At 65.4% G+C, this 57,671-nt stretch carries 31 protein-coding genes (2 of these 31 cut by a window edge); 11 read left to right on the top strand and 20 right to left on the bottom strand.

From position 1 onward, the window contains the following. The 11 genes from QY325_09530 to secDF all read right to left on the bottom strand — a co-directional run. Nucleotides 1–59 carry the start of a T9SS type A sorting domain-containing protein gene (locus tag QY325_09530; GenBank protein ID WKZ65003.1) on the bottom strand. Its footprint begins 958 nt before the window's first position, so only the first 59 of its 1,017 coding nucleotides appear in the window; its start codon is at nucleotides 57–59; its stop codon lies beyond the left edge, outside the window. Nucleotides 60–555: 496 nt separating this feature from the next. Beyond that, nucleotides 556–1,152 (bottom strand): hypothetical protein, encoded by a 597-nt coding sequence (locus tag QY325_09535; protein ID WKZ65004.1) that lies wholly within the window; start codon nucleotides 1,150–1,152, stop codon nucleotides 556–558. A gap of 46 nt (nucleotides 1,153–1,198) precedes the next feature. Then, nucleotides 1,199–2,209 (bottom strand): T9SS type A sorting domain-containing protein, encoded by a 1,011-nt coding sequence (locus QY325_09540; GenBank protein WKZ65005.1) that lies wholly within the window; start codon nucleotides 2,207–2,209, stop codon nucleotides 1,199–1,201. 943 nt (nucleotides 2,210–3,152) lie between these two features. After that, nucleotides 3,153–3,980, bottom strand: coding sequence for an orotidine-5'-phosphate decarboxylase (pyrF, locus tag QY325_09545; GenBank protein ID WKZ65006.1), 828 nt, complete (start codon nucleotides 3,978–3,980; stop codon nucleotides 3,153–3,155). A gap of 99 nt (nucleotides 3,981–4,079) precedes the next feature. Next, nucleotides 4,080–5,162 (bottom strand): peptide chain release factor 1, encoded by a 1,083-nt coding sequence (gene prfA / locus QY325_09550; GenBank protein WKZ65007.1) that lies wholly within the window; start codon nucleotides 5,160–5,162, stop codon nucleotides 4,080–4,082. A gap of 46 nt (nucleotides 5,163–5,208) precedes the next feature. Next, nucleotides 5,209–6,381, bottom strand: a complete 1,173-nt coding sequence (locus QY325_09555) for an AIR synthase-related protein (GenBank protein WKZ65008.1) — start codon at nucleotides 6,379–6,381, stop codon at nucleotides 5,209–5,211. A gap of 59 nt (nucleotides 6,382–6,440) precedes the next feature. After that, on the bottom strand, nucleotides 6,441–8,432 hold the full coding sequence (locus QY325_09560; GenBank protein ID WKZ65009.1) for an OmpA family protein: 1,992 nt from the start codon (nucleotides 8,430–8,432) through the stop codon (nucleotides 6,441–6,443). A gap of 155 nt (nucleotides 8,433–8,587) precedes the next feature. Beyond that, nucleotides 8,588–10,780: a glutamine synthetase III gene (locus tag QY325_09565; protein WKZ65010.1), complete on the bottom strand. Its 2,193-nt coding sequence runs from the start codon at nucleotides 10,778–10,780 to the stop codon at nucleotides 8,588–8,590. Between the two features lie 164 nt (nucleotides 10,781–10,944). Next, complete coding sequence (locus tag QY325_09570) at nucleotides 10,945–11,874, bottom strand: sodium:calcium antiporter (GenBank protein WKZ65011.1); 930 nt, start codon at nucleotides 11,872–11,874, stop codon at nucleotides 10,945–10,947. Beyond that, complete coding sequence (locus QY325_09575) at nucleotides 11,871–12,158, bottom strand: twin-arginine translocase TatA/TatE family subunit (GenBank protein ID WKZ65012.1); 288 nt, start codon at nucleotides 12,156–12,158, stop codon at nucleotides 11,871–11,873. Before QY325_09575 ends, QY325_09570 begins: the two co-directional genes overlap by 4 nt. A gap of 62 nt (nucleotides 12,159–12,220) precedes the next feature. After that, nucleotides 12,221–15,286, bottom strand: a complete 3,066-nt coding sequence (gene secDF / locus QY325_09580; protein ID WKZ65013.1) for a protein translocase subunit SecDF — start codon at nucleotides 15,284–15,286, stop codon at nucleotides 12,221–12,223. Nucleotides 15,287–15,478: 192 nt separating this feature from the next. Here secDF and QY325_09585 point away from each other — a divergent pair, with 192 nt between their 5' ends. Next, the gene (locus tag QY325_09585; protein ID WKZ65014.1) at nucleotides 15,479–17,752 is read left to right on the top strand and encodes an FG-GAP-like repeat-containing protein; all 2,274 of its coding nucleotides are present in this window, start codon (nucleotides 15,479–15,481) and stop codon (nucleotides 17,750–17,752) included. Between the two features lie 73 nt (nucleotides 17,753–17,825). Here QY325_09585 and mdh read toward each other — a convergent pair whose 3' ends face one another. Beyond that, nucleotides 17,826–18,767, bottom strand: a complete 942-nt coding sequence (mdh, locus tag QY325_09590; protein WKZ65015.1) for a malate dehydrogenase — start codon at nucleotides 18,765–18,767, stop codon at nucleotides 17,826–17,828. 198 nt (nucleotides 18,768–18,965) lie between these two features. Here mdh and QY325_09595 point away from each other — a divergent pair, with 198 nt between their 5' ends. The 5 genes from QY325_09595 to QY325_09615 all read left to right on the top strand — a co-directional run bounded on the left by QY325_09595 (nucleotide 18,966) and on the right by QY325_09615 (nucleotide 38,220). After that, nucleotides 18,966–19,607, top strand: coding sequence for a sigma-70 family RNA polymerase sigma factor (locus QY325_09595; GenBank protein ID WKZ65016.1), 642 nt, complete (start codon nucleotides 18,966–18,968; stop codon nucleotides 19,605–19,607). A gap of 13 nt (nucleotides 19,608–19,620) precedes the next feature. After that, on the top strand, nucleotides 19,621–20,880 hold the full coding sequence (locus QY325_09600; protein ID WKZ65017.1) for a PKD domain-containing protein: 1,260 nt from the start codon (nucleotides 19,621–19,623) through the stop codon (nucleotides 20,878–20,880). A gap of 143 nt (nucleotides 20,881–21,023) precedes the next feature. Further along, a complete protein-coding gene (locus QY325_09605) occupies nucleotides 21,024–24,689 on the top strand; it encodes a PKD domain-containing protein (protein ID WKZ65018.1) in 3,666 nt (1,221 codons plus the stop codon). Nucleotides 24,690–24,839: 150 nt separating this feature from the next. Then, entirely contained in the window at nucleotides 24,840–28,508 is a 3,669-nt protein-coding gene (locus QY325_09610) for a PKD domain-containing protein (protein WKZ65019.1), read from the top strand. Nucleotides 28,509–28,650: 142 nt separating this feature from the next. Continuing rightward, entirely contained in the window at nucleotides 28,651–38,220 is a 9,570-nt protein-coding gene (locus QY325_09615) for a gliding motility-associated C-terminal domain-containing protein (GenBank protein ID WKZ65020.1), read from the top strand. A 174-nt stretch (nucleotides 38,221–38,394) separates the two neighbouring features. Here the strand turns inward: QY325_09615 and gyrB are convergent, their stop codons facing one another. The 3 genes from gyrB to QY325_09630 all read right to left on the bottom strand — a co-directional run bounded on the left by gyrB (nucleotide 38,395) and on the right by QY325_09630 (nucleotide 45,334). Next, nucleotides 38,395–40,350: a DNA topoisomerase (ATP-hydrolyzing) subunit B gene (gene gyrB, locus QY325_09620; protein WKZ67973.1), complete on the bottom strand. Its 1,956-nt coding sequence runs from the start codon at nucleotides 40,348–40,350 to the stop codon at nucleotides 38,395–38,397. Nucleotides 40,351–40,546: 196 nt separating this feature from the next. Further along, nucleotides 40,547–42,238 carry a hypothetical protein gene (locus QY325_09625; GenBank protein ID WKZ65021.1) on the bottom strand — a complete coding sequence of 564 codons (1,692 nt, stop codon included), beginning with the start codon at nucleotides 42,236–42,238 and terminating at the stop codon, nucleotides 40,547–40,549. Between the two features lie 3 nt (nucleotides 42,239–42,241). Then, complete coding sequence (locus tag QY325_09630; protein ID WKZ65022.1) at nucleotides 42,242–45,334, bottom strand: tetratricopeptide repeat protein; 3,093 nt, start codon at nucleotides 45,332–45,334, stop codon at nucleotides 42,242–42,244. A 157-nt stretch (nucleotides 45,335–45,491) separates the two neighbouring features. Here QY325_09630 and QY325_09635 point away from each other — a divergent pair, with 157 nt between their 5' ends. After that, nucleotides 45,492–46,181: an ATP-binding cassette domain-containing protein gene (locus tag QY325_09635; protein WKZ65023.1), complete on the top strand. Its 690-nt coding sequence runs from the start codon at nucleotides 45,492–45,494 to the stop codon at nucleotides 46,179–46,181. On the opposite strand, the gene QY325_09640 is transcribed toward QY325_09635, so the two are convergent. The 5 genes from QY325_09640 to QY325_09660 form a co-directional block, all read right to left on the bottom strand. After that, the gene (locus tag QY325_09640) at nucleotides 46,182–47,285 is read right to left on the bottom strand and encodes a hypothetical protein (protein WKZ65024.1); all 1,104 of its coding nucleotides are present in this window, start codon (nucleotides 47,283–47,285) and stop codon (nucleotides 46,182–46,184) included. A gap of 25 nt (nucleotides 47,286–47,310) precedes the next feature. After that, the gene (locus QY325_09645) at nucleotides 47,311–48,414 is read right to left on the bottom strand and encodes a glycosyltransferase family 4 protein (GenBank protein ID WKZ65025.1); all 1,104 of its coding nucleotides are present in this window, start codon (nucleotides 48,412–48,414) and stop codon (nucleotides 47,311–47,313) included. A gap of 79 nt (nucleotides 48,415–48,493) precedes the next feature. Further along, the gene (locus QY325_09650; protein WKZ65026.1) at nucleotides 48,494–50,500 is read right to left on the bottom strand and encodes a tail fiber domain-containing protein; all 2,007 of its coding nucleotides are present in this window, start codon (nucleotides 50,498–50,500) and stop codon (nucleotides 48,494–48,496) included. A 191-nt stretch (nucleotides 50,501–50,691) separates the two neighbouring features. Then, nucleotides 50,692–51,714, bottom strand: coding sequence for a hypothetical protein (locus tag QY325_09655; GenBank protein WKZ65027.1), 1,023 nt, complete (start codon nucleotides 51,712–51,714; stop codon nucleotides 50,692–50,694). Between the two features lie 492 nt (nucleotides 51,715–52,206). Continuing rightward, entirely contained in the window at nucleotides 52,207–52,461 is a 255-nt protein-coding gene (locus tag QY325_09660) for a hypothetical protein (protein WKZ65028.1), read from the bottom strand. A gap of 99 nt (nucleotides 52,462–52,560) precedes the next feature. Between QY325_09660 and murB the strand changes: the two genes are divergently transcribed. The 4 genes from murB to QY325_09680 form a co-directional block, all read left to right on the top strand. Further along, nucleotides 52,561–53,580, top strand: a complete 1,020-nt coding sequence (gene murB, locus QY325_09665) for a UDP-N-acetylmuramate dehydrogenase (protein ID WKZ65029.1) — start codon at nucleotides 52,561–52,563, stop codon at nucleotides 53,578–53,580. Between the two features lie 84 nt (nucleotides 53,581–53,664). Continuing rightward, a complete protein-coding gene (locus QY325_09670) occupies nucleotides 53,665–54,726 on the top strand; it encodes a cytochrome c peroxidase (GenBank protein WKZ65030.1) in 1,062 nt (353 codons plus the stop codon). Between the two features lie 36 nt (nucleotides 54,727–54,762). After that, nucleotides 54,763–55,836 (top strand): cytochrome c peroxidase, encoded by a 1,074-nt coding sequence (locus QY325_09675; GenBank protein WKZ65031.1) that lies wholly within the window; start codon nucleotides 54,763–54,765, stop codon nucleotides 55,834–55,836. Between the two features lie 63 nt (nucleotides 55,837–55,899). Continuing rightward, nucleotides 55,900–57,671: the 5' portion of a DPP IV N-terminal domain-containing protein gene (locus QY325_09680; GenBank protein ID WKZ65032.1), read on the top strand. 412 nt of this gene lie beyond the right edge of the window; 1,772 of the gene's 2,184 nt are visible here — the first part of the coding sequence; its start codon is at nucleotides 55,900–55,902; its stop codon lies beyond the right edge, outside the window.

Consider the following 57,671-nt stretch of genomic DNA (forward strand, 5'->3'; position numbering starts at 1 on the left):
CCCAGCACCAAGCCGAGACTCGCACCGGGCCACGTGAGGTTCATCGCGCGTGTGGTCATCGTTCATTGTTCGTATCGGCCGGGAGCATCGCTCCGGCCCGCCTCCTTGAGATACGGGTTGTCCGCGGCCATGGCGCCTTCCGCGTGCCCGCCCATAAGACCACCTGGGCGGCGGGGGCGCTGCCCGAGTATGCCCGGTGCAGCGCCCTAGGTGGTGCAAGATACCCCGGCCCTCAGCAGAACGCTTCGGGCCGGGGCCGTCGCAAGCGGTGCTTGCGGCGGCGCCTGTGCGCATGGGCAACAGGGAGCCGTTCAAGCCGCCAGCAGACCATGGCGTTGGCAGTTGGGAACAAAAACGAGCTGGAGTGCAATGGCACACCGGCGTAGAATACCAACTGGCGAGTTGGAGAATTAGCCGGCCAAGCGGCCAAGCGGCCAAGCGGCCAGCGCCAAGCGCATATCGATGCGGCTCTGCTCGTTCACGAGTGTGAAACTACATTGTTCTTCTAAGATTGGTGCTGGCCGTGGATAATTCATGCACAACTCAACCTCCTGATCAAATGGCACTGCTCCCTGCTCTATTCATCCGATCCGTGCCCCAAGGTCTCCCGTCCGGATTGTCGCTCCAGTGGATCACGAAGTCCGTCTCATCCTCCCCGTAGTAGCGCTGGCCCACGTAACTCTGATCGCTGTTCCCGGTAAAGGTGACACCATTCCGTTGCCAGGGCCGGAAGCCGTGCTGTTGCGCGTAGACCACCGGGTCGTTCGCAATCACGGCATTATCAACCAAATGCAGCCGCGTGAATGGCGCGCGGCTGCCAGCATTGGTGAAGGCGTTGTCCGTTCCGCTGAGCACCAGGAAGCCATCTCGGTTGATGTTCGGGAACTGGAAACCGGGTGTTGGGCCGATGGGGCCGGTGACGTTGGGGTTGAGCCGCATGCGCTGAATGGCAGCCGTGTACCAATCGATCGGCTGGTTCAAATCATGCCGCACCATCAGCGGGAAATTGTTGATCGCGTTGGTGTTCCAACCCAGGAAATCGGTTGGGCCGACAGCCACATTACCAGGTGTAGTGGATTGCCCCACCACCTTGCCGGTCGTCAGCAACAGCGCACCCAGGACCAAGTGCTTCAAGAAATTCTTCGTTCTCATGTCCTTTCGTGTTATTGGTTCACTGAAAGGACCGGAACGATGCTCCCTACTCGGCCAATACGAACTTCACGACCTGCACACTTCGTACTCCTTGGACCTGCAACACATACGCACCGCGCACCCAAGATCCCACATCCAACACGAAGCGATCAAGCTGCACCCTGCCGCTCCACATCCGCTTCCCCAGCATGTCCAGCACCACCGCATCGCGCCCGGCAGCGTTGCCGATCATCAGCACAGCGCTGGCCGGGTTCGGGTACACGAAGGGTCCTACCTCGCCCATTTCCGTTATGCTCTGGCTTTGCTCACAACCGTCCGGATCGGGTGAAACGCACACTGCGTCCAGTAGGGTGAAGCTGAAGGCGTACCAACCCGGTCCCGGCGGGGCAAAGTGGAGGGTATCGGTTAGCGCGTTGCTGAAGAAGTTGCCTATCATCAGGTAGGTGTAGGCACTGTCCGCCACGAAGCTGCCGCTCACCGGGGTCCAACCCACCGTATCGCTCAAGATCTGCGGATACAAGATGTGCGCCTGGTTCAAGGCCGCAGGATAGGGGTCGCCCCAGCTCCAGCGCCTGTCGTAGGTGGTGAAAAGCATGCCCAGATTGCTGCTGGCCAGCCAATTCAGAGGGTCGTAACCGCCGAATGCCGCATTAGCCCGGAAGCTGCAGTAGTAAGCCTGACCAGGCACCAAAGTATCCGTCAAGGGTACCATAAGCCATTCACGCCATTCAACTCCGCTGTGGTCATCGAAGGTGATGATTCCAGCGCAGGAACTCCCTTCATAGGGATGCTGATAGGTCGCGATGTTCAGGGGCAGTCCGTTCACTGAGCCATATGGAAGGCAACTTTGTAAATGATCCGGGGTTAAGTAGGCACTGTACCAATGGTGCAGTTCACCTAGGCCAAGCCCGAAGGTGCAACTATCGGTCTCCTCGAACCCCGGGTTGGGCACCAGGTTCTGCGCTTCGCAGCGCGGGGCAGCAACGAACAACAGGCAGCGCACGCCAAGCACCAGTGCCAAGCGGCACCACCTGTTGTTCATCGCGTTGGAGGTCATCGTCGTTTCTCGTATCGGCCGGGAGCACCCTTCGCCCTTCGACATGCTCAGGGCTCAGGGTGGCATCGTCCCGGTCCTCTTCCGCTCCTTTCAAGTCCTTGTCCGTCGCGGGATGCGGCAAGGCTCCGCCAAGAGACCGTGTATGCACGGCCCGGTGCTGCCGGGGTGGCTCAGCGGTGGCACCTTATCTTCGCGCTGCTCTGTTTCGTTTGCCTTTTAGCGAGGGTTAGGTGGGACATGAGCGGGCTTCGAGGGCCTCAGCCCGCGGAGTTCGGCCCTCGGTGTTCGCGCACCGGGGGCTTTTTCGTGGCGGCCTTTGCAGGCCGTGTCATTGTAGAGAGAGAGAGAGAGAGAGAGAGAGAGCTGCGGGGTGACAGCCCGATTCCTGCCAGGCGGCAGCTGCCCGTACAGCAGCTTCGAGGCCCTCCGGACTCGGACCGCCTATGCGATCGATGCATGGATCCGATGGGCACCGAAGGAATCTCATGATGAACGAATATAGGTGATGGAATTGGATCATCCAAGGCGCTGTGATTAATTTCATACATAGACCACCTGCTGTTTTCAATTCGTATGCCGCCACTCAGAGGAGCTGCATGTCGCGGACGCAAGGCGCAGCCCGCGATGCACGGCGTGGGCCCGGTCATGGCTCTCACAGGACGCGCCAGCTCGCTTCTGCGTCAGATTCCGTGCATCCGCTGGAGTTGCCTATTGAGGCTCGGATGTGAAGCCCCCGCACCTCGGGCAACCCTGGCGAGTCGTGCGGAGGCACGCCCGTGTACGCGCTGGTGCAGATGAACCGCAAGCGGCCCTTGAAGTTCACCCCCGGGTTGTCGCTCCAATGAACAATAATCCCGGATGAACATCGCCAGCGCACCGATGCCCGAAACAGCGCTGATCGCTGTTGCCGGTGAAGGTGCTGCGGCTGCGAAGCGCTCCGCCCTCAGATCAGTCCCTTGGCCTGCATCCTCCGCGCCATGGCCTCCTGCATCGCCTTGGCCGCCTGGCGCGCCATGGGGATGGCCTGCTGGCCCTGCCCCGCATAGAGCACGCCGCGGCTGCTGTTGATGAGCAGGCCGCCCTCGCGCGTGAGGCCCGCGTCGAGCACGGCATCGAGGTCGCCGCCCTGCGCGCCCACACCGGGCACGAGGAGGAAGTGGTCGGGCGCCAGCTCGCGCGCACGCCGCAGCAACTCGGGGCGCGTGGCGCCGGTGACGAACATGAGCTCATCGCGGCCGCCCCATCGCGCGCATTTCGAGATGACCTCCTCGAAGAGCCGGTTGCCCTGCGCATCGGCCATGAACTGGAAATCGTCGGCGCCCGCATTGCTGGTGATGCCGAGCACGATGGCCCATTTGCCGGGGCGGTGCAGGAAGGGCTCGATGCTGTCGCGGCCCATGTAGGGCGAGAGCGTGATGGCATCCACGCCGAGCACATCGAAGAAGGCCTCGGCATACTTGCGGGCCGTGTTGCCGATGTCGCCACGCTTGGCATCGGCGATGATGAGGCAATCGCCCTTGCTGCGGATATAGGCGATGGTGGCCTCGAGGTCCAGCCAGCCTTCCTCGCCGAGCGCTTCGTAGAAGGCCAGGTTGAGCTTGTAGGCCACGGCGAGGTCATGCGTCACCTCCACGATGGCCTCGTTGAACGCGCGCACCGGGTGGCTCTCCTGGCCGAAGTGCTCGGGTATCAGGTGCTCCTCGGTATCGAGGCCCACGCAGAGCAGGCTCTTCTTGCGGCGGATGAGGGAAACGAGCGCTGAGCGGGTCATGCGGGCGCGAAGATCCGCACTGTTCACCACAGCGCCGCGCCGATCGCGGAGAATTCGTCGGCCACGTCGCAGGGGTTCCCCGCATGCCCGGGCGATGGCTCAGAGGCCGGCCTCGGCCTTCAGCTTCTCGGTGCGCTCCGCCAGCTGCAGCGCATCGATGAGGTCCTGCAGGTCGCCGTTCATCACCTCCGGGAGGTTGTGCGCGGTGAATTCGATGCGGTGGTCGGTGACGCGGCTCTGCGGATAGTTGTAGGTGCGGATCTTGGCGCTGCGGTCGCCGCTGCTCACCTGGCTCTTGCGCTGGGCGGCCACGGCGGCCTCCTGCTCCCGCACCTTGTCCTCATAGAGCTTGGTGCGCAGCATCTGCATGGCCTTCATCCGGTTGCCGAGCTGGCTGCGCTCCGTCTGGCACATCACCACGATGCCCGTGGGGATGTGCGTGAGCCGCACCTTGGTCTCCACCTTGTTCACGTTCTGCCCCCCGGCGCCGCCGCTGCGGGCGGTCTCCATCTTCACGTCGCTCTCCCTCAGCTCCACATCGGTGTCCTCCGCCTCTGGCAGCACGTTCACCGTGGCGGCGCTGGTATGGATGCGTCCCTGGGCCTCGGTGGCGGGCACCCGTTGCACGCGGTGCACGCCCGCCTCGAACTTGAGCACCCCGTAGGCGCCTTCGCCGATGACGTTGAAGATGACCTCCTTGTAGCCGCCGGCAGTGCCCTCGCTCACATCCGCCACCTCCACCTTCCAGCCCCGGCCTTCGCAGTAGCGGGTGTACATGCGGTAGAGGTCGCCCGCGAAGAGGCTCGCCTCATCGCCGCCCGTGCCCGCGCGCACCTCCACGGTGCAGTTGCGGCCATCGTTCGGGTCCTTGGGCACCAGCATCATCCGCACCTCCTCCTCCATGGCATCGATGGCGGCATGGCTCTCCTCCCGCTCGGCGCGCGCCATCTCCAGGAGGTCGGCATCCTTCTCCGTGCGCAGCATCTCCTCCGCGCCGGCCAGGTCGTCGTGCAGCTTCTTGAACCGGAAGAAGGCCTGCTCGATGGGCTCCAGGTCACGATAGGTCCGGTTGAGCTCGACGAATTTCTTCTGGTCGGCGATGACCGCGGGGTCGGCCAGCTGCTTGCCGATCTCGGTGCGTCGGTCGTGCAGGGCGGAGAGCTTGGCGAGGAGGTCGGACATGGGAGGGAGCCTCACGCGGAGGCGCGGGGAATGCGGGGGAAATGCCCTATTGGTAGGTGAAGGTGCCGTGCGGGCTGGTGAGGACCACTTCCTTGGCGGGGGCTGCTTCCACCCTGCCGATGACCTTGGCATCGATGCCGAAGGAGGAGGCGATGGCGATGATTTCCTGGGCGCGGGCCTCGGGCACGTAGAACTCCAGCCGGTGGCCCATGTTGAAGACCTTGTACATCTCCTTCCAGTCGGTACCGCTCATGCGCTGGATGGCGTTGAACAGCGGCGGGATGGGCATCAGGTCGTCCTTGATGATGCGCAGTCCTTCCACGAAGTGCAGCACCTTGGTCTGGGCGCCGCCGCTGCAATGCACCATGCCGTGGATGTCCGCCCGCATGGCTTCCAGCACCTGCCGCACCACCGGCGCATAGGTGCGGGTGGGAGAAAGCACCGCCCGGCCATGGTCCAGCGGGGTGCCGTCCAGCGGGTCGGTGAGCCGGGCCTGGCCGCAATACACCAACTCGGCCGGGGTGCCGGGATCGTAGGTCTCAGGGTACTTGGCGGCCACTTCCTTGGCGAAGACGTCGTGGCGGGCGCTGGTGAGTCCGTTGCTGCCCATGCCGGCATTGTAGGCGTCCTCGTAGGTGGCCTGCCCATAGCTGGCCAGCGCCACGATCACGTCGCCGGCCTGGATGCGGGCGTTGTCGATGACCGCATCGCGGCGCATGCGGCAGGTGACGGTGCTGTCCACGATCACGGTGCGCACCAGGTCGCCCACATCGGCGGTCTCGCCGCCGGTGCTGCGGATGCCGATGCCCAAGGCCCGCATGCGCCCCAGGAACAGCTCGGTGCCTTCGATCAGGGCGGCGACCACCTCCCCGGGGATGAGGCGCTTGTTGCGGCCGATGGTGCTGCTGAGGAGGATGCTGTCCGTGGCGCCCACGCAGAGCAGGTCGTCCAGGTTCATCACCACGGCATCCTGGGCGATGCCGTGCCACACGCTCAGGTCGCCGGTCTCGCGCCAATAGGCGTAGGCGAGGGCGCTCTTGGTGCCGGCACCATCGGCATGCATCACGATGCAATGGTCGGCGCTGCCGGTGAGGTCGTCGGCCACCACCTTGCAGAACGCCTTCGGGTACAGGCCCTTGTCAAGGCCAGCGATCGCACGGTGGACCTCCTCTTTCCCGGATGAGACGCCTCGCTGGGCGTAGCGGCTGTCGTTGGCCATGGGGTGAAATGAAGAGGAGCATCCCCTTGCGCGGGATGCTCCTCCATTCAGGGGTTGAGCTAATTCTTCGGTTCCTGCGGAGCCTGCGGCGCGCTGCCCGTTCCCGGTACGAAGTCGGTGCGCAGCACCTTGAAGTCGGTGCGGCGGTTCTTCTGGTGGGCCGCCTCCTGCTCCTCGCGGGTGGCCATCTTCTTGATGACGTCCATGGCGATGATCGGCTCATCCGGACCCATGCCCACCGGCACCATGCGGGCCGGATCGATGCCCTTCTCGATGAGGTAGTTCACGCAGCTCTGGGCGCGCAGCTGGGAGAGCTCCTTGTTGCCGCCCTTGTATTTGCGGGTGGGGCGTGCATCCGTGTGCGAGCGCAGCTCGATGACGATGTTCGGGTTGTCGATGAGGGTGTTGTACAGCGTCTCCAGGCTGTCCTTGGCCTCCGGGCGCAGGAAGAACTGGTCCACATCGTAGAGGATCTGCGGCAGCGCGATGGGACCCTTGATGGGCTCCAGGAAGTACTCCTTCACGAAGGTGGTGCTCTCGGCCAGGCCCACGGTGGTGATCTGGTCCTTCACCACCAGGTAGCCTTCCTTCTCGGCGAGGATGCTGTAGCTGGTGTTCTCCTTGATGTAGCGGTCCTTGCCGTTCTCCACGAAGGCGAAGCCCCCGTTCTCATCGGTGAGGGCGCTGAAGTTGCTGCCATTGGTGCCCACCACGCTCACCTTGGCGCCTTGGATGGGCTGCCCCGTGAGCTTGTCGTACACGTTGCCCTGGAGCGCGAAGACGAGGTCGGGCATGTAGAAGCGCCAGATGTCGTCCTGCCCCTTTCCGCCCGCGCGGTTGCTGGTGAAGAAGCCGCGGTCGTTCTCCCCGTCGAAGGCGATGCCGAAATCGTCGGAAGCGCTGTTGAGGGGCGACTTCAGGTTGTCCACGGCGGTCCACATGCCGCTGGCGTTGTTCTCGGCCATGAACATGTCAAGGCCGCCCATGCCGGGCCGGCCATTGGAGGCGAAGTACAGGTTGCCGTCGAAGCGGACGAAGGGGAAGAGCTCGTCCTTGGGGGTGTTCACCTCTTCGCCGAGGTTGGCGGGCGCGCCCACGGGCATGCCATCCTTGTTGAGGGCCACCTTGTAGAGGTCGCGGCCGCCCTTGTGGCCGGGGAAGGGCACATTGCTGGCGAACACCAGGTACTCGTCATCGGGGCCGAGCGCAGGGTGGCCGATGTTGAGCGAATCCTCCTTGCCGGCCTCGGGCTTCAGCTTCAGCATCACGGCCGCGCTGAAGTTGTTGCCCACCTTCTTGCTCATCCAGATGTCGCAGCCCTGGATCTTCTTCTTCTCGGCGGGGCAGCGCGTGAAGTACATGATGGTGCGCTTGCTGTTGAAGATCGGCGCGCCCTCGTTGCCCTCGGAGTTCACCTCCAGCGGCAGCTTCACGGGCTCGCTCCACTTGCCGAGGCGGTCGCGGGTGCTGGTGAAGAGGTCGGTGAAGGCATCGCCGGTGATGTCGTCGGCGGCGGCCCCGGTGCTGGCCGGGCGCGAGCTGGTGAAGACCACCGTCTCGTTCTTCTTGTCGGCGAAGGCCGGGGTGAAGTCCCATTGCGGCGTGTTCAGCAGCACCTCGGGGTCAACGGTGTAGCGGGTGGGGCTGTCCTTCCATTGCTGGGCCATCTGGCAGGCGGCGATGCCGGCATCGGCGCGGGGGTCGTTGCTCTTCTTCTCCTTGTACTTGTTGTAGCTGGCGATGGCCTCGGCGTACTTGCCCTGCTGCTTCTGCATCTCGCCGATCCAGAAGTACACCACGGGGTCGGTGTACTGGGCCTTGTTGGCCTTCTCGTACCACACCTGCGCCTGCTGCACATCCCCCAGCATCCGGTAGCTCTCGGCCACCATGAAGATGAGTTCCGCCTTGGTGGCGGCCTTCTTCTCCACGGTGTAGGCCTTCTTGTAGAGCTCGATCGCGTTGAAGTAGAACCCTTTCCGGTAGGCATCGTTCGCCTCATCGGCCAAGCGGCCTCCCTGCGCAACGGCCATGGTGCTCAGGAGGAGGCACATGGAGAGGCTCGCCAGGATCTTCCGTGTAATCATCGGGTAATGGAAAAGGTGAATCCGAATGGGGTCGCGGCGAAGATAAACAGTTCCACCAATGGCCAAGGGGCTTGAACGGACGGAGGGCGCCGGAGCCAACGCCCCCCGCGAACCGCTGACCCTCAGCGGGTGAAGAGCAGCTCGCGCATCTTGGGCAGGGGCCAGAGCTCATCGTCCACCAGCAGCTCCAGCTTGTCGGCCTGGTAGCGGATCCTGTCCAGGAAGGGCTTCACCTGGTCGCAATAGGCCAGCGCCTTCTCGCGGGCGTCCTCCAGGTTGTTGGCCTTCTTGCGGGCCTCGGTCATGTCATGCACGAGCTGGATGACGGCGCTGATGCGCTCGCTCATCTCCTCGATGAGGGCGACCTGGGTGACCGTGGCCTTCTTGGCCTTCTCGGCGCCCAGCACCTCGCGCAGCCCCTTCACGTTCTCGATCAGGCGGTTCTGGTAGGCGATGGCCACGGGAACGATGTGGTTGCGGGCCAGGTCGCCGGCCACACGGCTCTCGATCTGCACCTTCAGCGTGTAGCTGTGCAGCTCGATCTCGTGGCGCGCCTCGGTCTCCACCGGGCTGAGCACGCCCATGTCGGCGAAGAGCTTCATGGTCTCCTTGCGGCTCCAGACATCCAGGGCACGCGGGGTGTCCTTGATGTTGCTCAGGCCGCGCTTGGCGGCCTCGCGCACCCATTCCTCGCCGTAGCCATTGCCCTCGAAGCGGATGGCCTTGCTGCGCACGATGAGGTCGCGGATCACGCGCAGGATGGCCTCGTCCTTCTTGGCCCCCTTGGCGATCAGGGCGTCCACCTCCCGCTTGAACTCGCGCAGCTGGGCCGCCACGATGGTGTTCAGCACGGTCATGGCGCCTGCGCAATTGGCGCTGCTGCCTACCGCACGGAACTCGAACTTGTTGCCCGTGAAGGCGAAGGGGCTGGTGCGGTTGCGGTCGGTGTTGTCGAGCATCACCGGCGGGATGCGGCCGATGTCGAGCTTCAGCTCGGTCTTGCGGTCGGGCGACATGGCCCCCTTGATGTTCTTTTCCAGCCCGTCGAGCAGGGCGCTGAGGTGCTCGCCGATGAAGGCGCTGATGATGGCGGGGGGCGCCTCGTTCGCGCCCAGGCGGTGGTCGTTGCCCGCGCTGGCGATGCTGGCGCGCAGCACGTCGGCATGCCGGTGGATGGCCGCAATGGTGTTGACGAAGAAGGTGAGGAAGCGGATGTTCTCCTTCGGCGTCCTGGCGGGCTTCAGCAGGTTCACCCCGGTGTTGGTGGCCAGGCTCCAGTTGTTGTGCTTGCCGCTGCCGTTCACGCCGGCATAGGGCTTCTCGTGGAGGAGCACCCGGAAGTCGTGGCGCTGGGCCACCTTCTCCATGATGTCCATGAGCAGCACGTTGTGGTCCACGGCCAGGTTCATCTCCTCGAAGACCGGCGCGCACTCGAACTGATTGGGGGCCACCTCGTTGTGCCGCGTCTTCACCGGGATGCCGAGCATGAGGGCCTCGGTCTCGAACTCGCGCATGAAGGCCCGCACGCGGTCGGGGATGCTGCCGAAGTAGTGGTCCTCGAGCTGCTGGCCCTTGGCGGGGATATGACCGAAGAGGGCGCGCCCGGTCATCATGATGTCGGGGCGTGCGTAGTACAGCGCCTTGTCGATGAGGAAGTACTCCTGCTCCCAGCCCAGGGTGGCGATCACCTTGGTGACATCCTTGTCGAAGTACTGGGCCACTGCCGTGGCGGCCTCATCGATGGCGCGGATGGCGCGCAGCAGCGGCATCTTGTAGTCGAGCGCCTCGCCGGTATAGCTGATGAAGATCGTGGGGATGCAGAGCGTGCGGCCGATGACGAAGGCCGGGCTGCCGGGGTCCCAGGCGGTGTAGCCGCGCGCCTCGAAGGTGTTGCGGATGCCGCCGCTGGGGAAGCTGCTGGCATCGGGCTCCTGCTGCACGAGCATGCTGCCGTCGAAGCGTTCGATGCTGCGACCGCCCCCGATGGGCTCGAAGAAGGCGTCGTGCTTCTCGGCGCTCAGGCCGGTGAGGGGCTGGAACCAATGCGTGTAGTGCGTGGCGCCCTTGGTGGAGGCCCACTCCTTCATGCCGCTGGCCACCTGGTCGGCCAGCTTGCGGTCGATGCGCTCGCCGTGCTGGATGGCCTGGCGCACCGCATACCAAGCATCCTCGGTGAGGAACATGCGCATGGCATCCTCGCCGAAGACATGGGCGCCGAAGTACTCGCTGATCTTCTGCGAGGGCGGATCCACGAAGCGCGGCGCGCGGTTGAGCACATCCTCGAGGGCCTTGATGCGAATCTGGGGGGTGGGCATGAAAAAATGGGTGTTTCGGCGGCAAAGCTACCGCGCAGAAGGGGGGTGTCTCCAGAAAATTGATGCTTTTGTTACGAACACCCCCATCAATTCAGCTTCACGCGGCCGGAACTGCGCCGCAAGAGCAGGCCCAGCGGGGCAGCACCCGGGCACGCTGGGGCGGATCAGCCCCGGGCGATGACGAAGAAGATGTAGGCCAGATAGGCCGCTGCCAGGATGGCGCCCTGCCAGCGCCCCATGCGCGAGCCGAAGCGCATGAGCGGATAGAGCACCAGGGCCACGGCGAGCATCGCGACGATGTCCAGCGCAAAGGCCGCATGGTCGCTCTGGATGGGCTGCACCACAGCGGAGAGCCCGATGATGCCCAGCAGGTTGAAGATGTTGCTGCCGATGAGGTTCCCCAGCGAGATGTCCGGCTGCTTGCGGAAGGCCGCCACCATGGAGGTGACCAGCTCGGGCAGGGAGGTGCCGAAAGCGATGACGGTGACGCCGATGAGCTGCTCGCTGACGCCCGCCGAACGGGCCAGTCCCACGCCGCCGTCCACGAACCAATCGGCGCCCTGGGTGAGGGCGGCCACCCCGGCCAGGAGCAGCGCCGTGGCCTTCCACCAGGCCATCCTGGCCGGCTCAACGGCCCGCGACAGGGCGGAACGCCGCGATGACCAGACCATCCAGCCGACATAGACTGCCAGCAGGGCTACGAATAGCAAGCCCTCCCACCGCATGACCCAATCGTCCTGGAAGAGCCACCAGAAGAGCAGGGAGACCGCCATCATCACCGGCCAATGGATGCGCCGTGCATCGCGGTCCACCTCGATGGGGAAGATGAGGATGCTCAGGCCCAGGATGAAGCTGATGTTCGCGATGTTGGAACCGACCACATTGCCGATGGCGATGGCCGAGGAGCCTTTCATGGCTGCCAGCAGGCTCACCAGCAGCTCGGGCGCGGAGGTGCCCATGCTCACTACGGTGAGGCCGATGACCAAGGGGGAGATGCGGGCCCGCAGGGCCAGGTCCACCGCCCCCCGAACCATCACCTCGGCGCCGATGACCAGCACGATGAGCCCGCCAAGGGTGAGCAGGAGGTCCATCATGGCTTCTGCGCAGGTTCACCGCCCGGCTCCGGGCCGCGGCTTTCATCCCCCTCCACCATCCTCGTCACCTGCCGCTGATGCTCCAGCGCGCTGCGGCGCACCTCATCGGCGCCGCGGTGGATCTCGCGCTGCACCTCGTTGCTCGCATCGCGCACCTGGCGCATGAAGCGGCCCACGGTGCGGGCCATATCCGGGATGCCCTTGGCGCCGAAGAACATCAGCACGAAGAGCATGACCACCAGGAACTCACCGCCGCTGATGTCGAAGAGGAGTGCTGGGCGCATCGGGGGCCGAAAGTAGGAAGCCCTGCCGCTGGGGCAGGGCTTCCGTGCGGAATCCGGGATGACTAAGCCTCGCGGGCGGGGTCCTTGCCCTTGAGCAGGTCCGTGACGATGGAGCTCGCCACGAAGATGGACGAGTAGGTGCCCACCCCGATGCCCACCAGCAGCGCGAAGACGAAGCCCTTGATGGCCACCCCGCCGAAGATGAAGATGATCACCAGCACCAGGAGGGTCGTGAGCGAGGTGTTCATGGTGCGGCCCAAGGTGGAGTTGATGGCCTTGTTGATCACCACCGGATAGGCCTCGCGCTTGTGGTCGCGCAGGTATTCGCGGATGCGGTCATACACGATCACGGTGTCGTTGATCGAGTAGCCGATCACGGTGAGGATGGCCGCGATGAAGGCCTCATCGATCTCCAGGCTGAACGGCATGACCTTGTAGAGCAGCGAATAGATGCCCAGCACGATGAGCGCATCGTGCGCCAGGGAGAGCACGCCGCCCAAGCCGAACTGCCAGTTGCGGAAGCGCACGGCGATGTAGAGGAAGATGAGCGCCAGCGCAATGGTCAGCGAGGTGATGGCGCCGGTCTTGATGTCGTCGCTGATGGTCGGGTCCACCTTGCGGCTCTCGGTGATCTCGTAGCCCGTCCCCACCGCAGCGAGGCCCTCGCGCAGGCTGCTCTCCACGCGGCTGTCCGCTGCGGTATCGGGCTGATTGATGAGGAAGTTGGTGGTGATCTTCAGCTGCCGGTCGCTGCCGTAGGTCTTCACGTTCGGGGTGCTCTTCACGCCGTCCTCACCGATGAAGCGGTCATCGAGCGCGGCCCGCACCTTCTCCACGTCCACGTCGCCCTCGAACTTCACCACGTAGGTGCGCCCGCCGCTGAAGTCGACGCCCCAGTTGAAGCCATTGACCGCCATGGAGCCGATGCCGATGGCGATGAGGGTGCCGCTGATCGCGTAGAACACCTTCCGCTTGCCCATGAAGTCGTACTTGGCGTTCACGAAGATGTCCTTGCTCCAGCCCATCCACACGGTGAAGGGCTTTCCCTTCTCCAGGCGGTAGGTGATGATCATGCGCGAGAGCAGCAGCGCCGTGAACAGCGAGGTGAGGATGCCCAGCCCCAGCGTGACGGCGAAGCCCTGGATGGGGCCGCTGCCGAAGATGAGGAGGATGACCGCGATGATCAGGGTGGTGACGTTGCCGTCCACGATGGCCGAGAGGGCGCCCTTGTAGCCGAGGTCCACGGCGCTCTTGAGCATCTTGCCATGGCGCAGCTCCTCCCGGATGCGCTCGTAGATGAGCACGTTGGCGTCGACGGCCATGCCCATGGTGAGCACGATGCCCGCGATGCCGGGCAGGGTGAGCGCGGCCTGCAGCGAGGCCAGCGAGCCGATGAGCACGAAGAGGTTCACGACCAGCGCCAGGTCGGCGACCCAGCCCGCGCGGGCATAGTACAGGGCCATGTACACCATCACCAGCAGCAGGGCCACCAGGAAGGAGAACAGGCCCGTGCTCACGTTCTCCTGGCCCAGTGAGGGGCCTACCACCGTCTCATCGATGATGCGCGCCGGGGCGGGCAGGGCACCGGCCTTCAGGATGTTCGCGAGGTCCTCGGCCTCCTGGATCTGCTCGTTGAGGTTGCCCGAGCCCATGGAGATCTGCGACTGGCCGCCGGCGATCTCGCCGCGCACCTCGGGGGCGCTGTACACCTGGCCGTCCAGCACGATGGCGATGAACTTGCCCACGTTGTCGCCCGTCATCACCTTCCAGGTCTGGGCGCCCTCGGGGTTCATGCTCATGCGCACCTCCACCTCGCCCTTGAAGTCGAAGTCCTGCGAGGCGCTGGTGATGGCGCTGCCATCCAGCTTGGGCTTGCCGTCCATCGGAACCTTCAGCGCGTAGAGGTCCAGGATCTGGCCGCTCTCGCCATTGGTGAAGGTCACATCCATGGGCTTCGCGGCCCACGCCAGGCGCACGTCGCGCGGCAGGGCCGACTGCACCGGGGCCATGGCCAGCAGCTTGTTCACGGCCTCCACATCCTTCACGTTGGCCCGGCCCACCACAGGGCCGCGCATCCAGCCGCGCTGGCCGATGATCAGCTCAAGCTTCGAGGCCAGGGGCGCGCGCTTCTCCTGGTCAGCGCGGAGGGCGGCCGAGTCCACCGGGGCGGAACTGGTATCGGCCGCGAGCGTATCAGCACCGGTGGTATCCGCCGCCATCGCCGCCGTATCGGTCGCCAACGTGTCGGCGGCAGCGGCCAGGGTGTCGGCCGCCGCCGTATCGGACGCAGCCAGCTCCGGGTAGAGCAGCTTGCTCAGCGGCTCATTGACGCCGCTGAGCAGGGGGCCGATCTCCGTGTTGTCGTGCGTCTCCCAGAACTCCAGGTTGGCGGTGCTCTGGAGCACCTTGCGCACACGCTCCTTGTCCTTCACGCCGGGCAGCTCGATGCTGATGCGGCCGCTGAAGGCCTGCTTCTGGATGCCGGGCTGCGACACGCCGAACTTGTCGATACGGGTCCGCAGGATGCGCTCGGTGTTCGAGAGGGCGGCATCGGCCTCCCGGCGGAGCGCATCGAGGTAGTCATCGTCGCTGCCCTCGCGATCGAACATGCCCTGGCGGTCGGGCGAATAGAATATGGCCGAGAGCGGCGGGCGGTTCTCGATCTTGGCGTACTCCTGACCGAAGAGGGTCACGAAGTCCAGGTTGTCGGTGAGCTGGCGCTTGCGGGCGTTGGCCAAGGCGGTGGTGAAGGCCGGGTCGCTGCTGTTCTCGCTCAGGTTCTCGATCAGCTCGGGGATGCTCACCTCGAGGGTCACGGCCATCCCGCCCTTCAGGTCAAGGCCCAGGTTGATCTCCTTCTCCTTGCACTCGCGGTAGGTGTAGCCCAGCACCGGATAGACCCGCTCCTCGGCGTGGGCGCGCAGGTAGGCATTCTCGAAGTCGAGCACCAGGCTCCCGCGGTCCTGGCTTGCGCCGTCGGGCGTGGCCAGCACGGAATCGGCCTGGAGCTCAGCGGCGGCGCGGGCCTTGCCTTCCAAGCGGGAGGTGAAATAGGAGAAGGAGAGCTGATACGCGCACGCGAGCGCCAACAGGACGGTGAAGATCCAGAGCGCGCCTCTATTCTGCATGACCGAAGGGGGTTTCTAAAAGAGGCGGCAAATATAGAAGTGTTGCCCTTCGGCCCATTGAAGGGCCTTTTCGCCTCTCCCTCAGGGGCAAAGGGCGCCCAACGCAAGCCTATGAAAAGATCGGGCTCGGCCACGATGCACCACGGCAACGACACCGATCTTTGAAGCGTCATCCCTCCGAACACCGATTGCATGCGCCTCGCCTTCCTCGCCCTCTCCTTGCCAGCGGCACTCGCCCTTCCTGCGCAATGGGACCTGCACTTCGACCCGAACATCCCCGTCACGCGGCAAGGCGCCGCGCTCGACCTGGCGTGGGCCGGCGGCCTCAACAACCCGCAGATCGGCGAGATCGACCTGAACGGCGACGGCCTGAAGGACCTCTTCCTCTTCGATCACTCCTACACCTCGGGGGCCAAGCCAGTGATCCTGCTCCGCACGGCCGGTGCGGGGACTGCCGCCTACCGGGTGACCCGTGACTACGACCAGGTGCCGCCCCTGAACCTGCTGCACGACTGGGCCCTGATCCGGGACTTCAACTGCGACGGCAAGGAGGACATCTTCTCCTACACCCAGGCCGGCTTCGGCGTGTGGAAGAACGTGAGCCAAGGCAGCCAGCCGGCCTTCGAGCAGGTATCGAACCTGGTGTATTCCAATTACGTCTCCCCCAGCGGCGCGGGCACCAACGCCAACCTCTTCATTTCGCAGGTTGACCTGCCCGGCATCGCCGATGTGGACAACGATGGCGATCTGGACATCCTCACCTTCAGCCTGCTCGGCTCCTATCTGGAGCTGCACAAGAACCTGAGCATGGAGCTCTACGGCACCTGCGACAGCCTGAAGTACGAGCTGCGCAACAAGTGCTGGGGCTTCTTCGCCGAGAACTTCAGCACCAACTCCGTCACGCTCAACATCCCCTGCCAGTTCAATGTGCCCAATCCTGAGCTCCCCACCGAGGGCGAGGCGGACCCTGAGGAAGAGGAAGGCGACAGCCGCGCCCACGCAGGCAGCACGGTGACGCCCATCGACCTCAATGGCGATGACGTGATGGACCTGCTGCTGGGCGACATCTCCTACAACAACCTCGTGGGGCTGTACAACGGCGGTTCCACCAGCTACGCCTTCATGACGCAGGAGGACACGCTCTTCCCGAGCTATGACGAAAGCGTGAACCTGGTGCTCTTCCCGGCGGCCTTCCATCTGGATGTGGACGGCGACGGCAAGCGCGACCTCATCGTGACACCGAACGCCACGTCCCTGGCCCACGATCACCGCAGCGTGTGGTACTACCGCAACGTCGGCACCGATGCCGCGCCCCTCTTCGACTTCCAGCAAGAAGACCTCTTCCAGGACCGCATGCTGGAATTCGGCCAGGGCGCCATGCCCATCGCCTTCGATGAGAACGGCGACGGGCTGATGGACCTGCTGGTGGCCAACCACGGATACTATGCCCCGGGCGGCAACTACGTGGGCAAGGTGGCGCTGCTGCGCAACGTGGGCACCCTAACCGCACCGGCCTTCAGCATGGTCACGGACGACTACCTCAACCTGAGCGCAAGCGGCATCGGGCTCAGCATGTACCCCGCCCTGGGCGATGTGGACGGCGACGGCGACCTGGACCTCTACATCGGCGACCTGCAGGGGCGCATGCACTTCTATCGGAACACGGCCACCGGCCCCGTGGCCCAGTTCTCGTTGGTGCAGGCCAATATCACCGATGCCGGCGGCGCCGTGATCGATGTGGGGCAATTCGCCACACCCCTGCTGCACGACCTTGATGGTGATGGACTGCTGGACCTCATCGTGGGCGAGCGCAACGGCAACCTGAACCACTACCGGAACACGGGCTCGCAGGGCGCGCCGCAGTGGACGCTGGTCTCCGAGGCGCTCGGCGGCGTGAGCACCGTGGAATGGTGGAACGTGACCGGCCATTCCGTTCCGGTGATCTACGCCAATGCCCAAGGTGAGCGCGAGATGCTGCTGGGCTCGGAATCGGGCGTCCTGTACCGCTATGGCGGCATCGAGGGCAACATCGATGGCACCTGGACGGAGCTGGATACCGCCTTCCTGCAGCTGGATGATGGCGCTCGAACCGGTATCTGCCTGCACGATTTCACCGGTGACGGCGAGTTGGACCTGGTGGTGGGCAACTTCCGGGGCGGTCTCTCCTTCTGGCGGAGCGACCTCAGCAGCGGAGCCGGGGAATCCATGGCCCGGCTGATGCCGATTGGCATCCGGCCCAATCCCGCCCGCGACCGGGTGGAAGTGAGCGCCGGCCTCATTCCGCCGAGCGGCTGCTCGTGGGTGGTGCGGAATGCGCTCGGACAGGTGGTCCTCCGCACCGCGGCCCAGGCCGATCGCTCCACTTTGGACATCAGCGGCCTCCAGGACGGAGTCTACCTCATCCGGATGGAAGGGGCGCTCACCACCCGTGCCGAGCGCCTGGTGGTGAGCCGGGACCGGCGCTGAGCCGGGAAAAGGCCGGAAATGCGAGAAGGCGCCCCCAGGGGCGCCTTCTCTTCGAATGCAGTGCGGATGCGACTCAGGCGGTCACGCTGTTCATCTTGTCGAGAACATCCATCACCTCCTTCACGGCCTTGGCGCTGGCATTCACCAGCTCCATCTCCTCGGCCGTGAGCTTCAGCTCGATGATGCGCTCCACGCCGTTGCGGCCCAGGATCACCGGGGCGCCCATGTAGATGTCCTTCAGGCCGTACTCGCCCTGGAGCCACACGCAGCAGGGGAACACGCGCTTCTGGTCGCGCACGATGGCCTCGACCATCTGCGCTGCCGCAGTGCCCGGCGCATACCATGCGCTGGTACCCAGCAGGTTCACGATCTCTCCGCCGCCCTTCTTGGTGCGCTCCACGATGGCATCGAGCTTGTCCTTGGCAATCAGCTCCGTGACGGGGATGCCGCCCACGGTGGTATACCGTGGCAGGGGCACCATGGTGTCGCCGTGGCCGCCCATCAGCACGGCCTGGATGTCCTTCGGGCTCACCATGAGCTCGGTGGCCAGGAAGGCGCGGTAACGGGCCGTATCGAGGATGCCGGCCATGCCGAACACCTTGCTGCTGGGGAGCTTGCTGGTGATGTAGGCGCAGTAGGTCATCACGTCCAGCGGGTTGCTCACCACGATGATGATGGCCTCGGGCGAGTGCTTCACCACGTTCTCGGTCACGCTCTTCACAATGGCGGCGTTCGTGGCGATGAGGTCATCGCGGCTCATGCCCGGCTTGCGGGGCAGGCCCGAGGTGATGACCACCACATCGCTGCCGGCGGTCTTGGCGTAATCGTTGGTGGAACCCACCAAGCGGGAGTCGAACAGGTTGATCGGGGAGGTCTGCCAGATATCCAGCGCCTTGCCCTCGGCGAACCCTTCCTTGATATCGAGCAGCACCACTTCGTTGGCCAGCTCCCAACGGGCGACGGCGTCGGCGCAGGTGGCGCCTACATTTCCGGCCCCTACAACAGTGACTTTCATCCTGATCAAGCGGGGATTAAGAGGTTTCGTAGGACCGGGCGTTCCCGGCCGGCGCGAAGGTAGGTCGCCCTGCGGCGCCTGGGGCGTGACAGTTATCAGCGGCTGTTGACAGTCTTGAAAGGCACGGAGGCATCCTTTGGCTGGGCCCTGCGTCTACCCTCCCGTATGGCTATCTTGTCGGCACCAAGCAAGAGCTCCATGGCCGCTCCCGTGGCATCCGACCGTCCCGCCCCCCGCCTCACGCTCTCGTGGGTCAACCTCGAGGGGCAGCAGGCGGTTTTCGAGGAGCTGGTGGACGGCTGTCTGGCCAACGACCGGCGCGCCCAGCAGCGGGTGCATGAGCTTTTCTACGGCAAGATGATGGCGGTGTGCATGCGCTACACCAAGAACACCGACCAGGCCAAGGATATCCTCCAGGACGGCTTCATCAAGGTCTTCCGGAGCATGGAATCCTACAACCGCGCGGGCTCGTTCGAAGGGTGGATCCGACGCATCATCGTGAACACCGCCATCGATCATTTCCGGCGCAGCAAGAACGCCTACCTGCTCCTGGGCGAGGAGCGGAGCATCGAGGACTTCGGCGACGAGGATGCCGAAGACACCCTGGCCGAAGAGGAGGGCGATGATCTGCCGGACCTGAAGCCCGCCGATGTGATCAATGCGATGCAGAAGCTCACTCCTGCCTACCGGACGGTGTTCAACCTGTACGTGTTCGAGGAAATGACCCACAAGGAGATCGCCGACTCACTCGGGATCAACGTAGGCACCAGCAAGAGCAACCTGGCCAAGGCCAAGGCCAACCTGAAGAAACTGCTTCGCAAGGAGCACAAGATCAATTAACCGTAGACGCACGATGAAGACCTCCGACGCCTTCGAGCGCGCAGTGAAGGACTCCTTGGAGTCCTACGAGGTGCCGTACAACTCGGCCGATTGGGCGATGGTGGAGCGCGAGCTTGACAAGCAGATGGTGACCAAAGGGCGGTGGTCGTCCGGTCTTCTCGTGCTGTTGCTCGGCGGAACGCTCGCACTTGCCTCCACGGTGCACCTCATGCTCTCCACCTCCGGCACCACCGATTCCGGAATGGCTGCCCTGCCGGCCGAGCCGAAGCCCCAACCTCCACCGGCCACCCTTGCTGACCAGCCGCCCCCTGAACAGGATGCCATGGAGCCCATGACCCATCCCTCCGGCCAGCCGGTGACGGTGCGCGATGAGGCACCTGCCACAACCGTTCCTGCCGCGCAGCCGGCCAAGGCCCCTGCTACCAGCGCGGGCGTCTCACCTGAACCTGCGGTGATTCCCGCCGCTGCGGTTGCCGCACCGGCCTCCGCTGATGTCGCCATCCGCCCCAGCGTCACGGAAGGCTGCCCGGGCACCTCGGTCATGTTCGAAGTGAGCAACGAACCGAACGCCGGCACACGGATGCTGTGGAACTTCGGGGACGGCAGCTTCTCCACCGAAGCCGCACCGAAGCATGCCTACTCGAAGGCCGGGCGCTACGAGGTGACCCTCTCCATGTCCTCCGCCTCCGGGGGCACCATCTTCAACAAGCCGGTCTCCGATGTGATCGTCATCCATGAGCGTCCGGAGGCGGCGTTCAGCCCGATGCTCCAGGAATACGAGGACCGCGTGCCGTCGGTGCACTTCGAGAACAAGAGCCTGAAGGGGCTGTCCTACCGCTGGGACTTTGGCGACGGCAGCACCTCCACGCTGCAGGTGCCGACGCACGTCTACAAGAAGGCCGGTGACTACACCGTGACCTTGGAAGTGACCAATGCCGTGGGCTGCACCGATCGCACCGAGCGTACCGTCAACATCAAGTCGGACTATAACCTCAAGGCTGCGGCCTCCTTCTCCCCCAACGGCGATGGCGTGGAGGACAACTTCATCCCTGACGCGCTGCGCACGCTCGGCCGCAAGTTCAGGATGACGGTGCACGACCCCACCACGGGAGCGCTCGTGTACGAGACCACCGACGCGCGCAGGCCATGGAACGGCCGGGTGAACGGCGTGGGCCAGCCTTGCCCCACCGGTGACTACGTGTGGATGGTGGAAATGAGGGACGGTGAAGCCTTGGGCGGCACCTATAACGGCAGCATAAGCTTGCTACGATAGTGTTGAGAAGACGAAACCCATGGACCCGGCCCGGCAAGGCCGGGTCCGTAATTTTGGACCGAGGCAACCCGGAGGCCCTGTCCTGCATCATGGAGTGTAAGGGAACAGGCCTTCTGGCGCATACAATTCAAGCACGCCCAACCATGCACATTCGTCCGTTATCCCGGGCCGGCCTTACGATCATCCTTGCACTGCTCCTGGCTGGCGGGGTTTCCGCGCAGCAATTCAGCATCACCGCGGGCAGCATCACCACCTGCGCAGGCGTGCTGGAGGACAGCGGCGGCCCAGCCGCGGAGTACGGCAACAATGAGAACTTCACGGTGGTCATCTGCCCGGACAACCCAGGGGATGGCATCTCGCTGACCTGGGCCGTTTTCGGCTTGAGCACCGCCGGTGCCCAGAACACCTGGGACCGCATCCGCATCTGGGATGGCGACAACACGGGTGCCACCTTCCTTGGGGAATATACCGGCGGCGGCCTGCTCGGCCTCATCACCTCCGCCACCAGCTTCAATCCCACCGGTTGCCTGACGGTGCAGTTCATCTCCAACGGCACGGGAACAGGCGACTTCGCGGCATCCATCACCTGCTTCACACCCTGTGAACGGCCGGTGGCCGTCGCCTCCATGACCGGTGGCAGCCCCGCCTTGGTCTGCGTGGGTGAGCAGATCGACTTCGACGGATCCTCCTCATACGCGGCAACCGGCTTCAACATCATCAACTACGAATGGGTCTTCGACGATGGCTCCACCGCCAACGGGCCCACGGCAAGCCATTCCTTCACCGAGCCCGGCGAGTACGTGGTGCAGCTGAACCTGCTGGACGACAACGACTGCGTGAACTCCAATGTGGTGGACCTGCAGGTGCTGGTGAGCACAACCCCCAGCTTCATCGGCACCATGGAAAGCGTGGAAAGCTGCCTTGGCGCCACGGTGAACCTGAGCGCCGTGGTGAGCCCGGTGACCTGGACCGGGATTCCCGAAGCCAACTTCGGCGATGGCGTGTACCTGCCCGATGACGTGGGCACCCCCTTCACCAGCGAGATCAATTTCACGCAGTTCGAACCGGGGCAGATGCTCACGAACGCCAACGACCTGCAGACCATCTGCGTCAGCATGGAGCACAGCTTCATGGGAGACCTGGTGCTGTCGGTGACCTGCCCCAACGGGCAGGTGATCATCCTGCACCAGCAGGGCGGCGGCGGCACCTACATCGGCGCAGCCAACGACGGAGATGGGAACCTGAACCCGGTGGCCGGCACCTGCTGGGATTATTGCTGGTCGGCGAATGCACCGAACGGCACCTTCGCCCAATGCGCCGCCTTCGGGGCCACGCCGAATGTGATGCAGGGCGGCACGCCGCAGAATAACGCTCTGATCCCGGATACCTATACCGCCGTACAGCCCTGGACCAACCTGCAAGGGTGCCCGCTGAATGGAACCTGGACCTTTACCTCACTGGACCTTTGGGGCGCGGACAACGGATTCCTGTGCAGCTGGGAGCTGAACTTCAACCCGGCCATCATCCCCGACGTCACGCAATTCACCCCGGACCTGGGCACCTCCACTTTGGATTCGGCCTATTGGACCGGTCCGTTCCTGGTCACGGACCCGAACGATCCGCTGATCGCCACCGCCACCCCGAGTCAGGCGGGTACGTTCGACTACTCCTTCCACGTGACCGACAACTTCGGCTGCACCTACGACACCACCATCACGGTGACTGTTGCGCCGCAGATGGAGATCGATGCCGGCCCCGTCATCATTCTTTGCACGGACGCTGAACCGATGGCCGGCCAGGTGGTTGCGAATGGACCACCGGCCAATTGCGTGTGGACGCTGATCCTGGAGGAGACCTTCGGCGATAGCTGGAATGGCGGGGCCAACCTGGCCGTGACCATCGATGGGGTGACCACCAACTACACGGTGCCCGCCGGCCAGACCCAGCTCATCTTCCCCTTGAACGTGAGCACAGGCTCCAGCATGCAGCTGCTCTATACGCAAGGCACCATCTGGAACAACGAGAATTCCTTCCAGCTCCTTAACGACCTCGGCGCAACGGTCTATGATTCCCCGCAGGGTCCGCCTACCGGCGTGGCCTGGGCCGGGGTGGTGAGCTGCGGCGGCGGCACCTCCCCCATCGTTTGGGAGTGGACGCCGACCGACGGGCTGGATGACCCGAGCGACCCAACGACCAACGTCTACACCACCTCGCCTACCTGGTACTACTTGTCGGCCTATCCCCTCGGATCCCCGGAATGCGCGGTCATGGACAGCGTGCTGGTGAGCCCCGACCCCTCCATCGATGCCGGGCAGGATGCCGCGATCACCATCTGCGCCAGCGACCCCAACTTCCTGATGACCGACTCGCTGGGCGGCACCCCCGATGCCGGCGGTGTGTGGACCACGAGCGGCGGCGCCGTAGTGCCGAACCAGTTCATCTCGGTGAACGGGGTGACCGATGTGTACACCTACACGGTGACGAGCCCTGCCGGGTGCGTGGCCACGGCGCAATTGGACATCACGGTCATTCCCGCCGATGACCCCACGTGCTGCGGATTCATCACCATGGGCCCTTCCGCCTACTCGTGCAACCTCACCATCGGCCTTTCGGTGGACCCCGGCAACACGGGCACGGGGCAGTGGAGCGGCCCCGCGGGCGCCGTATTCGCCGACCCCAGCGCCACGGAGACCACGGTGACCCTGCCGGCGGGCATGGGCGGCACGCATTGGTTCTACTGGATCGAGGATGATGGCGCCTTCTGCTACTTGGTAGACAGCGTGCAGATGACGCTTACGGACTCCATCGTCATCGCCTTCAACGCCACGGACGCGGTGTGCTATACCTACTGCGATGGCACCGCGCAAGCCTCCGTGACCGGCGGCAATACCGCCACTGACTTCCTCTTCGACTGGAGCACCGGGCTGAACGGTGTGGGCGAGCGCGACGTGAACAACCTGTGCGCCGGCACCTATACGGTGACCGTCACCGACGACAACGGCTGCACGGGCAGCAATTCCGTGGTCATCAATGAGCCCGGGCTGCTGGAGATCGACTCCATCGCGTTCCAGCCGGTGACTTGCTCGGGTGATTGCGATGGCCAGGTGGAGGTTTACGACCCGGAGGCCCTGCTCTACAGCTACGACAATGGAGCCACTTGGGTGCCCGATGCCATCCTCACCGGTGCATGCGAGCAGCTCTATCCGATCCGCATCCAGAATGCAGCCGGATGCTTCGGCACCGGCAGCACCATCGTGACGGGCCCTCCGCCGGTGGTGTCCGACTTCGTTTGGAATCCCATCCCCGCCACGGTATCCGACCCGCGCATCTGGTTCGGCAATACGAGCACGGGGGCGGAGACCTACTTCTGGGACATTGCCGGACTCGCCACCAGCACCGAAGAAGCCCCCTTCTTCCAATTCACCAACAAGGAGCCGGGGCAGTACGAGGTCTGCCTTACGGCCTACAACTACAACCAATGCGCCGATACGATGTGCCACACCGTGGTCATCGACGACATCCTCTTCGTTTACGTGCCCAACACCTTCACGCCGGATGGCGATGACCTGAACGAGACCTGGGGCATGAGCACGAACATCCCGGCCATCACCTCCTTCGAGCTGCGCGTGTTCGACCGTTGGGGGCAGGTGGTGTACCAAACGGACAGTCCGTACCAATTCTGGAACGGTGCCAGGAACAACTCCGGCGACATCCTGAAGACGGACGTCTACGCCTACCGCATCACCTACGAGATCAAGGACACCGAGACCCGCAAGGAACTGATGGGCCATGTGACCCTGATCAAGTGATACCCTGATTGTCAAGCGGAAGGGCGGCCCAAGGGCCGCCCTTCCCCATTGCACGGACCAATGCACAGCACTCCAAGGCACCGCATGGCAAATTCCCTACGTCATTGGACCGTATCCGCGATCTTGCAGCCCCTCCCACATCTCCCCGGGATGCCCTCTCCCTCCACCGTTCGCCGCCCCATCCGCTACCTCTGGATCCTTGCGCTGATGCTCAGCCTCAGCGGGTCGGCGCAGATCTTCACCATCACGGACGGGAGCATCACCACCTGCACCGGAGCCATCCTGGACAGCGGTGGTCAGGGTGCGGGCGGCTATGGCAACAACGAGAGCTATACAGCCACCATCTGCCCCGATGCACCCGGCCAGGGCATCCACCTGAACTGGGTGACCTTCAACCTGAGCGAGGCCGGCACCGACCCTATCGACAACCTCGCCATCTATGATGGGCCCTCGGCTGCGGATCCGCTCCTGGGTGTCTTCACAGGCACGTCCATCCAAGGAACGGTGGTTTCCGCTTCACCCACCAATCCCACCGGCTGCCTCACGCTCGTCTTCACTTCCAACGGCAATGGCACGGGCGTATTCGCGGCCGCCATCAGTTGCGTAACGCCTTGCTTCCCCCCCACCGCGGTGGCCGATGTCGGACAGCCCCTGCCGGCCTTGGTGTGCCCGGACGAGGTGATCACCTACGATGGTTCCGCCTCCACCGCGGCCGCAGGCTTCACCATCGTCGACTATGCCTGGGACCTGGGAGATGGCACCACCGCCTCGGGGCCGATTGTGACCCACTCCTTCTCCAACCCGGGCGCCTACATCGCCCAATTGACGGTGACGGACGACAACGGCTGCGTGAATACCCAGACCGTGGATCTTGCGGTGTACGTCGGCACCACGCCCCTCTTCGCCGGGACCACGGAAAGCCTGACGGTGTGCCAAGGCGCCACGGTCGACCTGGCCGGCGCAGTGCAGCCGGTGACCTGGAGCGCGATGCCCGAGGTGGATTTCGGCGATGGTGTCTATCTGCCGGACAATGTGGGCCAGACCTTCACCAGCCAGATCGAGTATGGGCTCTTCCCACCTGGCGCGACGCTCACGAATGTGAATGACCTGTGGTCGCTGTGCATTGACATCGAGCACAGCTTCATGGGTGATTTTGTGATGACGATCACCTGCCCCAATGGGCAGAGCACCATTCTTCACCAGCAAGGCGGAGGAGGCACGAATCTGGGAATCGCCAACCAGGCCGACGGGGGGAACCCGCAGCCCGGCACATGCTGGAATTACTGCTTCGCACCGAACGCACCGAATGGCACCTGGGCGCAGTCGTCAACGGCAGGCCTGACGACGCCTACGGCAACCGGCCCCTCATTGACTCCCGGCACGTACTCCTCCGTGCAGCCATTGAATAACCTCGTGGGTTGTCCGCTCAACGGCACATGGACCTTCTCCTTCACGGATCTGTGGGGCGCTGACAATGGCTTCCTGTGCTCATGGTACATCGATTTCAACCCCAGCCTCTACCCCGACCTGGTGGATTTCACGCCCACCATCGGCTTCTTCCCCGACTCGATGGCCTGGAGCGGAGCGGGTGTGACCACCGACCCGAACGACCCCACCTACGCGAGCTTCACGCTCACCGACCCCGGCGTGTACCCATACACGTTCACGGTAACCGACAATTTCGGGTGCACCTACGACACGACCATCACCGTAACGGTGACGAACGCCCCTGAGGTGGAGGCCACGGCCGTGCTCGCTTCCACCTGCAGCGAGCCCACCGCCTTGGAGGCGGAGATCGTCGCCTATGCGCCGCCGCCGCCGGATTGCACCTACTCACTCGTTCTCCACGATTCATTCGGCGACGGTTGGAACGGCGGCGCCAACGTACAGGTGGTGATCAATGGCGTCTCCACCAGCTACTCGATGCCGCCCGGCGGAAACGACTTCACGGTATCGCTGTCCATTCCGTTCGGAGCCACCCTCTCGCTCATCTTCACCGCAGGCACCATCTGGAACAACGAGAACTCGCTGGAGCTGATCAGCAACTCGGGAGCGATCCTGTACGATTCGCCGAACGGGCCGCCCAGCGGCACGCTCTGGACCGGCACGGGCGATTGCGGGCCGAATGCAGGGCCCGTGGTGTGGCAGTGGACGCCTGCTGCCAGCGTGGACGACCCCAATGCACAGAACACCGTATCGCAGATCACGCAGACCACCACCTTCGTGGTGCGGGTGTACCCCTTCGGACAGCCTTGGTGCTTCGGTACCGATACGATCGAGGTGGACCCTCCCTCCTTCCTGGAGAACGACAGCGTAGTGACGCATGTGCGCTGCAATGGCGGACCGGGCGCCATCGAGATCATCTCCACCGGCCTGGGAGGGCCTTGGAACTATGACTGGGTGGATGCCAACGGCACCAGCGTGCAGCAGACCGTGGCCTCGCTGGGTGACACGTTGGAAGCGGCGGCCGGCACCTATACCGTATTCGTCAGCGAAGGCCCGCAGGGCAACGGCTGTGCCGACACCCTTACGGCCACCATCACCGAGCCGCCGCTGCTCGAATGGGTGACCGTGCCGCAGGATACGACCATCTGCCTCGCCGGCTCGGCCACCCTGGCCGCAACGGCCCAAGGCGGCACGGACCCCGTGCTCCTGGTCTGGAGCCAAGGGCTCGCCGGCAACGGGCCGCATCAGGTGAGCCCGCCGTCGGGCCCATCGACCTTTGTGGTCCAGGCGGTGGATGCCAATGGCTGCGCCACCAACGAGGAGTATGTCACGGTCCTGGTGCGGGAGCCGCTGACCTTCACCCCCCTCGAGCCGGATACCGAGTGCTATGGCATCCCGGTGCCCTACGCGGTGCTCGATGCGGCTGGCGGCGACGGCGCCTATGCCTACGACTGGGGCACCGGTGCCCAGCCGCTGAACGCCACGGAATACCTGCTCACCTGGTCGGACAGCATCTGCGTGACCCTCACCGACGGCTGCGAAACACCACCCGTGACGGACTGCGCATGGCTCGAGATCCTGCACACACCGCCCATCGAGCTGACAGCCGACACCGTCTTCGGCTGCGCCCCCTTCAGCGTGGGCCTCACGCTCCGCGATACCACCGAGGGCGCATGGATCCAATGGAGCTATGGTGATGGAGCGGTGGAGATGGACAGCGCCAGCGTGATCCACACCTATGCGAATGCCGGCAATTACACGGTGAACACCGTGATCACATGGCCGAACGGCTGCATCACGGACACGACCATCACCGACATGGTGCGCGTGCTCACCGTACCGATCGCCAACATGTACTGGACGCCGCGTCCCGCAACGGTCAACGAGCCCGTGGTGCGCTTCGTGGACACCAGCGTGCCCAATGTGGTGAGCTGGCTGTGGGACTTCGGGGAGCTGGGCACCAGCGAGGAGCAGGACCCCGTAATCGAATTCCCCAGCGATGCAGGCGGAACCTACCCCGTGATGCTGGTGGTGGCCAATGAGCTGGGGTGCACGGATACGCTCCGTTCGTTCGTCGACGTCGAGGACGAGTTCATGGTGTGGGTGCCCAATGCATTCACCCCGGATGGCAATGCGCACAACCAGACCTTCTCCGTCAGCGGCAACGACCTCTCCACCGAGGAATACCACCTCATCATCTTCGACCGGTGGGGACACGAGGTGTTCAACAGCACCGACCTGTTCGAAGCATGGGATGGCACCAGCAAAGGCACCGTGCTTCCCCAAGGCACCTACACCTACCGCCTGAAGATCCGCGCCCGCAGTTCACGCGAGAAGCGGATCCTGTACGGGCACGTGAGCCTGCTGCGCTGAACGCAAGCACTCGTAGGCAAAGCAGCCGTTTCCATAACCCCGGCGGGGGTGTTCATCCAATAGTCGCAGGGATGCGTTCGGCGTATTCGGCAAACGGATACTTTCCCAACGCTGGAGCCGCCCTACCCCAGCCCCCCCTTGGATGAAGACACGCTACCCGGCCGTATCCGCATCCTTCGCATTCCCGATCCTCCTCCGCGCCGCATGTCTGGCCGCGCTGCTCCTTGTCGGGCAGCGGACGCTTGGGCAGGCCTACCCCATGTTCAATGGCGGTGCCACGGCCTGCACCGGAGCGTTCCTTGACAGCGGCGGGCAGGGCGCTGGCGGCTACTCGAATAACGAGAGCCTCACTTACACCTTGTGCCCTGACGCACCCGGAGGCGCCATCTCGCTGAACTTCCTCACCTTCAACCTGAGCACTGCGGGCGCTGCGCCGATCGATTTCATGGCGATCTACGACGGGAACAGCACCGCTGCCCCGCAGCTGGGCACATGGACCGGCAATGGCCTCCAAGGGCAGGTGGTCTCCGCCTCGGCCGGGAATTCCACCGGCTGCCTCACCATTGTCTTCCAGTCGAATGGCACGGGCACCGGGGTCTTCGCGGCCTCCATCACCTGCTACCAGCCCTGCGCACGTCCCACCGCTGCAGCCACGCACGGCGCAGCCAATCCGCAGCTGATCTGCCCAGGCGAGAGCGTGACCTTCAACAGCGCCGCGTCATCCGCGGCACCCGGATTCTCCATCGCCAGCCGGCGTTGGGATTTCGGGGACGGCACCGTGCTCAACAACGCGCCCGCCTCGGTGGCACACACCTATGCGCAGCCTGGCGCCTACACGGCCCAGCTCTATCTGCTCGACAACAACGGATGCGCCAGCACCAACCTCGTCGACCTGGTGACCATGGTGGGCACGGCGCCCACCTTCGGGGGAACGAACGGCACCCTGACGGGCTGCGTGGGCGAGACGCTCTGCTTGAATGGCGCGGTGCAGGGCACCACCTGGACGGAATCGCCGGCCCCCAACCTGGGAAGCGGCGTGTTCCTTCCCGACAATGTGGGCGAGTGCTTCGAGAGCACCATCACCTTCAATCAGTTCCCCCCGGGCTCCACGCTCACGAACGTCAACGGGCTCCTCTCCATCTGCGTGGACATGGAGCATTCCTTCCTCGGTGACCTGATCATCAACATCATCAGCCCCACGGGCCAGACCGTGACCCTGCACCAACAGGGCGGCGGCGGCACCTTCCTAGGCATCCCGGTCGACAATGACCTGCAGCCCAACGCGCAAGGGACCTGCTGGAACTACTGCTGGATCCCGACTGCGACGAATGGCACCATGGCCGACAACGGACAGGCCACGCTGCCGAGCGGCAACTACGAAAGCCTGAACAGCCTGGCCGGGCTGGTGGGCTCGCAGCTCAATGGCACCTGGACCTTCCAGGTGTGCGACATGTGGGCCTCGGACAACGGCTTCGTGTGCAATTGGGGCATCGACTTCAATCCTGCGCTCTTCGACGACCTGATCGCATTCACCCCGGTCTATGGAACTCAATGCGACAGCAGCTATTGGACCGGACCCAACATCACGAGCCAGGGCGCCGACTGCAATCAGGCGTGCGTGACGCCCGTCGCTCCCGGCAGCTACGACTACGTCTATCATGTGACTGACAACTTCGGCTGCACCTACGACACCACCCTCACGGTGACGATTACGCCGGCCCCGCAGGTGAATGCCGGACCGGACGCGAGCACCTGCAACACGCCCGTGCAACTTGGAGCGAGCGTGGTCGGCGGCGGATTCCCCACGAATTGCTCCTACACGCTCACGCTGTATGACAGCTTTGGCGATGGCTGGACCGGCCTCTTCGGCATTGGGTCGAACGGATCGAGCGTGACCGTAACGGTGAACGGCACCCCGTACAGCTACTGGCTGAATGGCGGCTCGCAGGCCAGTGTGGGAATCCCCGTGTCCAGCGGTGCAACCATCGTGGTGAGCTATACGGCCGGTTCGCTCTACAATGGCGAGCAGTCGTTCACGCTCTTCAATGGCACGGGCGGCGTGGTGTACGCTTCGCCGCAAGGGCCCGGCAGCGGTCAGCTCTGGAGCGGTGCGGCCAATTGCCCTGGCGGCAATTTCGTGTACAGCTGGTCTCCCGCAACAGGCCTGAGCGATCCGAACATCGCGAATCCGATTGCCACCGTGGGGGGCACCACGCAATACTGCGTCACGGTCCATCAGGTGGGCCACCCCCTCTGCACCAGTACGGATTGTGTGACCATCACGGTGGACAACCTTGTGGATCCAGGCACCAATGCCAGCGTGGCTGCGTGCAGCAACGGTGCGGCCACCAACCTCTTCGCGCAGCTTGGCGGAACGCCGACCGCAGGAGGCACATGGACGGCCCCTGGCGGCGGTGCGCACAGCGGCACTTTCCAGCCGGGAGCGGACGCTCCCGGCATCTACACCTATACGGTGGGCGGTGCCGGCGCCTGCGGGGCTCCCCAGAGCAGCACAGTGAACGTAACCGTGTATCCGTTGCCGAATGCCGGCACGAGCACCAGCCTCGCCGTGTGCAGCACCGATGCCGCTCAATCGATGTTCGCCTTGCTGGGTTCCGGCGCGGAGGCCGGCGGCACCTGGAGCGGTCCCTCGCCGGTGCCGGGAGGCAGCTACAACCCTGCAACGATGGATCCGGGTGTGTACACCTACACGGTGAATGGTACAGCGCCATGCCCGAACGCCACCGCAACAGTGACGGTGACGGAAAGCGCGCCACCCGACGCCGGTAGCGATGCAACCATCACGCTGTGCAGCACGAGCGCTCCTTTGGTGATGGTGACCCAGCTTGGGGGCAGTCCGGACGGATCAGGTACCTGGACGGATCCCGGTGGCGCGAGCACCAGCGGCGGTTTTGATCCAGCTGCAGACCTGCCAGGCATCTACACCTATACGGTAGCCGGGACGGCACCCTGCCCAAATGATTTGGCCACGTTAACCATCAACATCAACGCCCCGCCTGATCCGGGGACCGATGGCTCAATCGCCCTCTGCGCCACCGATGCGCCCGCTTCGCTCTTCGCGCAGCTCGGAGGTGCTCCCGATGCCGGCGGCACCTGGAGCGGGCCGAGCGCAGTGATCGGTGGCATGATCGACCCGGCCACGATGAGCGCGGGTGTCTACACCTACACGGTGGACGGCACGGCGCCCTGCCCCAGCGAGCAGGCCTCGGTGACCGTCACGATCAGCACGCCGCCCAACGCCGGCACCGATGGCAGCATCACCCTCTGCGCCACCGATGCGCCCGCCTCGCTCTTCGCGCAGCTCGGCGGCACGCCCGATGCCGGCGGAACCTGGAGCGGGCCCAGTGCGGTGGTCGGCGGTATGATCGACCCGGCAACGATGAGCGCGGGCACCTACACCTACACGGTGAACGGCACGGCGCCCTGCCCCAGCGAGCAGGCCTCGGTGACCGTCTCGATCAGCACGCCGCCCAACGCCGGCACCGATGGCAGCATCACCCTCTGCGCCACTGATGCGCCCGCCTCGCTCTTCGCGCAGCTCGGCGGCACGCCCGATGCAGGCGGAACCTGGAGCGGGCCCAGTGCAGTGGTCGGCGGCATGATCGACCCGGCCAACATGAGCGCGGGCACCTACACCTACACGGTGAACGGCACGGTGCCCTGCCCCAGCGAGCAGGCCTCGGTGACCGTCTCGATCAGCACGCCGCCCAACGCCGGCACCGATGGCAGCATCACCCTCTGCGCCACCGATGCGCCCGCCTCGCTCTTCGCGCAGCTCGGCGGCACGCCCGATGCCGGCGGAACCTGGAGCGGGCCCAGTGCGGTGGTCGGCGGCATGATCGACCCGGCCACGATGAGCGCGGGTGCCTACACCTACACGGTGAACGGCACGGCGCCCTGCCCCAGCGAGCAGGCCTCGGTGACCGTCTCGATCAGCACGCCGCCCAACGCCGGCACCGATGGCAGCATCACCCTCTGCGCCACCGATGCGCCCGCCTCGCTCTTCGCGCAGCTCGGCGGCACGCCCGATGCCGGCGGAACCTGGAGCGGGCCCAGTGCAGTGGTCGGCGGCATGATCGACCCGGCCAACATGAGCGCGGGCACCTACACCTACACGGTGAACGGCACGGCGCCCTGCCCCAGCGAGCAGGCCTCGGTGACCGTCTCGATCAGCACGCCGCCCAACGCCGGCACCGATGGCAGCATCACCCTCTGCGCCACCGATGCGCCCGCCTCGCTCTTCGCGCAGCTCGGCGGCACGCCCGATGCCGGCGGAACCTGGAGCGGGCCCAGTGCGATCACCGGCGATATGATCGACCCGGCAACGATGAGCGCGGGCACCTACACCTACACGGTGAACGGCACGGCGCCCTGCCCCAGCGAGCAGGCCTCGGTGACCGTCTCGATCAGCACGCCGCCCAACGCCGGCACCGATGGCAGCATCACCCTCTGCGCCACCGATGCGCCCGCCTCGCTCTTCGCGCAGCTCGGCGGCACGCCCGATGCCGGCGGAACCTGGAGCGGGCCCAGTGCGGTGGTCGGCGGCATGATCGACCCGGCAACGATGAGCGCGGGCACCTACACCTACACGGTGAACGGCACGGCGCCCTGCCCCAGCGAGCAGGCTTCGGTGACCGTCTCGATCAGCACGCCGCCCAACGCCGGCACCGATGGTGCCATCACGGTTTGCGAGACCGATGGAGACTTCGGGCTATTCGCGTTGCTCGGCGGCTCGCCAGAGCCCGGCGGGACATGGACCTTTGGAGGCGCAGCGCACAGCAGCACATTCACGCCGGGTACCGATGCGGCTGGAGCCTATGCGTACATGGTTGCTGGCACAGCGCCCTGCCCTGCTGCTATCGCGGCCATTACGGTCACAGTGAATGCGATGCCTGACGCGGGCATCAGTGGCGGACTCACGCTATGCTCTTCCAGCCCGTCAACCCCGCTCATGAGCGGCCTGAATGGCACACCCGATTCCGGTGGCTTTTGGACCGCTCCCGGGGGTGGCCCCGCTACCGGCACGTTCACGCCAGGCGCTAGCTCGACCGGGGACTACACCTATACGGTGAATGGCATCGCTCCATGCCCAACCGTGTCGGCCACGGTGACCGTGAGCGTTGTGACCAATCCCGATGCGGGAACACCGGGCAATGCCACACTGTGCACCAGCGATGCACCGATCCTCCTCTTCAGCCAACTCGGCGGAGCACCCGACGCCGGCGGTAGTTGGAGCGGGCCCTCTCCTGTGGTCGGCGGGCAGTACGATCCGGCAACGATGAGCCCCGGCGTGTACACCTACACCATCGCGGTGCCGCCACCCTGCGTGAACGCCAGCAGCACGGTCACCATCACCGAGATCGCGCCGCCCAACGCGGGCACCGATGGCGCACTCACCCTCTGCATCAGCAGCCCGGCGGCATCGCTCTTCGCCGCGCTCGGCGGCGGTGCGCAGCCCGGCGGCAGCTGGAGCGGGCCTTCAACGGTGGCCGGTGGGCTCTTCGACCCGGCGACGATGGCCGCCGGTGTGTATACCTACACGGTGAACGGCACCACGCCCTGCCCCAGCGACCAGTCGCAGGTGACGGTGACCGTGGTGAGCGCGCCGGATGCCGGAACGCCCGGCAACGCCACGCTCTGCGCAACCGATGGCGCAATCGACCTTTTCACCGAACTCGGCGGAACACCTGATGCGGGCGGCAACTGGAACGGGCCCTCTCCTGTGGTCGGCGGGCAGTACGATCCGGCAACGATGAGCCCCGGCGTGTACACCTACACCATCGCGGTGCCGCCACCCTGCGTGAACGCCAGCAGCACGGTCACCATCACCGAGATCGCGCCGCCCAACGCGGGCACCGATGGCGCACTCACCCTCTGCATCAGCAGCCCGGCGGCATCGCTCTTCGCCGCGCTCGGCGGCGGTGCGCAGCCCGGCGGCAGCTGGAGCGGGCCTTCAACGGTGGCCGGTGGGCTCTTCGACCCTGCGACGATGGCCGCCGGTGTGTATACCTACACAGTGAACGGCACCACGCCCTGCCCCAGCGACCAGTCGCAGGTGACGGTGACCGTGGTGAGCGCGCCGGATGCCGGAACGCCCGGCAACGCCACGCTCTGCGCAACCGATGGCGCAATCGACCTTTTCGCCGAACTCGGCGGAACACCTGATGCGGGCGGCAACTGGAACGGGCCCTCTCCTGTGGTCGGCGGGCAGTACGATCCGGCAACGATGAGCCCCGGCGTGTACACCTACACCATCGCGGTGCCGCCACCCTGCGTGAACGCCAGCAGCACGGTCACCATCACCGAGATCGCGCCGCCCAACGCGGGCACCGATGGCGCACTCACCCTCTGCATCAGCAGCCCGGCGGCATCGCTGTTCGCGCAGCTCGGCGGCGGTGCGCAGCCCGGCGGCAGCTGGAGCGGGCCTTCAACGGTGGCCGGTGGGCTCTTCGACCCTGCGACGATGGCCGCCGGTGTGTATACCTACACAGTGAACGGCACCACGCCCTGCCCCAGCGACCAGTCGCAGGTGACGGTGACCGTGGTGAGCGCGCCGGATGCCGGAACGCCCGGCAACGCCACGCTCTGCGCAACCGATGGCGCAATCGACCTTTTCGCCGAACTCGGCGGAACACCTGATGCGGGCGGCAACTGGAACGGGCCCTCTCCTGTGGTCGGCGGGCAGTACGATCCGGCAACGATGAGCCCCGGCGTGTACACCTACACCATCGCGGTGCCGCCACCCTGCGTGAACGCCAGCAGCACGGTCACCATCACCGAGATCGCGCCGCCCAACGCGGGCACCGATGGCGCACTCACCCTCTGCATCAGCAGCCCGGCGGCATCGCTGTTCGCGCAGCTCGGCGGCGGTGCGCAGCCCGGCGGCAGCTGGAGCGGGCCTTCAACGGTGGCCGGTGGGCTCTTCGACCCAGCGATGATGGCCGCCGGTGTGTATACCTACACAGTGAACGGCACCACGCCCTGCCCCAGCGACCAGTCGCAGGTGACGGTGACTGTGGTGAGTGAGCCGGACCCCGGCGGCCCCGGCTACCTGACCATCTGCGCCACGGATGCACCGGATGACCTCTTCAGCTACCTCGAAGGCTCGCCGGACCAAGGCGGCATTTGGACTGCGCCGAACGGAACGAGCACCAGCAGCATCTTCGACCCTATCACGATGCCGGGTGGCGTTTACACCTATACCATCGTGGTGCCGCCACCTTGTGCCAGCGCGAGCAGCACGGTGACCGTGGATGTGATCGCTGCACCTGATGCCGGACTGGATGGTGCCGCGACACTCTGCCTCACCGGAGCGGCACAGGACCTCTTCACCCTGCTGGGCGGAACACCGCAAGCAGGAGGAGCGTGGAGCACGAGCGCCGGCGCCCCCTTCAGCGGAACCTTCAACCCCGCCGCCGATGCGCCGGGCGCTTTCACTTACACTGTAGCAGGAACGGCACCCTGCCCGGCCGACGTGGCGAGCGTGACCATTGCCGTGACGCAACTGCCCAACGCTGGAAACGATGCCATCCTGAACCTGTGCATCGTGGGAGACCCCGTTGACCTGTTCAGCGCACTTGGCGGTGCCGACCCGGGCGGTGCTTGGAACGGACCCGGGGGCGCTTCATCGGGCATGTTCTCGCCGGGTACCGGCACGCCGGGCAACTACACCTATACCGTCGCCGGCTCACCGCCCTGCCCGGAAGCCTCGGCGACCGTTACGGTGAACGTTCTCGCCAATGCGGATGCCGGAGGCGATGGCTCAGTCACACTCTGCGGCAGCGATGGCCCGGTTCCGCTCTTCGGCCTGCTGCAGGGAAGCCCGGATGAAGGAGGGTCGTGGTTCGCCCCGGATGGAGCGCCGTCGAGCGGCAGCTTCGACCCGGGCACGAGCCCTGAAGGCATCTATTCCTACATCCTCTACGTGCCTGCGCCCTGCACGAATGACACCGCGCACGTGGTGATGGACGTGGTGGAACCAGTGAGTGCGGGTACGGCTGGGAGCGCAACCCTGTGCTCGAACGCTCCACCGCTCGCACTCTTCACCGCCCTGGGAGGCTCACCGGATCCCGGTGGCTCATGGTCCGGCCCCATGGGCGTTACCGAGGGCAGCTTCGACCCGCAGAGCGATGCACCCGGCAGCTATACCTACACCGTGCTCGCCACAGCGCCCTGTCCCAACGCCAGCGCTGATGTGCTCGTCGACGTGAACCCGCTGCCCGATGCTGGCACTAACGGCTCCATCACACTGTGCCCGGAGTCCTCACCCATCGTGCTCTTCTCGCTACTCGGCGGTACGCCCATGCCCGGTGGCGCATGGACCGCTCCTGATGGCCAGCCCAGCAACGGCATATTCGACCCTGCCACCAGTCCGCAAGGCGCCTACACCTATACCGTCACCGGCCTTGCGCCGTGCCCGAACGCGGTGGCCAGCTCCACCGCAACGGTGTTCCTGATCGCCCCGCCGAATGCCGGGCCTGACGCCGTCACCTGCACGCTCGAGTTCAACCTGAGTGCCACCGGCAACTGGGCCAGCGGCTCTTGGAGCGGCCCCGCAGGCATCACCTTCTCCGAACCCACTTCACCGACGAGCAGCGTGACCGCCGGCGCGGGTGGCACATATACGTTCACCTGGAACGTGCTCTCGAATGATGGCTGCGCTACGCAGGACCAGGTGTCCATCACCTTCACCGATGCCATCCTGCCGGCAGTTGCGGCAACGGATGCCATCTGCAACGGCGCGTGCAACGGCACGGCCAGCGTGGCGGCAACAGGAGGGAACGGCACTTACAGCTACGCCTGGTCGAACGGCATCGCTGGGAATGCACCAATGGCAGCGGGCATCTGTGCGGGCTCGTACAACGTCACCGTGCTTGACGTGAACAACTGCTCAGCCTCGGCACCCTTCACCATCGGCGAGCCGGTAGCGCTCGTGATCGATGCCATAGCCGCCACGGACGAGACCTGCCCGGGCACCTGCGATGGCAGCATCACCATCACCGATCCTGAAGGGGCGCTCTACAGCATCAATGGTGGCGCGTACCAAGGCGAAGGGCTGTTCACAGGGCTCTGCCCCGGCGCCTTCACCATCACCATGCTCGATGCCAATGGCTGCTCCGCAAGCGGCATCGCCAGCATCCTTTCCCCGGCGCCGGTGGTGGCCGGCTTCACGTACTCCCCAGAGACGCTCGTAGTGACCAGCGCCACCGCTCAGTTCACCAATGCTTCGAGCCAGAATGCGGTGGCCTTCCATTGGGACTTCAGCGGGCTGGGCACCAGCGCATCCGTCTCGCCCGCGTTCACCTTCCCCGGCGGGCTGGGCGACAGCTACATGATCTGCCTCACGGCCTACGATGCCAATGGCTGCTCCGATACCCATTGCGAACCGGTGGAGGTGCTTGATGCCTTAACGGTGCATGTGCCCAATGCCTTCACGCCGAACGGCGACGGGTTCAACGATGACTTCATGCCGGTCTTCAACCTGCCGCTGCTCGTGCGCGACTATGAGTTCATGATCTTCGACCGCTGGGGCGAGCGCATCCACACCACGGATGCCGTGCATGAACCCTGGAACGGCGCCTACAAAGGTGAACTGGTCGAAACCGAGGTGTACGTGTGGAAGCTGAAGTGCTTCAACCGCCTCACCAACGAGCTCATCGAGCGAACCGGTCACGTGACGGTGCTGAAGTAAGCCACCCGTCCGCCAGGGGATCCGTTGCACCACGCACACTGCAGCGGCCGCAGGCATCCCGCTCGTCCGGTGCGCGGGCCCAGCCCAGGTGAGGCGCACGCGGCGCAGGGGCAGCCTCCATGAACGCGAACGCCCCGGTGGTCCCGGGGCGTTCGGTGCGGCCTTGGGGGCCCCTCAGACGTCAAGCTTCGCGTACACCGCGTTCTTCTCGATGAACTCGCGGCGCGGGGGCACCTCGTCGCCCATGAGCATGCTGAAGATGCGGTCGGCCTCGGCACCGTTCTCGATGGTCACCTGCCGCAGGGTGCGGCGGCTGGGATCCATGGTGGTCTCCCAGAGCTGCTCGGCATTCATCTCGCCCAGGCCTTTGTAGCGCTGCACATTCACCGTGGCCTCCTTGCTGCCGGCCTTCATGCGCTCGATCACCGCATCGCGCTCCGCCTCGTTCCAGCAATAGACCTGCTCTTTGCCCTTCTTTACCAGGTAGAGGGGGGGCGTGGCGATGTAGAGGTAGCCGCTTTCGATCAACGGCTGCATGTGCCGGAAGAAGAAGGTCATGATCAGGGTCTGGATGTGGCTGCCATCAACATCGGCGTCGCACATGATCACGATCTTGTGGTAGCGCAGCTTGTCCATGTTCAGCGCCTTGCTGTCCTCATCGGTACCGATGCTGACTCCAAGCGCGGTGTAGATGTTCCGGATCTCCTCGTTGTCGAGGATCTTGTGCTGCATGGCCTTCTCCACGTTGAGGATCTTGCCCCGCAGCGGCAGGATGGCCTGGAACTCGCGGTTGCGGCCCTGCTTGGCTGTGCCGCCGGCCGAGTCGCCCTCCACCAGGAAGAGCTCGCTCTGGCTGGCATCCTTGCTCTGGCAGTCAGCGAGCTTACCGGGCAGGCCGCCGCCGGTGAAGGCGCCCTTGCGCTGCACCATCTCCCGGGCCTTGCGCGCCGCGTGGCGGGCGGTGGCCGCCAGGATCACCTTCTCCACGATCTGCTTGGCATCGCGGGGGTGCTCCTCCAGGTAATTCTCGAGCATCTCGCTCACGGCGATGTCCACCGCGCCCATCACCTCGTTGTTGCCCAGCTTCGTCTTGGTCTGCCCTTCGAACTGGGGCTCGGCCACCTTCACGCTGATCACAGCGGTGAGGCCCTCGCGGAAGTCGTCACCGCTGATCTCGAATTTCAGCTTGGCCGTGGCACCGCTGCTGTCCGCGTACTTCTTCAGGGTGCGGGTGAGGCCGCGGCGGAAGCCAGCCAGGTGCGTGCCGCCCTCGTGCGTATTGATGTTGTTGACGTAGGAGTGCAGGTTCTCGTTGAACGAGTCGTTGTAGACCATGGCGATCTCCACCGGGATGCCCTGCTTCTCCCCCTCCATGTAGATCACGTCCTCGATCAGCGGGACGCGCGTGCCGTCGAGGAACTTCACGAACTCCACCAGGCCCTTCTCGCTGTAGTAGGTCTCGCTCACGAAGCTGCCGTCCTCGTTGGTGCGGCGCTCGTCGGTAAGGGTGAGGCGGATGCCCTTGTTGAGGAACGCCAGCTCGCGCAAGCGGGCGGCCAGCGTGTCGAAGTTGTACTCGCTCACCTGGAAGATGCTCAGGTCGGGCTGGAAGGTGACGATGGTGCCCCGGTAGTCGGTGGGGCCAATCTCGCGCACCGGGAACTGGGGCTTGCCCTCGCTGTACTCCTGCTCGTACTTCGTCCCGTCGCGGTGCACCTCGGCGCGCAGGTAGGTGCTCAGCGCATTCACGCAGCTCACGCCCACACCGTGCAGGCCTCCGGAGACCTTGTAGCTGTCCTTGTCGAACTTGCCGCCGGCATGCAGCACGGTCATCACCACCTCCAGGGCGCTGCGGCCCTCCTTGGCGTGCATGTCCACCGGGATGCCCCGGCCGTTGTCCTTCACCCGGATGCCGTTGGTGGGGGTGATGCTCACCTCCACCGTGTCGCAATGGCCGGCGAGCGCCTCATCGATCGAGTTGTCCACCACCTCGTACACCAGGTGGTGCAGGCCCTTCACGCCGATGTCGCCGATGTACATGGCCGGGCGCTTCCGCACGGCCTCAAGCCCCTCCAGTACCTGTATGCTGTCGGCTGAATAGCTCGCCGCCGCCTTCTTCTTCTCGCTCATTTCCAGTGTGGTCTCAGACATGGTTCGAATGGTCAGGATGCCCCTTTTCCAAAGGCTCCCAAAGGTACCCTTTCGCCTGCGCCTGACGGGGGTGTTTTCCCAACAGGGACGCGGGCTTTGTTGATAATTAACAGCCCGCCAGGGCTTGCTTTTCCGGGTCGATCGCTATGCGTCAATGACCGGTGCGACGGCGGCCTCAGAAGGCATAGGTCGCCCCCACCATCAGCAGCCCCCGCTGGACGGGGTGGCGGTACCAGCGCTCGTACTTGCTGGCGGTGAGGTTGCTGGCATCGAGGAAGAGGCTGAGGCGCTTGGTGTAGCGGTACTCGGCCCCGATGTACAGGTCCAGGAAGCCATCGAGCTCGGTGCGGGTGCTGGTGAGGAGCACGCCAGGGTCCGTGCCCGGCTCGGCTGCGCGGAAGGCGGGGCGGCGCCCAAGGAAGAGCGCCTCGCCCTTGAGGATGAGCTTGTCGCGCAGGCTGTAGCGCGCCGCGAAGGCGAGGCGGTAGGGCGGCAGGTTCCAAGGCTCTTCCTGCACCCTCACCGTGTAGGTGTACACGTCGATCCGGGCGCTGAGCCGCAGGTCGCTGATGCGGCTGTAGGTGAGTTCGCCGCTCAGGTCCAGGATCTCCACCTCGTCGTAGACCACCGCCATACGGTCTCCGTAGGGCGGGTTGGGCACATTGATGAAGAGCACGTAGTTGTCGTGGCCGCTGAAGCTGGCGCGCACATCGAAGCCCAGGTTGTTCATGAAGCTGCCGCGCAGGCCGCCGTAGGCGTCGAAGAGCTTGCTGGTGTTGGCCAGACCGGGTGCGGGCCCCAGCCAGGGGTTCTCGCGGGTGAGGCTCCGGAAGCTGTTGCGCCGGCGCTCGCCCTCCACGCCCACGTAAGGCACCAGGATGTTGTCGAAGAGGGCATAGTGCGCGTAGGCCTGCGGGAAGAAGTGGAAGGTGGTGCTGCCCATGGCGTCGAGGTACATGCCCACGCCAGCCTTCACGAAATACCTGCGGCCCACCGTGCGCACGCTGGGCGTGAGGCCCAGCAGGGTCCCGTTCTGCCTGAACTCGCCGAGCTGCCCCAGGTCCGCGCGGTAGGTGTTGTTGTCGATGAGCAGCCCGGCATGGTAGTACTCGCTGTGCTCCTGCTTTCCCGCCTCGGCCAGCACGCGCACGTTGGTCTCACGGCTGCCGGACAGGTTGCTGTAGGTGTGCACATCGAGCCCCACATCGTGCGAGATGCGGCTGCTGTCCTCGTAGAGGCTGCGCACGCGGCCGGCGAACCCGATGTCGTTGTAGTACTGCCGAAGCCGGTCCTTCGGGGGGTCGGGGGCGTTCTGGATGACGCTCTCGATGCTGTCGTTGCTCGGGTAGCCGTAGTAGCTGATGCGGCGGCGGTCGTAGGTAAGGCGGCCCGAGGCCTCATTGTCCGCGATGATGTGCCGGTAGTAGCCGTCGATGCTGTTGTGGCTGTATCGGCTCGGCCCCACGTCATCGAGCCCGCCGTTGCTGCTCATGTGCTTGAGGTGGATGCCGTAGCCGTTCTTCCGTGAGCGCCCCTGGTCGTAGTAGAGCTCACCCAGCGGCGTGGCATACAGGCCGAAGCCGCCCTTGAGGTAGCCTTTGTAGAGACGGGCCTGGGCCTTCTCCACGGAGAGCCGCGCGGCCGCCAGGCTGTCCACCCGCGGCGCGATATCGGCCTTGGCCGGCAGCAGGGCGTAGTTCACCGGCAGGTTGGGCAGGATGGTATCGATGCCCTCTGGGCGCAGGTCGATCTTCTGCGCATCGATGAGCGTGGGGTTGTAGATGCCCTGGATCACGTACTGGCCCTCGGTCTGGGCGAGCACGGCCAGGGGCAGCAGGGCCGCGAGGAGGAAGGTGGTGCGCTTCATGGTCTATCGGCCGTCGCTGCCGGGCATGGGGATGGTGAGGTCGTCGGAGCCGGGCGCCTGCTGCTCGCGCGGGACCTGGCTGGCGTTGATCGCATCAAGGCGCTGTCGGGCCTCGGCCACCAGCTCCGGCTCACGGCAGTTGTCGATCACGCTCTGCAGGGTGGCCCTGGCCTGGAAGAGGTCGTCGAGCTGCACGTACACATCGCCGAGCAGAATGAAGGCCTTTGCCTTCCAGAAATCGTGGCTCGGGAACTTCTGCGCGAGCTCGAACACCTCCGTCTCAGCCTTGCGGTACTGGGCCTGCAGGTGGCGGATGTAGGCCATGTTGTACTTGGCCTCGGCGCCGCGCGCGGTGGTGCTGCTGGCGGCCACGGCCTTGAACCTGGCATAGGCGGCATCGAGGTCGCCCTTGTCCGCCAGGCTGCGGGCGATGAGGATGTTGGCCTCGCTCTTCAGGTCGGCATCCGCATGGGCATTGGCCGCCACCTTCTCGCCGGCAGCGGCGGCCTCGGCGGTGCGGCCCAGCTCGCGCAGGCAGCGCATCTGGCCGGCCTGTGCCACCAGGGTGTTCTGGGGCGAGGCGGCGATGGGCTCCAGCCGGCTGAAGTGGTCCAGCGCGCCCTCCCACCGCTGGTCGCGGAAGAGGATGTCGGCGGCCATGGCCGAGGCGCTCTCCATGAACTGTGCGCCGTTGCGGCGGATCACCTCCTCCAGGTCGGGCAGCGCCTGGTCATAGGCGCCGGCTCGGTAATGGCAGTCGCCGCGGTAGTAGAGCGCATTCAGCACGTAACCGCCATTGGGGTACTTGCCGATGTAATCGCCGAAGGCGCCGACGGCCTGCGGGCACTTCTCCTCGAAGTAGAGCTTCTCCGCGCTCTGGTAGTACTTCTCATCGAACTCCAGCGTGCCGGGGTCCACGAACTTCAGCGTCCGCACGTAGGCCTCGTACTCGCTCACGCGGCCCAGCTCCACGTAGATGTTCTCCAGCCCGGAGAGCGCATCGCGCGCACCGTCCATGGTGGGGTACTTCTCCACCACGGCCTTGAAGCCCGCGATGGCCTCCTCCGTACGGCCCTGGCGCTTGTGGATGAGCGCAGCCTGCAGCATGGCCTGGCGCACCAGGGGGCTGTTGGGGTGCAGCCCTGTCACCTGCGTGTAGTAGCTAAGCGCCTCGCCATCATCGCCCTGCACGATGAAGGTCTCGCCGAGCTGGAACTTGGCATCGGCGGCATAGCGCGAGTTGGGCATCTCTGCGAGCAGCGCGCGCAGCGTTGCGATCTTCTCGGGGTAGCGGCGCAGGAGGCCCTGGCATACGCCCTTCTGGTACATGGCGTAGTCACGGTCGGGCGATCCGGTGCGCATGGCATCGTCATACCACTTCACCGCCTGCTCGTTGTCCTTGAGGGCGAAGTAGCAGTCGCCCGTACGCAGCATGGCATCTGCGCGCTGCCGCGCCTCGCCCCGGCGTGCCTGCACGTAGCGGCGGAAGGACACGGCCGCCTCATCGTACTGCTTCTGCTTCAGGAACACGTAGCCCATGCCATAGCCCGCCTGCTCGTAGAGGTCGGTGGAGTAGGCGCCGGGCGCGTTGCGGAGGTCGTCGTACTTGCGCAGGGCCGCCGCGTAATCACCCTTGCCGTAGTAGCTCTCCGCCATCCAGTAGTGGGCGCGGGCATTGATGCCTTGGTTGGCGGGGTACTTCAGGGCACGCTCGAAGAAGAGCGCCGCATCGGCATACTTGCGGCCCTCGTAGAGCTCCACGCCGCGGTTGTAGGCCAGCTTCTGGTACGCCTCGCGCAGCCGCAGGTCCTTGTTCTGGATCTCATCGAGCGCGGCCAGGGCGTCCTCATAGTTGCGTGTCTTCAGGTACACGTTGAGCAGGAACTCGTAGGCCTCGTCGCGCCGCGGCGTATCGGGATAGGCGCGCAGGTAGCTCCGCAGGGCGGCGATGGCCTCGTGATAGGGGTCGAAGCTGAGCTCATAGGCGAGCTTGGCGTACTGGAAGAGCGCATCCTCCGTCACCTTCGGATCCTTGCCGATCTCGTACGCCTTCTTGAAGGCGTTGCGCGCGTAGTTCTTCTCGTTGAGCTTCAGGTAGCAGTCCGCCATGTGGTAGCTGGCCAGTTGGGCGAGGCTGTCGGCGCCGTTGGCCACCACGTTCAGCTCGGCCAGGGCTTTCGGGCAGTCGCCGGTCCGGTAGTAGGCATAGCCGAGGATGTAGCGGTCGCTGCGGTCCACCCCGGCGCGCTGGGCGCTCTTCTGCAGGTAGGGCAGCGCTGCGGCATAGTCGCCGCGCCGGTAGTTGGCCTCTCCGGCCAGCCGGTTGATCTCCGGCAGGCGCTTGGTGCCGGGCTCCGGGTCGTTGAGCAGGGGCTTCACGTACTCGGCCAGCTCGTCGTACTTGCCCTGCACGAAGAGGATCTCGGCGATGTATATGGGCGCGAGCTTGGCGAAGTCGGGGTTCTGCTCCAGCCGGCGGAAGCCCTGCAGGGCGGTCTCGTGATTGCCGCGCTCGTAGTGGATATGCGAGGCGTAGTACAGCGCCGGGGCACCGAAGAGGCCGCTGCTGTCCTTCACCTGGGCGAACTCGGCCAGGGCCTTCTCGCGGTCGTCCTGCTGGAAGAAGGCGTAGCCCCGCTTGAAGTGGTACTCCTCCGCATCGGCGGGGGAGAGCTGGGTGCGGTCCACCTGGTCGCTCCAGGCGATGGCGTCCTTCCAGTCCTTCTGGTTGAAGCTGTGGCGGAAGAGCTCGAGCTTCACCAGCGGCACATGCAAGTCCTCGGGGTGCTCGCTCATGAAGCGCTTAAGTCGGTAGCCGGCATCGTCGTTGAAGAGGCGCACGCTGCACAGCGCCACATGGAACTCGGCCTCGGTGCGAGCGGGGTCGTGCGGGTCCCCGATGCGGTCCACAACGCGCTGGAACTCGTACTGGGCGGCGCCGTACTTCTCCTTGGCGAAGAGCTCCAGGGCGTTGAGCAGGTCGGCGTCGCGGTGGTCGTAGTGCGCCGGCCGCTGGGCCATGGCCATGGCAGCGGCGAACAGCAGGGGGAGCAGGGCCAGCACGCGCTGGCGCGGCCGCCGGTGAGGGTGCATCATCAAGCGATCAAAGTTCTTGGGGGCACGGTCGGGCGGGGCGTCGCGCGGGGCCGTACTTATCCACGCGCGCCTGTTCACCTGCGACAAGCATCGGGCCAAGGGCATAACGCGGGCGGCCCGGGCCGAATTGCCACCTTTGGGGCTTCCCTGCACGCCCATGTCCGACGCCCCCGTCATCCAGCTCAACGGCGCACGCATCTTCCAGCGCGAGAACCTGGTGCTCAACAACGTTGACTTCACGCTCTACAAAGGCGAGTTCGTCTTCCTCATCGGCCGCACGGGCAGCGGCAAGAGCAGCCTCATGCGCGTGCTCTACGGCGATGTGCCGCTCACCGAGGGCGAGGGCTTCTGCTGCGGCTTCGACCTGCGCAAGCTCAAGCGCGCCCAAGTGCCCTACCTCCGCCGGAAGATCGGCATCGTTTTCCAGGACTTCCAGCTGCTCAGCGACCGCACGGTGAACGAGAACCTCTTCTTCGTGATGCGCGCCACCGGCTGGACCGACCGCAAGGCCATGGATGCCCGCGCGCAGGAGGTGCTGGAGAAGGTGGGCCTGGCCACCAAGGGCTACAAGATGCCGCACGAGCTCAGCGGCGGCGAGCAGCAGCGCGTGAGCATCGCGCGTGCGCTGGTGAACGACCCCGAGCTCATCCTCGCCGACGAGCCCACGGGCAACCTCGACCCCGAGACCACCGCCGGCATCCTCGACCTGCTCTTCGCCATCAGCCAGACCGGGCGCAGCGTGCTAATGGCCACGCACGACCACGCGCAGATGCACCGATTCGGCTCGCGCGTGGTGAAGTGCGAGGAAGGGAAATTGCTGGAGCTGAGCGCGGCGGGGGCGGTGTGATCACCGCAGCAGCGCCACGATCCGCACCGCGTTCCTGCGGTTGCTGAAGCGCTCCTCCAGCACTCGGGCGCGCAGCTCCAGCGCCTGGCCGTTCGCGGGCCGGCCCATGCATGCCAGGATGCTCTCGCGCATGCTCCTCGGGTCGTCGTGCACATGGCAGAGTGATTCAAGGCCGGTGCCCTCCACCATCGGTGTATTGCACACGACGTGGCGCCCGTTGAAGAGGCAGAGCAGCAGCTTCAGCTTGATGCCCGTGGCCTGGAAGGTGGGCAGCACGTTCACTTGCGCACTGCGCACCAGCGCATGGATCTGATCCGTGGAGATGCCCTCGCGCAAATCCACGCTTCGCTGCCCGTTCGGCAGCTTCGGCGCCTTGGCCACCGCACGCCTCAATTCCTTGCTGGCGTCGCTGCCGGCGATGACGAGCTTCACCGGCAAGCCATCGAACACCTTCTGCACGAGATAGAGCGCCGCCTGGTCGTTCTCCGCCACGCCCAACGCGCCGTGGTAGAACGCGAAGTCCCCGAGGCCGTCGGGCACCTCCACCTTCTCGCTGGCGTGAAAGGCCGGCACGTGCGTCACGTTGTGGAAGTGCGATTCGAAATACGCCTCGTCCTTGGGCGAGATGGCCAGCACGCGCGTGGCCTCGGCCAGCACCGGCTCGAAACGCGCGAGCTTGTGCGCCTCGTTGATGAAATAGGTGCGCCGGAAGGTACTGGTGGCGGCCTTTGCCAGCGCACCGTAGTAATCGTGCTCCACGTTGTGCGCACGCACGATGCGGATGCGGTCCACCAGGCGCGGGTCGCCGAGGTGGTAGCAGCAGTGCAGGCCCTCGAAGAGGATGGGGTGGTCGTCCTGCAGCAGGCGCTCCATCAGCGCATCGCTCCTCCGGCTCACCACCACGTAGGGGAGCGCATTGAAGAGCTGGAGCTTGCCCAGGTTGCGCGGGTAGTAGTGCACGCTGACGCAGAACCGTTCCAGTTCCTTGGCGCGCGGACGGCCGTACTGGAAGCAGTGCAGGTGCACCTTCACGCCCAGATCGGCCAGCGCCCTGGCCTTGTAGTACACGTCGATCACGCCGCCATAGCTGGGCGGGGCGGGCACGTCGAAGCTGACGATATGTAGGTGCTTATCCGCCAACGCTTTGCAAGAAGGCCTTCAGCGCTTCCTTCTCGCGCTCGCCATCCAATTCCGCGGCGGCGAAAATAGCCTTCAATCGCAAGGCATCACGGCGCGGGCGGTCGGGTATCAGGCGGCGCACCTCGGCCGCGATCAGTGCGGGCTCCGCACGCGGGATAACCACGCCCGCCTCATACCGGCGCACGATGCCCGCCACCTCGGGCAGGTCGGTGACCAGCGCCGGGATGTGCGCCCGGAAATAGTCGAAGAGCTTGTTGGGCAGGCTGTAGCGGTAGTTGAGGCTGGTGTCCTTGTCCAGTGAGAGGCCGAGGTCGGCGTTGCGCGTGTATTGCATCATGCGGTCGTAGGGCATGCGCGGCAGCAGGCGCACGCGCTCGGCCAGGCGGTGCTCCTCCACCAGACGCTCCAGCACGGGCCAGGCGTCGCCACCGCCAATGACAAGCAGCAACGCCTCCGGCAGCTCCCGCATGGCCAGCACGGCCTCCTCCCCGCCCCTGTCGACATTGATGCCGCTGCCCTGCAGGATGAGCACGAAGCGGTCGGCGGGCAGGCCCAGGTCTCGCCGCGCAGGCAGCGGCCCCAGGTCGCGGTGCATGGGGATGTTGCGCACCACCTCCACCGGCACGCCATAGCGCTCGCGGTAGGCCATGGCGATGCTGCCGTTCACCGTGATCACGTGCTTCAGCCGGGGGAGGATCCAGCGCTCCAGCGCCAGCCATGCGCGCCTTGCCAAGCGCCCCTGCAATTCGGGCACCTCGGTGAAGTACTCGTGGCTGTCGTACACCAGCGCGCGCTTCCCTTTCGCGAGGTAGCAAGCCAGCAGGGTGTCCAGGTCATTGGCCACGAGCACGCCCGCGCGCGTGAAGAGCAGCAGGAGGAGGAGCCGCAGGTTGTACTCGGCATAGAAGAGCGGCCCCTTGCGGAAGAGCAGCCGCATGCGCTTCGTGGCGTATGGCCGCTGCAGCGGAAGGCTCTCCGGCAGCTGGCGGCCCACCAGAAGCACCTCGTGGCCGAGCTCGCGCAGCACCACGCAGGTGCGGTGCACGCGGTTGTCGGTGCTGAGGTCGTTGGTGACGCAGACGATGGCGCGCATGGGCGGTTCCGCAGTGGCGGTGCGCACAAAAGAACGGCCCAGAGGGGGACTCCGGGCCGTTCTTCCGATTCGCTGCGCTCTACCGCCCCACCTTCACGGCACGCTTCACCAGCGGCTCGCCATCGAGCAGCAGGGTCACGTAGTACACGCCGGGGGCCAGATCAGCCGTGGTCCACTCGTATTGGAACTCGCCCGCTGCGCGCTGGCCTTCGCTCAGCACCCGCAGGTCGCGGCCATCGGAGCTGTTCACCAGCAGCTGCATGCGGCCCGCGCGCTCCAAGGTGCAATGGAGCGTGGTGCGGTCGGCGAAGGGGTTGGGCGCGATGCGGAGCAGGCGCTCCTGGGCGGGGCTCAGCCGCTCATCCGCAGCGCCTGAGCGCTGATCGGCGTCCGTGGGGCCGGCTGCGCAGCAGGCCGCCAATTGGGCCGCAAGCTGCGCGAGCTGGGCCGACTGAGCGGCCACCTGCTCCTCCAGCGCCTGCATGCGCTGGCTGCTTGCCTGATAACCCGCCACAAGGTGGGGCACCAGGCCCGTTAGGTTGACCGCCTTGAAGGACCGGGCCGGCCTCACCACGCCGCCGGTGGAGTCCAGCTCAGCCGGAACCGTGGCATTCGTCACCAGCTCCGGGAACAACTGCTCCATCTCATGGGCCAGCACGCCCGTGTGCTGGCCGCCGGGCAGGCCCAGCTCAGGGAATTGCTCCTGGTTGTAAGCATAAGTATGAACCGGCAATGCCGCCAGGGCGTTGGAGACCGCCGTCACATCCGCATCAGCCACGCCCGTCTTCACCGCCTGGTCCGATAGGCCATAGGTGGCCTGCGCGAACACCCGGCCGTTGAACCAACCCGCCCATTGCACCCCCGGGTGCAGCACGCTGGCATAGAACGCATACACGGTGGTGTCGGCGTATGGTGCGTCCAGCGTGGCCCGCACGCCGAAGAGCTGGGTGGCCGCATCGCCCGTGCCCACATCCAGCTTGGCGCCGTAGGTCTCGGCACTGGTGGACCCGTTCTCCACGATGATGTCCGCCTTCATGCCGTAATTGAACAGGTTGGCCGTGGACTCCTTGATGCGGTTGTGGGCGAAGTAGCAGGCGTTCTCGCCGGTTGCATTCCAGGCGAGCGAATACACCCCGTGATTGCCCGGGCTGCCGCCGATGACCACGGCATCCACGCCCCGCAGGATGGCCCCGGGCTTGGTGCCCTGCATATCGAACTTGGCGGCCGTGGTGATGTTGGAGCCAACCGGATCATGGTGCTGCACCAGGAGCTTCTCCGCATTCGCACCGGCGCCGATGCCCACCGTGTTGTGGTCGCCAGGGCAGCCCGACGGATTGAACTGCGAAGCGATGTACATGTTGAGCGCCCCAGGGCCGTTATTGTAGCCCCACGTGCAGCCGGTACCGCCGGTGGTGACCGGGAAGGTGGAGATGCGGCGCCAGTGGATCCGGCCGGTGGTGTCCACCACCAGCACGCGCGTGATCGTGTCGTTGTTGTAATCAGGTATCAGCCTCCGGAGGCGGATCGTCCGGTTGAGCACCTCCAGCCGCTCCTCCGGCTCGGTGATGGCGCCGCCGCTGAGCAGGTTGCCCGCGTAGTAATCGCCGATGCCCACGAAGGCCTGGTCCGACCGGGCGGGGAAGATCCGCATGGCCTCCAAGCCCTCCTGGCTCCCAGCGCCAGAGGGCACGCCCATGTAGGCACTGGTGAAGATGAACCGCAAGCGGTCCTTGAAGGCCACACCAGGGTTGTCGCTCCAATGCAGCACCATGTCCGTGTTGTCCGCTCCATTCGCCTTCTGCCCCAGGTACCCATGGTCGCGGTTGCCCGTGAAGGCGATCCCGTTGCGCATCCAGGGCCGGTGGCTGCCCTGCTGCGGAGTGGTGCCATCGCTCAAATGCAGCCGGCTGAAGGCGCCCGGATTGCCGTTCCAGATCGTACCCGTGGGGCAAAGGCCCAGGTAGCCGCTCGCATCCTGTGGGGGGAAGGCACCGATCGTCGTGGTCCACGAGGGGTTCAACCGCATCCGCTGGATCGCGTTCGTGTACCAGTCGATCGGAAAATTCCCATCATGCCGAACCTCCAAGGCCTGCGGCGTTAGGGCATCCCAGCCCAAATGGTCCCCTGTCCCTCCATTGTGGCCCAGGATTGAACTCTGTCCCTGTGCATGGCTCGCGCCCAGCACCAATGCACCCCATATGAGGTGCCTGTAACTTCTTGTTGTAAACATGTCCTTTCGTGTTTGTTGTTCTTCGAAAGGACCGGAACGATGTTACCCTATTCAGCCAGTACGAACTTGTGTACTTCCGTGCGCCCACTCCACTCCAAGCGCAGCACATACGCGCCACGCGCCCATGCACCAACGGGCAACACCCAGCGATCACTTTCCACCATACCGTGCCAGACCACGCGCCCTACGGCATCCATGGCCACCAGCCGCGCCCTAGTGCGCCGGCCCACCACCAACTGGTCGTGTGCCGGATTGGGGAACAGCACCGGGCTGTCGGCTCCTTCCTCACCCACGCCCTGCCCCAGATCGCAACCCGCCGGATTGGGCGATACGCACACCGCATCGATCAAGGTGTAACCGCGCGGATACCAAGGGAACACTGAATTCGGGTCCGCAAAGTGCAGCGTATCCGTAAGGGCATTGCTGAAGAAGTTGCCGATCATCAGGTACTGGTAGGCGCTGTCCGCCGCAAAGCTGCCGCTCACCAAGGTCCAGCCCACCGTATCGGTCAGCACCTGCGTGTAGCGCACATGCGCTTGGTTCAACGCTGCCGGGTAAGGATCGCCCCCATTCCACTGCCCGTTATAGGTGGTGAAGAGCATGCCCACGTTGCTGTTGGCCAACCAGATCTGAGGATACTGCGCATTGCCCCCAAAGGCGGCATTCATCCGGAAACTGCAGTAGTAGGTCTGGCCCACCGCCATCGGCTCCAACAAAGGCACCATGATCCATTCGCGCTGTTCGCTCGATCCGTCGGTGTGGTAGGTGAATATCCCGACGCATGAATTGCCTTCGTAGGGTTGTTGGTAAGTCCAGAGATTCATTGGTATCCCATTCACCGATCCATATGGCAAACAGTTTTGCAGATGGTCTGGAGTGAGGAAGGCGCTATACCAATCTTGCAGAGCACCCAACCCGAGTGTGTGCCAGCAGCTATCCGTCTCCTCGAACCCCGGGTTGGGCACCAGGTTCTGGGCGTGTGTGGTGTAGGGTATGCAGAACGCCGCCGCCACAAGCACCGCAGCGCGCATGAGGTCATGCCGGTCGTGGGTCGTGATGGAGGTGTTCATCGCGTTCGTGTTCTTGTTCGTATCGGCCGGGTAGCACCCTTCGACTAGCTCAGGGTAGCATCGTCCCGGTCCTCTTCCGCTCCTTTCAGGTCCTTGGCCGTCGCGGGCTTCGGCAAGGCTCCGCCAAAAGACCGTGTATGCACGGCCCGGTGCTGCCTGGGTGGCTCGGCGGTGGCACCTTATCTTTGCAATGCTCTGTTTCGTTTACCTATTCACCTGGGTTGAGTGGGACATGAGTAACCGAGGCCCCTGGTGTTCCTAGCACCGGGGGCTTCTCTATGGTGGCCTTTGCAGGCCGCGTCATTGTAGAGAGAGAGAGAGAGAGAGAGAGAGAGAAAGAGAGAGAGGCGATAGCACGCCACACGCGCATCGCTGCCCGTTCAATGTTGGCTCTGCGTTGGGAACGGATTGGAATATGCCTTTGCGCTCCATGGCACTGATGGGCTGAAAATAGCTATTCATGGGTAAATAACAAATCGCGGTCGAAGCCGCTCAGGCCCGGTTCTCCTCGCGGCCATCATACCGATGTACACGGAGTGCGGCATGGAAGGCGCCGATGCCCACGAAGGCCTGGTCCGACCAGGCCGGGAAGATCCGCATGGCCTCCAAGCCCTCCTGGCTCCCAGCGCCAGAGGGCATGCCCATGTAGGCACTGGTGAAGATGAACCGCAAGCGGTCCTTGAAGGCCACACCCGGATTGTCGCTCCAATGCCGGCGGCTGGAAAGATCGCCGGCCCAATCGCCCACGCGGCCCCATCCGCTGCCGGCATCTTCATCCGCCGTCTGTGCACAACAGGTCCGGACACGCCCTGAGGCAGGGTAGTCGGACCGTTAATCTTGCAGCGCATGCAGCTGATCGCCCACGCCGACCTGAGGCCCTTCAACACCTTCGGCATCGCCGCGCGGGCCGAGCGGCTGGCGCGCTTCGCCGACGCGGACCAGCTCCGCGCCCTGCTGGCGGCGCCGGAGCTCGCCGGCATGCCGCGCCTGGTGCTGGGCGGCGGCAGCAACGTGCTCTTCACGCGTGACTACCCCGGTGCCGTGCTGCTCAATGAGGTGCCCGGCATCGCCGTGGAGCGGCGCACCGACGACCATGTGTGGGTGAAGGCCGGCGCCGGCGTGGCATGGCATGCCCTGGTGATGCATGCGGTGGCGCAGGGCTGGGGCGGCTTGGAGAACCTGAGCCTCATCCCCGGCAAGGTGGGCGCCGCGCCGATGCAGAACATCGGGGCCTACGGCGTGGAGATCAAGGATTGCTTTGAACGGCTGGAAGCGCTGCGCGTGAGCGACGGCGAGCTGGTGACCTTCCACCGCGCCGATTGCAGCTTCGGCTACCGCGAGAGCTTCTTCAAGCGCGAAGGGCGCGACCGCTTCATCATCCTCAGCGTCACCTTCCGGCTCACCCTGCGCCACCATGCGCTCCGCACCGCCTACGGCAACATCCGGGACGAGCTGGCGCGCCGCAGCATCACCGCCCCCACCATCCGTGATGTGAGCGACGCGGTGATCGCTATCCGCCGCAGCAAGCTGCCCGACCCCGCTGTGCTGGGCAATGCGGGCAGCTTCTTCAAGAATCCGGTGGTGCCTGAGGCGCTGGCCCGGCGCATCAAGGCCGCGCATCCCGATGCCCCCACCTACCCTGCGGGCGAGGGGCTGGTGAAGCTGGCCGCAGGCTGGCTCATCGAGCAATGCGGCTGGAAGGGGCGGCGCATCGACGGCTGCGGGGTGCACGAGCGACAGGCGCTGGTGCTGGTGAACCATGGCGGCGCCACAGGCAGCCAGGTCTGGGACCTCAGCGAGCAGGTGCTCCGCAGCGTGCAGCAGCGCTTCGGCGTGGAGCTGGAGCGCGAGGTGAATGTGATCTGAATGGCGGAGGCCGGCCGCCCCGTTCATGCGGAGCGGCGAATGCCAACCGGTTGGAGGCGGATGCGCGTGGGCGATCTTCGTGGCATGTCCCTGCGCGCGGTCCTCGGCGCCATCACGCTCCTCCTCGCGGCGTGCCATCGGCCGTTGCCGGATGCGAAGGCGCCCGGCCCCACCCCGCTGCGGCTCAGCCTTCCGGCGTGGGCGCTTGCCGATACCGCGCTGCGCCTCGAGTACCCGTACGACAATCCGCTCACCGTGGAAGGCGCCGCGCTGGGCCGGGCGCTCTTCTACGATAAGGCCCTGAGCGCCGATGGGGCGCTCTCGTGCGCCAGCTGCCACGTCCAGCGCTTCGCCTTCGCCGACAGCGTGCCCCGCTCAACGGGGATGCACGGCCTGCGCACCCTGCGCAACAGCCTGCCGCTGATGAACCTCGCCTGGGACCACTTCTTCTTCTGGGACGCGCGCGCGCTGAGCCTCGAGCTGCAGGCCTTCGAGCCCGTGACCGCCCACCGCGAGCTGGGGACCGACTGGCCCGCCGTGAGCGAGCGGCTCCGGCGGTCGCCGCGCTATCCGCCGCTCTTCGCCGCCGCCTTCGGCGACAACCGCATCGATAGCCTGCGGATCGCCTTCGCCCTGGCGCAGTTCGAGCGGACGCTGGTCTCGCTGGATTCCCGTTTCGACCGGTACTTCTACCTGAAGCAGACGGATGCGCTCACCATGCAGGAGCGGCGCGGCAAGGACCTCTTCTTCACCCGCGCGCACTGCGTGGATTGCCACGAGCCTCCGCTGTTCAAGGGGCATCTTGTGGCCAACATCGGCCTGGACAGCGTGCCCAAGGACCCCGGCCTCGGCGGGCGCACGGGGCTCCCCTGGCACCTTGGCCGCTTCAAGACCCCCAGCCTCCGCAATGTGGCCGTCACCGCCCCCTATATGCACGATGGCCGCTTTGCCACGCTGGAGGAAGCGGTTGATTTCTATGCCGACGGCGTGCGGACCGATGCCACCACCCTCGACGAGCACATGCTGCCCTGGCGGGAGGGCCGGATCCGCCTGAGCCGGCAGGACCGCGCGGACCTGGTGGCCTTCCTGCGGACGCTCACGGACTCGGCCTTCCTCGTCGAGCCGGCATTCGGTCCCCTGGATTGAGCCAGGAGCCGTGCATCCGTGCGATCTTCGCATGCCATGCACACGATGCGCACCACCGCGATCGCACTTGCTTGCGCGCTGCTCGCCACAGCCTGCCGCAAGGATCCCGCGCTGGAATCGCCAGAGGCTTCCACCGGCCCCACGCCCTTGGACCTCGCCATTCCGGCATGGGCGCTGGCCCAGCCCCACCCCATCAACCTCCCCATCAGCAATCCGCTCACCGTGGAAGGCGTGGCACTGGGCCGACGCCTGTTCTACGAGAAGGCCCTCTCCGACAACTACATGCTGAGCTGCGCCAGCTGCCACCAGCAGGAGCATGCCTTCAGCGATCCGCGGCGCTTCTCCCCCGGCACCGACGGCAGCATGGGCACGCGCAACTCCATGCCCATCCAGAACATGGCGTGGGACCACTTCTTCTTCTGGGACGGCCGCGCCGCCTCGCTGGAGGCGCAGGCCCTCGCGCCGGTGACCAACCACCGCGAGATGCGGAATACCTGGCCCGTGGTGGAGGAGCGACTCCGCCGGCTGCCGGACTATCCGGAGCTCTTCCGCAGGGCCTTCGGCACACCGGACATCGACAGCATGCGGGTCGTGCAGGCCATCGCGCAGTTCGAGCGCACCCTGCTCAGCTTCGATTCGCCCTTCGACCGCTACTTCTACGGCGGCGACTCCTCGGCGCTCACGCCGGCGCAACGGCGCGGCTGGGAGCTCTTCACGGGCGAGGCCCAGTGCGACCTGTGCCACATGCCGCCGCTCTTCCAGGACCATGCGCTGCGCAACGTGGGCCTGCCGCCCGGCCCCGATGGCGGCCTGGCCGAGGTCTCCGGCCTCACGCAGGACCGGGGTCGCTTCAAGGTGAACTCCCTCCGCAACATCAGCCTCACCGCGCCCTACATGCACGATGGCCGCTACGCCACCCTGGAGGAGGTGGTGCGCTTCTATGCCGACAGCGTGGTGCTGAGCACGCCCAACCTCGACAACCACATGTGGCCGTGGACCGGCGGCCAGATAGACCTCGATGAGCAGGATCGTGCGGACCTGGTGGCCTTCATGCACGCCCTCACGGACCAGCGGTTCGTCACCGATCCGGCGTTCAGCGACCCGCACTGAGGCCGCTTCCGCGCTGTTCGGCATCTTCGCGGCGCACCCGCGGAATCGTTCATCCCCATCCCCATGCGCCGAACCCTCCTGTTGCAACTGGCCCTCATCGTGGCCCTTCACGCTGCCCATGCGCAGCAGCAGCCCCTCACCCTGCGCGATGCCGTGCTGAAGGCCGGCACCGACCTGGCTCCCGAGCGCCTGCGCGGACTGCAGTGGGTGGAAGGCGCCCAGCGGTACAGCTACGTCAAAGGCGAACAGCTGATGCGCGGCGACCTGGGCAAGACCACTGACCGCACGCTGGTGGAGCTGGGCACGCTGAACGCGCAGCTGCCCGACAGCGCTAAGCTGAAGGGCTGGCCGATGATCACCTGGCAAGCCGGTGACCGCTTCCGTTTCCTGCACAACCAGCGGCTCTATGCTTACGACATCGCGAAGTCCGAATTGCAGGCCGTGACAAGGATCGAGGCTGGTGCCGGTCATGAGGAGATCGAGCCCGGCTCCGGCGCCGTGGCATTCGTGAATGACGACAACGTGCTGGTGATGCGCGCAGGCCAAGGCAAGAACAAACCCACGATGATCACGAGCGATGGCGGCAACGGCATCGTGAACGGCCAGAGCGTGCATCGCAACGAGTACGGCGTGGAGAAGGGCCTCTTCTGGGGGCCGAAGGGCGGCAAGCTGGCCTTCTACCGCATGGACGAATCGATGGTCACCACCTACCAGCTCGAGGACATCGGCACGCAGCCGAGCACCTTCGATGCCATCCGCTACCCGATGGCCGGACAGGCCAGCCACCACGTCACCATCGGCGTTCATGACGTGAACTCGGGCAACACCGTGTTCCTGAAGACCGGTGAGCCGATTGACCAATACCTCACCAACATCAGCTGGGAGCCGGATGAGCAGCACCTGCTGGTGGCGCACCTGGACCGCGCGACGCAGAACCTGCGCATGGTGCGCTACGATGCCGCCACCGGCGAAGCCAAGGGCACCGTATTCACCGAGCGCGACGACAAGTACCTGGAACCGCTGCAGCCGGCGCGCTTCCTGAAGACCCGCCCCACGCAGTTCATCTGGCGCAGCCGGCGCGACGGCTGGCAGCACCTCTACCTCTACGACCTGCGCAAGGGCCTGGTGCGGCAGCTCACCAAGGGCGCCTGGGAGGTGGAGCGCATCGTGGGCCTCGACCCGAAGGAGTCCTTCGCCATCGTGGAGGGCACGGCAACCATCGATTCCGCCGACCCTAGGGGCGCGCTGGAGACGCACCTCTACCGCGTGGACCTGGCTACGGGCCGGACGCTCCGCCTCACCGCCGAGCCGGGCTCGCACCACGGCCAGCTCAGCAGCGACGGCGCCCACGTGATCGACACCTGGAGCAGCCTTGACGTGCCCAACCGCAGCGTGATCCGCAGCACCCGCAACGGCTCCGTGCTGAAGACCCTGGTGAATGCGAAGGACCCCTTCTCCGCGCTGGCCGCCGGAAGGGTGGAGCTGCTCACCATCGATGGCGAGAACGGAGACAGGCTCAATGCCAGGATCATCAAGCCGAGCGGATTCGACCCCGCCCGCCGGTACCCGGTGCTCATCTACGTTTACAATGGTCCGCATGTGCAGCTCGTGTCGAACGCCTTCCTGGGCGGCGCTTCGCCGTGGATGCTGCATGCCGCGGAGCGCGGCTACCTGGTGTGGACCGTTGACGGGCACGGAACCCCGAACCGCGGCAAGGCCTTCGAGCAAGTGATCCACCGGCAGCTCGGGGTGGTGGAGGTGCGCGACCAGCTGCGGGGCGTAGAATGGCTCAAGCGGCAGCCGTGGGTTGACGGCGAGCGCATCGCCGTGCATGG

The organism is Flavobacteriales bacterium, from assembly GCA_030584065.1.
Lineage (GTDB): Bacteria > Bacteroidota > Bacteroidia > Flavobacteriales_F > PHOS-HE28 > PHOS-HE28.

Bases quoted from the DNA above. Each gene is read 5' to 3' on its own strand.
- QY325_09535 (WKZ65004.1), bottom strand. From the start codon at position 1,152: ATGAGAACGAAGAATTTCTTGAAGCACTTGGTCCTGGGTGCGCTGTTG.
- QY325_09540 (WKZ65005.1), bottom strand. From the start codon at position 2,209: ATGACCTCCAACGCGATGAACAACAGGTGGTGCCGCTTGGCACTGGTG.
- pyrF (WKZ65006.1), bottom strand. From the start codon at position 3,980: ATGACCCGCTCAGCGCTCGTTTCCCTCATCCGCCGCAAGAAGAGCCTG.
- prfA (WKZ65007.1), bottom strand. From the start codon at position 5,162: ATGTCCGACCTCCTCGCCAAGCTCTCCGCCCTGCACGACCGACGCACC.
- QY325_09555 (WKZ65008.1), bottom strand. From the start codon at position 6,381: ATGGCCAACGACAGCCGCTACGCCCAGCGAGGCGTCTCATCCGGGAAA.
- QY325_09560 (WKZ65009.1), bottom strand. From the start codon at position 8,432: ATGTGCCTCCTCCTGAGCACCATGGCCGTTGCGCAGGGAGGCCGCTTG.
- QY325_09565 (WKZ65010.1), bottom strand. From the start codon at position 10,780: ATGCCCACCCCCCAGATTCGCATCAAGGCCCTCGAGGATGTGCTCAAC.
- QY325_09570 (WKZ65011.1), bottom strand. From the start codon at position 11,874: ATGATGGACCTCCTGCTCACCCTTGGCGGGCTCATCGTGCTGGTCATC.
- QY325_09575 (WKZ65012.1), bottom strand. From the start codon at position 12,158: ATGCGCCCAGCACTCCTCTTCGACATCAGCGGCGGTGAGTTCCTGGTG.
- secDF (WKZ65013.1), bottom strand. From the start codon at position 15,286: ATGCAGAATAGAGGCGCGCTCTGGATCTTCACCGTCCTGTTGGCGCTC.
- QY325_09585 (WKZ65014.1), top strand. From the start codon at position 15,479: ATGCGCCTCGCCTTCCTCGCCCTCTCCTTGCCAGCGGCACTCGCCCTT.
- mdh (WKZ65015.1), bottom strand. From the start codon at position 18,767: ATGAAAGTCACTGTTGTAGGGGCCGGAAATGTAGGCGCCACCTGCGCC.
- QY325_09595 (WKZ65016.1), top strand. From the start codon at position 18,966: ATGGCCGCTCCCGTGGCATCCGACCGTCCCGCCCCCCGCCTCACGCTC.
- QY325_09600 (WKZ65017.1), top strand. From the start codon at position 19,621: ATGAAGACCTCCGACGCCTTCGAGCGCGCAGTGAAGGACTCCTTGGAG.
- QY325_09605 (WKZ65018.1), top strand. From the start codon at position 21,024: ATGCACATTCGTCCGTTATCCCGGGCCGGCCTTACGATCATCCTTGCA.
- QY325_09610 (WKZ65019.1), top strand. From the start codon at position 24,840: ATGCCCTCTCCCTCCACCGTTCGCCGCCCCATCCGCTACCTCTGGATC.
- QY325_09615 (WKZ65020.1), top strand. From the start codon at position 28,651: ATGAAGACACGCTACCCGGCCGTATCCGCATCCTTCGCATTCCCGATC.
- gyrB (WKZ67973.1), bottom strand. From the start codon at position 40,350: ATGAGCGAGAAGAAGAAGGCGGCGGCGAGCTATTCAGCCGACAGCATA.
- QY325_09625 (WKZ65021.1), bottom strand. From the start codon at position 42,238: ATGAAGCGCACCACCTTCCTCCTCGCGGCCCTGCTGCCCCTGGCCGTG.
- QY325_09630 (WKZ65022.1), bottom strand. From the start codon at position 45,334: ATGATGCACCCTCACCGGCGGCCGCGCCAGCGCGTGCTGGCCCTGCTC.
- QY325_09635 (WKZ65023.1), top strand. From the start codon at position 45,492: ATGTCCGACGCCCCCGTCATCCAGCTCAACGGCGCACGCATCTTCCAG.
- QY325_09645 (WKZ65025.1), bottom strand. From the start codon at position 48,414: ATGCGCGCCATCGTCTGCGTCACCAACGACCTCAGCACCGACAACCGC.
- QY325_09655 (WKZ65027.1), bottom strand. From the start codon at position 51,714: ATGAACACCTCCATCACGACCCACGACCGGCATGACCTCATGCGCGCT.
- murB (WKZ65029.1), top strand. From the start codon at position 52,561: ATGCAGCTGATCGCCCACGCCGACCTGAGGCCCTTCAACACCTTCGGC.
- QY325_09670 (WKZ65030.1), top strand. From the start codon at position 53,665: ATGTCCCTGCGCGCGGTCCTCGGCGCCATCACGCTCCTCCTCGCGGCG.
- QY325_09675 (WKZ65031.1), top strand. From the start codon at position 54,763: ATGCACACGATGCGCACCACCGCGATCGCACTTGCTTGCGCGCTGCTC.